Source organism: Caballeronia sp. SBC1, from assembly GCF_011493005.1.
Lineage (GTDB): Bacteria > Pseudomonadota > Gammaproteobacteria > Burkholderiales > Burkholderiaceae > Caballeronia.
The window spans coordinates 400465-456390 of sequence record NZ_CP049157.1 but is presented as its reverse complement, the minus strand read 5'-3'; the positions used below and the strand labels follow the sequence as shown (position 1 = coordinate 456390).

58 protein-coding genes and 3 pseudogenes (1 of these 61 only partly in view) are annotated in these 55926 nt (G+C 58.6%); 34 read left to right on the top strand and 27 right to left on the bottom strand.

Annotation, left to right across the window (positions count from 1 at the left end; translation table 11 throughout):
* From SBC1_RS20040 to SBC1_RS20000, 9 genes are all read left to right on the top strand, one after another.
* Positions 1-1107 carry the 3' portion of a porin gene (locus tag SBC1_RS20040; protein ID WP_165101451.1) on the top strand. The gene continues 111 nt to the left of window position 1, outside the view, so only the last 1107 of its 1218 coding nucleotides appear in the window; the start codon falls outside the window, past its left edge; it ends in the stop codon at positions 1105-1107.
* A 396-nt stretch (positions 1108-1503) separates the two neighbouring features.
* Positions 1504-3837, top strand: coding sequence for a bifunctional salicylyl-CoA 5-hydroxylase/oxidoreductase (locus SBC1_RS20035; RefSeq protein WP_165098037.1), 2334 nt, complete (start codon positions 1504-1506; stop codon positions 3835-3837).
* Positions 3834-4616, top strand: a complete 783-nt coding sequence (locus tag SBC1_RS20030) for an SDR family NAD(P)-dependent oxidoreductase (protein WP_165098042.1) — start codon at positions 3834-3836, stop codon at positions 4614-4616. Before SBC1_RS20035 ends, SBC1_RS20030 begins: the two co-directional genes overlap by 4 nt.
* A complete protein-coding gene (locus SBC1_RS20025) occupies positions 4613-5152 on the top strand; it encodes a MarR family winged helix-turn-helix transcriptional regulator (protein WP_241202148.1) in 540 nt (179 codons plus the stop codon). Before SBC1_RS20030 ends, SBC1_RS20025 begins: the two co-directional genes overlap by 4 nt.
* 34 nt (positions 5153-5186) lie before the next feature.
* The gene (locus SBC1_RS20020; protein ID WP_165098053.1) at positions 5187-6035 is read left to right on the top strand and encodes an enoyl-CoA hydratase family protein; all 849 of its coding nucleotides are present in this window, start codon (positions 5187-5189) and stop codon (positions 6033-6035) included.
* 1 nt (position 6036) lies between these two features.
* Positions 6037-7242: an acyl-CoA dehydrogenase family protein gene (locus SBC1_RS20015; RefSeq protein ID WP_165098056.1), complete on the top strand. Its 1206-nt coding sequence runs from the start codon at positions 6037-6039 to the stop codon at positions 7240-7242.
* A complete protein-coding gene (locus tag SBC1_RS20010; protein WP_165098069.1) occupies positions 7239-7718 on the top strand; it encodes a thioesterase family protein in 480 nt (159 codons plus the stop codon). Before SBC1_RS20015 ends, SBC1_RS20010 begins: the two co-directional genes overlap by 4 nt.
* Positions 7715-8110: a RidA family protein gene (locus SBC1_RS20005; protein ID WP_165098073.1), complete on the top strand. Its 396-nt coding sequence runs from the start codon at positions 7715-7717 to the stop codon at positions 8108-8110. Before SBC1_RS20010 ends, SBC1_RS20005 begins: the two co-directional genes overlap by 4 nt.
* 48 nt (positions 8111-8158) lie before the next feature.
* Positions 8159-9817 carry an AMP-binding protein gene (locus tag SBC1_RS20000; protein ID WP_165098085.1) on the top strand — a complete coding sequence of 553 codons (1659 nt, stop codon included), beginning with the start codon at positions 8159-8161 and terminating at the stop codon, positions 9815-9817.
* Positions 9818-9963: 146 nt separating this feature from the next.
* On the opposite strand, the gene SBC1_RS19995 is transcribed toward SBC1_RS20000, so the two are convergent.
* The gene (locus SBC1_RS19995; protein ID WP_165098089.1) at positions 9964-11106 is read right to left on the bottom strand and encodes an MBL fold metallo-hydrolase; all 1143 of its coding nucleotides are present in this window, start codon (positions 11104-11106) and stop codon (positions 9964-9966) included.
* Positions 11107-11190: 84 nt separating this feature from the next.
* Here SBC1_RS19995 and SBC1_RS19990 point away from each other — a divergent pair, with 84 nt between their 5' ends.
* Together SBC1_RS19990 and SBC1_RS19985 are read left to right on the top strand one after the other, a co-directional pair.
* The gene (locus tag SBC1_RS19990) at positions 11191-11808 is read left to right on the top strand and encodes a TetR/AcrR family transcriptional regulator (protein ID WP_165098095.1); all 618 of its coding nucleotides are present in this window, start codon (positions 11191-11193) and stop codon (positions 11806-11808) included.
* A 142-nt stretch (positions 11809-11950) separates the two neighbouring features.
* Positions 11951-12169 carry a hypothetical protein gene (locus SBC1_RS19985; protein WP_165098097.1) on the top strand — a complete coding sequence of 73 codons (219 nt, stop codon included), beginning with the start codon at positions 11951-11953 and terminating at the stop codon, positions 12167-12169.
* A gap of 123 nt (positions 12170-12292) precedes the next feature.
* Here the strand turns inward: SBC1_RS19985 and pstS are convergent, their stop codons facing one another.
* From pstS to SBC1_RS19970, 3 genes are all read right to left on the bottom strand, one after another.
* Positions 12293-13384, bottom strand: a complete 1092-nt coding sequence (gene pstS, locus SBC1_RS19980; protein ID WP_241202149.1) for a phosphate ABC transporter substrate-binding protein PstS — start codon at positions 13382-13384, stop codon at positions 12293-12295.
* 72 nt (positions 13385-13456) lie between these two features.
* The gene (locus tag SBC1_RS19975) at positions 13457-14944 is read right to left on the bottom strand and encodes an MFS transporter (RefSeq protein WP_241202150.1); all 1488 of its coding nucleotides are present in this window, start codon (positions 14942-14944) and stop codon (positions 13457-13459) included.
* 635 nt (positions 14945-15579) lie between these two features.
* The gene (locus SBC1_RS19970; protein WP_165098101.1) at positions 15580-16560 is read right to left on the bottom strand and encodes a Dyp-type peroxidase; all 981 of its coding nucleotides are present in this window, start codon (positions 16558-16560) and stop codon (positions 15580-15582) included.
* Positions 16561-16849: 289 nt separating this feature from the next.
* Here SBC1_RS19970 and SBC1_RS19965 point away from each other — a divergent pair, with 289 nt between their 5' ends.
* Complete coding sequence (locus SBC1_RS19965; protein ID WP_165098103.1) at positions 16850-17704, top strand: helix-turn-helix transcriptional regulator; 855 nt, start codon at positions 16850-16852, stop codon at positions 17702-17704.
* A gap of 133 nt (positions 17705-17837) precedes the next feature.
* Here SBC1_RS19965 and SBC1_RS39960 read toward each other — a convergent pair.
* The 4 genes and pseudogenes from SBC1_RS39960 to SBC1_RS19945 all read right to left on the bottom strand — a co-directional run bounded on the left by SBC1_RS39960 (position 17838) and on the right by SBC1_RS19945 (position 19661).
* A pseudogene (locus tag SBC1_RS39960) lies at positions 17838-18079 on the bottom strand (transcriptional regulator).
* 138 nt (positions 18080-18217) lie between these two features.
* Positions 18218-18544 (bottom strand): hypothetical protein, encoded by a 327-nt coding sequence (locus SBC1_RS19955; protein WP_165098105.1) that lies wholly within the window; start codon positions 18542-18544, stop codon positions 18218-18220.
* Between the two features lie 195 nt (positions 18545-18739).
* Positions 18740-19174 (bottom strand): hypothetical protein, encoded by a 435-nt coding sequence (locus SBC1_RS19950; protein ID WP_165098107.1) that lies wholly within the window; start codon positions 19172-19174, stop codon positions 18740-18742.
* A gap of 172 nt (positions 19175-19346) precedes the next feature.
* The gene (locus SBC1_RS19945; RefSeq protein WP_165098109.1) at positions 19347-19661 is read right to left on the bottom strand and encodes a DUF4148 domain-containing protein; all 315 of its coding nucleotides are present in this window, start codon (positions 19659-19661) and stop codon (positions 19347-19349) included.
* A gap of 776 nt (positions 19662-20437) precedes the next feature.
* On the opposite strand from SBC1_RS19945, the gene SBC1_RS19940 reads away from it, so the two are divergent.
* Together SBC1_RS19940 and SBC1_RS19935 are read left to right on the top strand one after the other, a co-directional pair.
* A complete protein-coding gene (locus SBC1_RS19940; protein ID WP_165098111.1) occupies positions 20438-21028 on the top strand; it encodes a hypothetical protein in 591 nt (196 codons plus the stop codon).
* Between the two features lie 183 nt (positions 21029-21211).
* Positions 21212-21691 carry a VOC family protein gene (locus tag SBC1_RS19935; protein ID WP_370469641.1) on the top strand — a complete coding sequence of 160 codons (480 nt, stop codon included), beginning with the start codon at positions 21212-21214 and terminating at the stop codon, positions 21689-21691.
* 197 nt (positions 21692-21888) lie between these two features.
* On the opposite strand, the gene SBC1_RS19930 is transcribed toward SBC1_RS19935, so the two are convergent.
* Complete coding sequence (locus SBC1_RS19930) at positions 21889-22989, bottom strand: IS5 family transposase (RefSeq protein WP_165102028.1); 1101 nt, start codon at positions 22987-22989, stop codon at positions 21889-21891.
* 159 nt (positions 22990-23148) lie between these two features.
* Between SBC1_RS19930 and SBC1_RS19925 the strand changes: the two genes are divergently transcribed.
* Positions 23149-23808: an SRPBCC domain-containing protein gene (locus SBC1_RS19925; RefSeq protein ID WP_165098121.1), complete on the top strand. Its 660-nt coding sequence runs from the start codon at positions 23149-23151 to the stop codon at positions 23806-23808.
* Between the two features lie 111 nt (positions 23809-23919).
* Here SBC1_RS19925 and SBC1_RS19920 read toward each other — a convergent pair whose 3' ends face one another.
* The gene (locus SBC1_RS19920) at positions 23920-25020 is read right to left on the bottom strand and encodes an IS5 family transposase (RefSeq protein WP_165098116.1); all 1101 of its coding nucleotides are present in this window, start codon (positions 25018-25020) and stop codon (positions 23920-23922) included.
* Between the two features lie 408 nt (positions 25021-25428).
* Entirely contained in the window at positions 25429-26355 is a 927-nt protein-coding gene (gene argC / locus SBC1_RS19915; protein ID WP_165098144.1) for an N-acetyl-gamma-glutamyl-phosphate reductase, read from the bottom strand.
* A gap of 128 nt (positions 26356-26483) precedes the next feature.
* On the opposite strand from argC, the gene SBC1_RS19910 reads away from it, so the two are divergent.
* Positions 26484-27368, top strand: a complete 885-nt coding sequence (locus tag SBC1_RS19910; protein WP_165098147.1) for a LysR family transcriptional regulator — start codon at positions 26484-26486, stop codon at positions 27366-27368.
* A gap of 168 nt (positions 27369-27536) precedes the next feature.
* Positions 27537-28163, top strand: coding sequence for a tyrosine-type recombinase/integrase (locus SBC1_RS19905; protein ID WP_165098170.1), 627 nt, complete (start codon positions 27537-27539; stop codon positions 28161-28163).
* A 287-nt stretch (positions 28164-28450) separates the two neighbouring features.
* Here the strand turns inward: SBC1_RS19905 and SBC1_RS19900 are convergent, their stop codons facing one another.
* From SBC1_RS19900 to SBC1_RS19880, 5 genes are all read right to left on the bottom strand, one after another.
* Positions 28451-29026, bottom strand: coding sequence for a helix-turn-helix domain-containing protein (locus SBC1_RS19900; RefSeq protein ID WP_165101463.1), 576 nt, complete (start codon positions 29024-29026; stop codon positions 28451-28453).
* On the bottom strand, positions 29011-29202 hold the full coding sequence (locus tag SBC1_RS19895) for an SDR family NAD(P)-dependent oxidoreductase (protein WP_165098257.1): 192 nt from the start codon (positions 29200-29202) through the stop codon (positions 29011-29013). The genes SBC1_RS19900 and SBC1_RS19895 overlap by 16 nt, the downstream gene beginning before the upstream one ends.
* Before the next feature lie 62 nt (positions 29203-29264).
* Positions 29265-29894 carry an NAD(P)-dependent oxidoreductase gene (locus SBC1_RS19890; protein WP_165098260.1) on the bottom strand — a complete coding sequence of 210 codons (630 nt, stop codon included), beginning with the start codon at positions 29892-29894 and terminating at the stop codon, positions 29265-29267.
* 140 nt (positions 29895-30034) lie between these two features.
* The gene (locus tag SBC1_RS19885) at positions 30035-30907 is read right to left on the bottom strand and encodes an NmrA family NAD(P)-binding protein (protein ID WP_165098263.1); all 873 of its coding nucleotides are present in this window, start codon (positions 30905-30907) and stop codon (positions 30035-30037) included.
* A gap of 45 nt (positions 30908-30952) precedes the next feature.
* Positions 30953-31336 (bottom strand): DoxX family protein, encoded by a 384-nt coding sequence (locus tag SBC1_RS19880; RefSeq protein WP_165101466.1) that lies wholly within the window; start codon positions 31334-31336, stop codon positions 30953-30955.
* 129 nt (positions 31337-31465) lie between these two features.
* Between SBC1_RS19880 and SBC1_RS19875 the strand changes: the two genes are divergently transcribed.
* The gene (locus SBC1_RS19875) at positions 31466-32371 is read left to right on the top strand and encodes a LysR family transcriptional regulator (RefSeq protein WP_165098267.1); all 906 of its coding nucleotides are present in this window, start codon (positions 31466-31468) and stop codon (positions 32369-32371) included.
* Between the two features lie 339 nt (positions 32372-32710).
* Here SBC1_RS19875 and SBC1_RS19870 read toward each other — a convergent pair whose 3' ends face one another.
* The gene (locus SBC1_RS19870) at positions 32711-33505 is read right to left on the bottom strand and encodes an SDR family NAD(P)-dependent oxidoreductase (RefSeq protein WP_031356643.1); all 795 of its coding nucleotides are present in this window, start codon (positions 33503-33505) and stop codon (positions 32711-32713) included.
* 103 nt (positions 33506-33608) lie between these two features.
* Here SBC1_RS19870 and SBC1_RS19865 point away from each other — a divergent pair, with 103 nt between their 5' ends.
* A complete protein-coding gene (locus SBC1_RS19865; RefSeq protein WP_165098283.1) occupies positions 33609-34499 on the top strand; it encodes a LysR family transcriptional regulator in 891 nt (296 codons plus the stop codon).
* 279 nt (positions 34500-34778) lie between these two features.
* On the top strand, positions 34779-35108 hold the full coding sequence (locus tag SBC1_RS40630; protein ID WP_165098286.1) for a GNAT family N-acetyltransferase: 330 nt from the start codon (positions 34779-34781) through the stop codon (positions 35106-35108).
* Between the two features lie 784 nt (positions 35109-35892).
* Here SBC1_RS40630 and SBC1_RS19855 read toward each other — a convergent pair.
* Positions 35893-36831 (bottom strand): LysR family transcriptional regulator, encoded by a 939-nt coding sequence (locus SBC1_RS19855; RefSeq protein ID WP_165098289.1) that lies wholly within the window; start codon positions 36829-36831, stop codon positions 35893-35895.
* A 130-nt stretch (positions 36832-36961) separates the two neighbouring features.
* Between SBC1_RS19855 and SBC1_RS19850 the strand changes: the two genes are divergently transcribed.
* From SBC1_RS19850 to istA, 5 genes and pseudogenes are all read left to right on the top strand, one after another.
* Positions 36962-37141, top strand: a complete 180-nt coding sequence (locus tag SBC1_RS19850; protein ID WP_206366076.1) for a hypothetical protein — start codon at positions 36962-36964, stop codon at positions 37139-37141.
* A gap of 11 nt (positions 37142-37152) precedes the next feature.
* Positions 37153-37674 carry a hypothetical protein gene (locus SBC1_RS19845; protein ID WP_165098325.1) on the top strand — a complete coding sequence of 174 codons (522 nt, stop codon included), beginning with the start codon at positions 37153-37155 and terminating at the stop codon, positions 37672-37674.
* 36 nt (positions 37675-37710) lie between these two features.
* Complete coding sequence (locus tag SBC1_RS19840; protein WP_165098334.1) at positions 37711-37890, top strand: hypothetical protein; 180 nt, start codon at positions 37711-37713, stop codon at positions 37888-37890.
* Between the two features lie 335 nt (positions 37891-38225).
* Positions 38226-38582: a hypothetical protein gene (locus SBC1_RS19835; protein ID WP_165988987.1), complete on the top strand. Its 357-nt coding sequence runs from the start codon at positions 38226-38228 to the stop codon at positions 38580-38582.
* Between the two features lie 215 nt (positions 38583-38797).
* A pseudogene (istA, locus tag SBC1_RS19830) lies at positions 38798-39544 on the top strand (IS21 family transposase); the annotation flags it as partial.
* A gap of 9 nt (positions 39545-39553) precedes the next feature.
* Here istA and SBC1_RS19825 read toward each other — a convergent pair.
* From SBC1_RS19825 to SBC1_RS19810, 3 genes are all read right to left on the bottom strand, one after another.
* Entirely contained in the window at positions 39554-41638 is a 2085-nt protein-coding gene (locus SBC1_RS19825) for a recombinase family protein (RefSeq protein ID WP_165098388.1), read from the bottom strand.
* 270 nt (positions 41639-41908) lie between these two features.
* Complete coding sequence (locus SBC1_RS19815) at positions 41909-42361, bottom strand: helix-turn-helix domain-containing protein (RefSeq protein ID WP_165098391.1); 453 nt, start codon at positions 42359-42361, stop codon at positions 41909-41911.
* 188 nt (positions 42362-42549) lie between these two features.
* Positions 42550-42762, bottom strand: coding sequence for a DUF5372 family protein (locus SBC1_RS19810; RefSeq protein WP_075644113.1), 213 nt, complete (start codon positions 42760-42762; stop codon positions 42550-42552).
* Positions 42763-42863: 101 nt separating this feature from the next.
* On the opposite strand from SBC1_RS19810, the pseudogene SBC1_RS19805 reads away from it, so the two are divergent.
* The 5 genes and pseudogenes from SBC1_RS19805 to SBC1_RS19785 all read left to right on the top strand — a co-directional run.
* Positions 42864-43646, top strand: a pseudogene (locus SBC1_RS19805) (IS21 family transposase); the annotation flags it as partial.
* Positions 43647-43654: 8 nt separating this feature from the next.
* Positions 43655-44443, top strand: a complete 789-nt coding sequence (gene istB, locus SBC1_RS19800) for an IS21-like element helper ATPase IstB (RefSeq protein ID WP_165098394.1) — start codon at positions 43655-43657, stop codon at positions 44441-44443.
* Positions 44444-44531: 88 nt separating this feature from the next.
* Entirely contained in the window at positions 44532-44774 is a 243-nt protein-coding gene (locus SBC1_RS19795; RefSeq protein ID WP_165988985.1) for a DJ-1/PfpI family protein, read from the top strand.
* Positions 44775-44797: 23 nt separating this feature from the next.
* Positions 44798-45043 carry a helix-turn-helix domain-containing protein gene (locus SBC1_RS40625; RefSeq protein WP_165098342.1) on the top strand — a complete coding sequence of 82 codons (246 nt, stop codon included), beginning with the start codon at positions 44798-44800 and terminating at the stop codon, positions 45041-45043.
* Positions 45044-45165: 122 nt separating this feature from the next.
* Positions 45166-45438 (top strand): hypothetical protein, encoded by a 273-nt coding sequence (locus SBC1_RS19785; protein WP_165098345.1) that lies wholly within the window; start codon positions 45166-45168, stop codon positions 45436-45438.
* 429 nt (positions 45439-45867) lie between these two features.
* On the opposite strand, the gene SBC1_RS19780 is transcribed toward SBC1_RS19785, so the two are convergent.
* Both SBC1_RS19780 and SBC1_RS19775 read right to left on the bottom strand, forming a co-directional pair.
* The gene (locus SBC1_RS19780; protein ID WP_165098366.1) at positions 45868-46287 is read right to left on the bottom strand and encodes a nuclear transport factor 2 family protein; all 420 of its coding nucleotides are present in this window, start codon (positions 46285-46287) and stop codon (positions 45868-45870) included.
* Between the two features lie 487 nt (positions 46288-46774).
* A protein-coding gene (locus tag SBC1_RS19775; protein ID WP_241202151.1) for an IS3 family transposase occupies positions 46775-48327 on the bottom strand; the annotation gives its coding sequence in 2 pieces (ribosomal slippage) (positions 46775-47865 and positions 47865-48327; 1554 coding nt in all).
* A 73-nt stretch (positions 48328-48400) separates the two neighbouring features.
* On the opposite strand from SBC1_RS19775, the gene SBC1_RS19770 reads away from it, so the two are divergent.
* Both SBC1_RS19770 and SBC1_RS19765 read left to right on the top strand, forming a co-directional pair.
* Complete coding sequence (locus SBC1_RS19770) at positions 48401-48820, top strand: GNAT family N-acetyltransferase (protein ID WP_241202152.1); 420 nt, start codon at positions 48401-48403, stop codon at positions 48818-48820.
* A gap of 330 nt (positions 48821-49150) precedes the next feature.
* Positions 49151-50803, top strand: a complete 1653-nt coding sequence (locus SBC1_RS19765) for a cyclic nucleotide-binding domain-containing thioredoxin-disulfide reductase (protein ID WP_165988981.1) — start codon at positions 49151-49153, stop codon at positions 50801-50803.
* 86 nt (positions 50804-50889) lie between these two features.
* On the opposite strand, the gene SBC1_RS19760 is transcribed toward SBC1_RS19765, so the two are convergent.
* The 4 genes from SBC1_RS19760 to SBC1_RS19745 all read right to left on the bottom strand — a co-directional run bounded on the left by SBC1_RS19760 (position 50890) and on the right by SBC1_RS19745 (position 53853).
* Positions 50890-51270 carry a VOC family protein gene (locus tag SBC1_RS19760; protein WP_165098397.1) on the bottom strand — a complete coding sequence of 127 codons (381 nt, stop codon included), beginning with the start codon at positions 51268-51270 and terminating at the stop codon, positions 50890-50892.
* Positions 51271-51301: 31 nt separating this feature from the next.
* The gene (locus tag SBC1_RS19755; RefSeq protein WP_165098400.1) at positions 51302-51628 is read right to left on the bottom strand and encodes a hypothetical protein; all 327 of its coding nucleotides are present in this window, start codon (positions 51626-51628) and stop codon (positions 51302-51304) included.
* A 173-nt stretch (positions 51629-51801) separates the two neighbouring features.
* Complete coding sequence (locus tag SBC1_RS19750; RefSeq protein ID WP_165098403.1) at positions 51802-52548, bottom strand: SDR family oxidoreductase; 747 nt, start codon at positions 52546-52548, stop codon at positions 51802-51804.
* Between the two features lie 321 nt (positions 52549-52869).
* Positions 52870-53853, bottom strand: a complete 984-nt coding sequence (locus tag SBC1_RS19745) for an aldo/keto reductase (RefSeq protein WP_165098406.1) — start codon at positions 53851-53853, stop codon at positions 52870-52872.
* A gap of 130 nt (positions 53854-53983) precedes the next feature.
* Here SBC1_RS19745 and SBC1_RS19740 point away from each other — a divergent pair, with 130 nt between their 5' ends.
* Both SBC1_RS19740 and SBC1_RS19735 read left to right on the top strand, forming a co-directional pair.
* Positions 53984-54883 carry a LysR family transcriptional regulator gene (locus SBC1_RS19740; protein ID WP_165098409.1) on the top strand — a complete coding sequence of 300 codons (900 nt, stop codon included), beginning with the start codon at positions 53984-53986 and terminating at the stop codon, positions 54881-54883.
* Positions 54884-55017: 134 nt separating this feature from the next.
* Positions 55018-55911 (top strand): LysR family transcriptional regulator, encoded by an 894-nt coding sequence (locus SBC1_RS19735; protein WP_165098476.1) that lies wholly within the window; start codon positions 55018-55020, stop codon positions 55909-55911.
* The last annotated feature ends 15 nt before the right edge of the window (positions 55912-55926 follow it).

Sequence of the window (55926 nt, the reverse complement as noted above, 5' to 3'; positions counted from 1 at the left end):
ATTGGCTATCAAAGCAGTGCGACGACGTTGGGCTCCACCACCGGTGGTCATTCGGCCGTCAAGATGGTCTCGGGCGTGTGGCTCGGCGACCGTTTCGGCCTGAAGGGCAGCGAAGATCTCGGCGGCGGCACTAAAGCGATCTTCCAGCTCGAGGAAGGCTTTAGCGGTGCCACTGGCGCGGAGTCAGTGTCGGGCGTGGCTTTTAGCCGGACGGCTTACGTCGGGATGACCAATCCAACATACGGTTCGCTGACCGCTGGCCGGCAATATGCCTCGTACTATCAATTCCTTGCGCCCTACAGCCCGACGACGTGGCTCACGGGTTTTTATGGCGCGCACCCTGGCGACCTCGACGGCATGGATACGATCTACCGCGCCAACAATACGCTCGAATACACTTCCCCGAATCTGTATGGTTTTTCCGCAAGCGGCTCGTATTCGCTTGGCGGCGTCGCCGGCAGCTTCAATGCAGGGTCGACGTGGAGCGCGGCGGTGCAGTACGCGGCTGGACCGGCCGGTGCGGCCGTTGCATTCTCGCGAATCAACAATTCGACGCCCGGGGGCGGCGCATTCGGCGCCGCGTCGACGACCTCGAACAACGGCGCGCAGATCGGCGTGTCGGCTGTGACGAACGGCTATCAGACGGCCCGGGCACAGCAAAGACTGGCCGTGGGGGCAAGCTATAAATTCAGCGATAGCTGGGACGTATCGGCAACGTATTCAAACGTTCAGTACATCCCCGGTACCGGTTCGGCGTTTGTCGACACCGAAATCTTCAATACCGGCGGGGTCGTACTGCACTGGAAACCAACAATTGCGTGGGATCTCGCGACCGGTTACAGCTACACCCGGGCGACGAAGGCTAACGGCATCTCCAGCAGCGCTCAGTATCAGCAATTCAATCTGACGCAGTACTATTCGCTGTCGAAACGGACCGGCCTGTATGCGCTGGAAGCCTATCAACGAGCCAATGGCGAGACGCTGGGCACGGACGGCGTGGGTCACATTATCGAAGCCACCGCGACCCTCGGTGACGGATTCCAAAGTTCACCGTCTTCGACACGCAACATGTTCGCAGCGGGCATCGGAATCGTGCATAGGTTCTGACGCGTTATCGACACAGAAGGTACGGCGCTCGCTGCGCCGTACCGCGTGTGTGGATCGGAATGTCCGTAGGTTGTCTGCTTTAGGACAATAGGTGCGATGTTTCGCAGCTAGCGCTCTTTTTTGTAGCGTTGATCTCTGGCCGGGCCGATCTCTGTCCAACGCATAGCTCGCTCGCCGTCCACGCTGTTGCATAGCAATACGGCAATTTCACCCACCCATCCGCGCTCAAGATGAGCGAGTCAGGTGTTTGCGCGCCTGCACTCCTTATTGTCCGCTGATATTTTTAATTTTTACGATCAAAGTCGCGTCACGCCCGCTACGGTTTTTTATTAATTTACTTGACACCTAAACTATCGAAGTCTAAATTAAAACCAACTCTTCAGCCTGGAGCGCACTATGCGCATCGTTTGTATTGGCGGCGGCCCCGCAGGTTTGTACTTTGGCTTGCTGATGAAGAAGCAAAATCCCGCTCACGACGTGACGGTAGTGGAGCGAAATCGTCCCTACGACACCTTCGGTTGGGGTGTGGTTTTCTCTGACCAGACGCTCGGAAACCTGCGTCGTGCGGACGAGGCGAGTGCGGCGGCCATTCTCGATGCGTTCAATCACTGGGACGACATCGACATCCATATCAACGGCCGCACGCAGCGCTCGTCGGGACACGGTTTCTGCGGCATTGGCCGCAAGCGCCTGCTGAATATTCTTCAGGAGCGGGCCGAGGCGCTTGGCGTAAAACTGGTGTTTGAAACACAAGTTGCGAGTGACGAGACATATGACGCCGACCTCATCATCGCGTGCGATGGCGCCAACAGCGTGGTGCGCACGAAGTACGCGGCCACCTACAAGCCGGACATTGACCTGCGCGACTGCCGCTTCGTCTGGCTCGGCACAGACAAGCTATTCGATGCCTTCACGTTCGCGTTCGAGAAGACCGAGTTCGGCTGGTTCCAGGCGCATGCGTATCGTTTCGACGACCACATGTCCACGTTTATCGTAGAGGCGCCCGAGCGAGTCTGGCGTGCGGCGGGTCTGGATGAAATGAGCAAGGAAGACGGCATCGCGTTTTGCGAGCGGCTGTTCGCCAAGTATCTCGACGGCCATGCGCTCAAGTCCAACGCGCATCATTTGCGCGGCTCCTCGCAGTGGATCCGGTTTCCGCGCATCGTGAACGAAACGTGGGTGCATAACCGCGCGAATAGCGATGGCAGCGTGACGCCCGTTGTCCTGATGGGCGACGCCGCGCACACGGCGCACTTCTCGATCGGCTCCGGCACCAAGCTCGCGCTTGAAGATGCGATCGAACTGACGAACAGCATCGCCGCGCATCCGGGCGATCTGCCGGCTGCCCTTGATCACTACACGGACGTACGCAGCGTTGATGTCCTGCGCATCCAGAACGCCGCGCGCAACTCCACGGAGTGGTTCGAAAACGTGGATCGATATGCATCGTTCGAGCCCGAGCAATTTGCTTATTCGCTGCTCACGCGCTCGCAGCGCATCTCCCATGAAAACCTGCGTTCACGCGACGCCACGTATCTCGCCGAATTTGAGAACTGGATCGCCCAGCGTTCGGGGCTTGCTATAGATCGCGGCAGCAAGCGCTCAGTCCCGCCGATGTTCACGCCGTTCACCGTGCGCGGTGTAACGCTGAAGAATCGCGTGGTGGTCTCTCCAATGGCCCAGTACTCGGCTGTCGACGGCGTTGTGGGTGACTACCATCTGATGCATCTCGGCGCCCGCGCCATGGGTGGCGCTGCACTGGTCATGACCGAGATGACCTGCGTGTCTCCCGAGGGCCGCATCACGCCGGGATGTCCTGGTCTGTACAACGACACGCAACGCGATGCATGGCGGCGCATTGTCGACTTCGTACATCGTGAGAGCGATGCAAGGATCGGCATCCAGCTTGGTCATGCGGGCGCGAAAGCATCAACGCGGGTGAGTTGGGAGGGCACTGACAAGCCGCTTGAAGAGGGCAACTGGCCGATCGTATCGGCGTCGCGGCAGCAGTATTTGAAAGGCATCAGTCAATGGTCGCGCGCAGCAACCGCCGACGATCTGCACGAGATCAAGGCGCAGTTCGTGCGTTCGACCGAGCTTGCCGTAGACTCCGGTTTCGATTGGCTTGAACTGCACTGCGCGCACGGTTATCTGCTGTCCGGTTTTCTCTCTCCGCTCACGAATCAACGCGACGATGAATACGGTGGTTCGCCCGCGAATCGTGCGCGTTTTCCGGTTGAAGTGTTCAAGGCAATCCGCGCGGTATGGCCCACGGACAAGCCCATTTCCGTGCGTATTTCGGCACACGATTGGGTGCAAGGCGGCATCATGCCCGACGACGCCGTGCTGATCGCACAAGCGTTCAAGGAAGCAGGTGCAGACATGATCGACGTATCGTCGGGACAGGTGAGCAAGGAAGAGAAGCCGGTCTATGGCCGCATGTTCCAGACGCCTTTCTCGGATCGCGTGCGCAACGAAGCCGGCATTGCGACCATCGCGGTTGGGGCGATCTCGGAAGCAGACCACGTGAACAGCATCATTGCGGCGGGCCGCGCCGACTTGTGCGCCGTGGCGCGTCCGCATCTTGCCAATCCTTCGTGGACGCTCGATCAAGCCGCGAAGATTGGTTATGTTGATATCACCTGGCCGAAGCAATATTACGCCGCTAAGTCGCAGCTCGAGCGCAGCTATGAGCGTGAGCGCGCGCAGCGGGCGGAGGGCGAAGCATGAACACGAGTACGCATTCACTCGACGGCCAGCACGCAGTGGTCACCGGCGGCGGCAGTGGTATTGGTGCAGCCATCGCGCACGCGCTGGTGACAGCCGGCGCGCAGATCACGTTGATGGGCCGGGATGCGGCGCGGCTCGCCTATCAAGCCGAGGTCCTGAGCGAAGCCGGAACCGTCCATGTGCAGAGCGTCGATGTCACGTCCGCCGACTCCGTCGCTGTGGCCTTCGCTGCTGCGCGCGAGCGCGGCTTCATCGATATCCTCGTCAACAACGCAGGCCAGGCCGAAGCCGCGCCGTTTGCGAAGACCGATCTGGCGCTGTGGCAACGCATGCTCGACGTGAATCTCACCGGCGTATTCCTTTGCACGCAAGAGGTCTTGCCCGCGATGATCGAGCGTCGCAGCGGGCGCATTGTCAACGTAGCCAGCACCGCCGGCCAGGTGGGTTACGCCTATGTGGCCGCATATTGCGCGGCCAAGCATGGCGTGATCGGTTTGACCCGTTCGCTCGCGCTCGAAGTGGCAACGCGTGGCGTGACCGTCAACGCCGTTTGTCCCGGTTATACCGAGACCGGACTGCTTGAACAGTCGATCGAAAAGATCGTTTCGCAGACCGGACGTAGTGAGGACGAGGCGCGCGAAGCACTGCTGCGATCGAATCCGCAGCGCCGCTTCGTGACGCCGGATGAAGTCGCCAGTTCTGCGTTATGGCTGTGCTTGCCGGAGTCGCGATCGATCACCGGCCAGACCATTTCTATTTCAGGTGGAGAAGTAATGTGAACAAGCCCGCTGCCCGCACGGTTAAAACTGCCGCGCCTGAGAAGGCCAAGGCCGCCGGCAATGTTGTCGACCTTGAGATGAGCACTGGTGTCGACAGTCACATGGGACTGCGCTTGTGGCTGCGCATGCTGACCACGACGAATATGGTGCAGGCCGAACTGCGTAAGCGCCTGCGTGCCGAATTCGATACCACGCTGCCGCGCTTCGACCTGATGGCGCAACTCGAGCGTCATCCTGAAGGCCTGAAGATGAACGAGCTTTCACGACGCCTGATGGTCACCGGCGGCAACGTGACGGGTCTCACGGACCAGTTGGAGAAGGAAGGTTTTGTCGTGCGCGATACCGATCCGAATGATCGCCGTTCGTTTGCCGTTCGCCTTACGACGCATGGCCGCGAGTCGTTCGATCGCATGGCGCGTGCGCATGAACAATGGGTCGTCGAATTGTTCGGCGGTTTGCCGCTGGCTGACAAGGCGCGCATGCATCAGAAGCTGGGCAAGCTCAAGCAACACCTGCGTGAGCGCACGGACTCGTGACGCCTGGCGACGCACATTGATACGGAGACAGTCGATGAACGACAACACCGCCGCGCTTTTTGCCGGCAACCGCACGACCCTTGGCGACTATCGCGCGAAGCATTTTGGCTGGACGGTAGAGCAAGGCGTTGGCACGATCACGCTTGACCGGCCCGAGCGCAAGAATCCATTGACGTTCGAATCGTATGCGGAGTTGCGCGATCTGTTCCGCCAGCTCGCTTACGCCACCGATGTAAAGAGCATCGTGATCCACGGCGCCGGAGGCAACTTCTGCTCCGGTGGCGACGTGCACGACATCATCGCGCCGCTCGTCGACCTGCCCATGCCCGAGTTACTCATGTTCACGCGCATGACGGGAGATCTTGTCAAAGCGATGCGGCATTGCCCGCAACCCATTGTTGCGGCAGTTGATGGCATCTGCGCCGGAGCGGGAGCGATCCTCGCGATGGCTTCGGATATGCGGCTGGGAACCGCGCGAAGCAAGCTCGCGTTTCTGTTCACCCGTGTGGGACTGGCGGGTTGCGACATGGGCGCGTGTGCGATCCTGCCGCGCATCATTGGTCAGGGAAGAGCGGCCGAACTGCTTTTCACTGGACGTTCCGCCAGTGGCGACGAGGGCTTCGCGTGGGGCTTTTATAACCGTCTATGCGAACCCGGCGACGTTGTGCGCGAGGCTCAAGCACTTGCCTTCGACCTTGCGTCAGGGCCGACTTTCGCGCACGGCATCACGAAGAAGATGCTGCATCAGGAGTGGAGCATGAGCATTGACGAGGCCATTGAATCCGAAGCGCAGGCGCAGGCAATTTGCATGGCGACCAACGATTTCGGCCGCGCGTATCACGCATTCGCCGCGAAGACGCGGCCCGTGTTCGAGGGAGATTGAGTTGACCAATCCTCAAACAAGTTCCGACGCTTTCCACGACGCCCTCGCATGGCCGTTCTTCGAAGCAAGGCATCGCGATCTTGGTGCGCGCATTGATGCGTGGGCAGCGGAACATCTGGGCGATACCCATGCCGACCACGCGAACGTCGATGCGGTATGCCGTCGTCTCGTACGTGAGCTTGGTGCGGCCGGCTGGTTGCGTTATGGCGTAGGCGGCGCGGCTTACGGCGGCCACGGCGACACCATTGATACGCGCGCTGTTTGCCTGCTGCGCGAAACGCTTGCTCGTCACAGCGGCCTTGCCGACTTCGCGCTTGCGATGCAGGGACTCGGATCGGGCGCAATTTCGCTGGGCGGCAACGAAGCGCAAAAGCAGCGTTATTTGCCGCGTGTGGCAAGCGGCGAGGCAATCGCGGCGTTTGCGCTGACTGAACCCGATGCGGGCTCGGACGTCGCGGCGCTCGCGCTCAGCGCTCGTGAAGACGGCGATTCGTATGTGCTCGATGGCGAGAAGACCTGGATCTCGAACGGTGGCATCGCGGACTTTTACGTGGTGTTTGCACGTACTGGCGAGGCGGCGGGGGCGCGTGGCATCAGCGCGTTTATCGTCGATGCGGATACGCCGGGACTGCACATTGCCGAACGGCTCGATGTGATCGCGCCGCATCCGCTAGCGCGCCTTGCTTTCGAGAACGCACGCGTGCCGCGCACCGCTTTACTCGGCAATCGCGGCGAAGGTTTCAAGCTTGCGATGCGTACGCTCGACATATTTCGCACATCGGTTGCGGCGGCATCGCTTGGCTTCGCGCGGCGAGCCATGAGCGAAGGGATCGAGCGCGCCGCGTCGCGCAAGATGTTCGGGCAGACGCTGGGCGACTTCCAACTGACGCAGGCGAAGCTCGCGCAAATGGCGCTCACTATCGACAGCTCTGCATTGCTGGTTTATAGGGCCGCGTGGTTGCGCGATCAGGGCAAGTCTGTCACGCGCGAGGCTGCACTTGCAAAGTGGCACGCAAGCGAGGGCGCTCAGCAGGTTATCGATGCAGCCGTGCAATTGTGGGGCGGTAGTGGTGTGCAAAGCGGTGCGGTGGTTGAGCAACTGTATCGGGAGATTCGCGCACTGCGCATTTACGAAGGCGCGACTGAAGTGCAGCAGTTGATTGTCGGGCGCGATCTGCTCAAGGCTCACGCCGCCAGGAACGCATGATGGAACCATCGACCCATTTCGAACGGCCGGTGCGCATTCGTTTTTCGCATTGCGATCCCGCCGGCATCGTATTTTTTCCGCAGTATCTCGTGATGACCAACGCGCTGGTAGAGGACTGGTTCAACGAGGCGCTCGATATAAATTACGCCGCGATGATCAGCAAGCGTCGCGTTGGCTTGCCGATCGTGAAGCTCGATTGCACGTTTTCAAAGCCGAGTCAGATGGGCGACACGCTCGTGCTGTCGCTGGCGCTGGAACGTATAGGCGCTCGTTCTGTTGGCATTGTGATTGACGCACAGTCGCATGGGGAAATGCGCTTTCTTGCGCGTCAGGTACTCGTGACAACGTCGCTTGAATCCGGCGTTTCGATCGAGATCCCCGATGACATTCGCGCCGCGCTGACACGCTTCAACCCCGCAGCGCTTGCCGACGTAAAGGACGAGTTAAAGAACGAAGTGAAGGAGACGAGATCGTGAAAAAAGCATTGCTCCCAGCCGGCTGGGTCAAGCCGCGCGGATACGCGAACGGCGTTGCCGCGCGTGGCACGCAGGTCTTCATAGCAGGGCAGATTGGTTGGGACGCGCAAGGGCGTTTCCAGAGCAGCGACTTCGCCGCGCAGGCGCACCAGGCGCTGGCCAACATAGTCGCCGTGCTAGAGGCGGCAGGCGGACGCCCGGAGCATCTCGTGCGTTTGACCTGGTACGTGACCGACAAGCGTGAATATATCGCCGCGTTGAGGGACGTGGGCAGCGCGTTCCGCGAACTGATCGGCAACTACGACATTGCAATGAGCGCCGTGCAGGTGGTCGCGCTCATTGAAGACGAAGCCAAGGTGGAGATCGAAGCCACCGCCGTCATTCCGGATTAACCACCGTCGTTTATCCCGTCGATTATTTCGTTGTTCTCGGAGCTCACCATGGAACCTTCGGCGCACGTCGATACGTTTTCCCGCGACAACCTGCCGCCGCAAGGCGAATGGCCGCAGTTTCTGCTCGACAACCCCGACGTCTCTTATCCGGCGCGTCTGAATTGCGCAGTCGAATTGCTCGACCGGATAATCGATGACCATCCGGAACGCCGGCAGGGAGCACGGCCCGCGATCTGGTCGGATGTCGATGGTGCTCCGCACGCGACCACGTACAGCGAATTGCGTACGCGCGTGAACCAGGCAGCGCATGTGTTGACCGGGGTGATGGGACTGGTGCCGGGCAACCGCATCTTGCTGCGTGGGCCGAACACGTTGCACATGGCGATCGCGTGGCTTGCGTCCCTGAAAGCAGGTCTCGTAGTAGTGCCAACCATGCCACTTCTGCGAGCCAAGGAGTTGAAGCAGATCATCGACAAGGCTCAGGTGTCGGCGGCTCTATGCGACGCACGACTGGTCGATGAACTCGCGCAATGCAGCGACCCTGCCAATGCGTATTTTTGCGAAAGCCTGCAGCAAACAAGGCTCTTTCACGACGATGGCCCCGAATCCGTCGATACAATCGCCTTGCTTCAACCGGCCGAGTACACAGCGGTGGACACCGCTGCCGACGACGTCTGCCTGATCGCATTTACCAGCGGCACGACGGGAATGCCGAAGGGTTGCATGCATTTTCATCGTGACGTGGTTGCGATGTGCGACCTGTTTCCGCGCCACATTCTCAAGCCCACCGCCGACGATATATTCTGCGGCACGCCTCCACTCGCGTTCACCTTCGGGCTGGGCGGTTTGCTGTGTTTTCCGTTGCGTGCGGGCGCATCGACGGTATTGATCGAGAAGTTGACGCCGGAGACTTTGTTGCAAGTAGTCGAGCGTTTCCGAGCGACGATCATGTTCACCGCGCCGACGTTTTATCGGCAGATGGCGGGCCTCGCTTCTCGTTTCGATTTATCGAGCCTTAGAAAAAGCGTCTCGGCGGGTGAAGCGTTGCCTGATGCCACACGCAAGCTCTGGCGGCAGGCCACGGGTTTGCAAATGATCGATGGAATTGGCAGCACGGAGATGATCCATATCTTTATCTCGAGCGCTGACGCGCAGACGCGCGACCGGGCGATCGGGCGCGCGGTGCCGGGCTACGTGGTGCAGGCAGTGGACAATAATATGCAGCCTGTTCCTGTTGGCGAGATTGGCATGCTTGCCGTGAAAGGACCGACCGGATGCCACTATCTAAGCGACCCGCGGCAGCGCAGTTTTGTCCGCGACGGATGGAACCTTCCGGGCGATTCGGTTTGTATCGACGCAGATGGTTACGTGTTTTATCAGTCCCGTGCCGACGACATGATTATCTCGGCGGGCTATAACATTTCCGGCCCTGAAGTGGAGAGTGCGCTGCTGTTGCATGAAGCGGTGGCGGAGTGCGGGGTGGTTAGCGTGGCCGACGATGAGCGCGGGCAAATTGCCAAGGCGTACGTGGTTCTCAGGGCGGGATTTGAAGCGAACGACGCGTTGGCGGTGCAGCTGCAAACCTTTGTAAAGGAACAGATCGCGCCGTACAAGTACCCGCGCGCGATTGAGTTTATTGAGGCTTTGCCTCGCACGGAGACGGGCAAGCTCAAGCGGTTTGCGTTGCGGGCACTGGCGTCGTCTTGATTCACATCGACCGGTCAGTAGGTGGTCACGAAGGACAACCATAACGAGTCCAGCATCATTGTTTATCGTTGGCCCCCGGGCTTATAGGCGTAACCGTGGGGGCGCAGCGGCGTTGATCATTAGCGCCGCTGCGCGAAGGTCAATAGTTAGCCTTGCGAATCAACTTGTGCGGTACTGCGGCAGGAGAACCGTCGCCGCGCCGTCCTGGGCGTTTGCACGACCTCCGCTACCTCCGCTACCTCGCGCCACCACCGCTGACCACGGTGCGGCGCGGCCAGATCCAGCCGTTCTCCCATGCGTGGCGTCGCGAGTGGAATTCCGCGTGCGGCGGTGAGGCCCATCACGCGCTCGAACGGCTCTTGCCACCGATGCATCGCCAGATCGAACGTCCCGTTGTGAACCGGCATCAGCCAGTGACCGCGCAGGTCGAGGTGGGCCTGTACGGTTTCGTCAGGCTGCATGTGCACGTAGGGCCATTGGGCGTCGTAGGCACCCGTTTCGAGCAGCGTAATGTCGAATGGACCCATTCGTTCGCCAATCGTCCTGAAACCGTCGAAGTAGCCCGTGTCGCCGCTGAAGAACACGCGCAGTTCGCTGTCTACGATGACCCATGAGGCCCACAAGGTGCTGTTGCCATCGAAAAGACTGCGGCCGGAGAAATGCTGGGAAGGTGTGGCCGTGAACGTGAGACCGTCAATCTCCACACTCTGCCACCAGTCGAACTGACGAACCTTCGACGCGTCGATACCCCACTCGATCAGCCGGTCGCCCACGCCCAGCGGCGTCAGGAACACGCTCGTGGTCTTCGCGAGTGCGAGCACCGTCTCGCGGTCCAGGTGGTCGTAGTGATCGTGGGACAGAATCACGCCGCGCAACGGCGGCAAGTCAGCGAGCGCGATGGGCGGAGCATGAAAGCGTTTTGGACCAAACCGCCGGAACGGTGATGCACGTTCGGCGAAGACCGGGTCGGTCAGCCAGAACTGACCGCGCAGCTTGAGCAGCATGGTTGAATGCCCGAGGCGATACAAGCTGCGGTCGGGCGCCGCGTCAAGCTGCTCACGCGTGAGCGCATCGACGGGCAAGGGGCTTGCAGGCACCGTGCCGTCCGGCTTCTTGAACAACATGTTCCATACGATGCTCAGGATCTTGCCGATTCCTTCCACGGGACGAGGCTTGACATTACGGAAGCGCTCGCCGTCGTGCTGAGCCGACGAGTCGAATGATTCACGGCTGCGTCGCGCTGCCGTGAGCCCTAAAGCGCGGCGGATAGAACCGGTGAACGATGTCATGTAATGGCGTCCCGATACGGAAAGTAGACTGTACAGTGTAGTTTATCGTAGAAAAAAGTAAACTGCCTGGTGTAAAATTTATCGATGAATCCCACTGCCAACCTGCTACGCCTGACCGATCGCAAGCGTGCCGCCGTGATCGCTGCGGCTATCGAAGAATTTCTCGCGGCGGGTTTCGACGCGACCAGCATGGACTGCATCGCAGCCCGCGCGGGTGTATCGAAGCGGACGGTCTACAACCATTTTCCAAGCAAGGAAGCACTGTTCGCAGCCATCCTGCGGCAGTTGTGGGACGCGAGTGACACGGGAGAGGCGCCGGCTTATTCCAACGCTCGGCCGTTGCGCGCGCAGTTGCTCCAGTTGCTGTTGAAAAAGCTGAGCCTTCTAAACGATGAGGCATTCCTGTCGCTCGCACGCGTAGCTATCGCGGCAGGCATTCATTCGCCGGAGCGTGCGCGCGACATGGTAGCCCGCATGGGTGAGCGCGAAGAAGACCTGACCGTGTGGATACGCGCAGCGACTGCCGATGGCCGACTCAAGATAGCGGACCCGGTGTTCGCCTCGCTGCAGTTGCAGGGTCTCGTCAAAGCGTTTGCTTTCTGGCCGCAGGTGACAATGGGGCAGCGCCCCTTGAGCAAGGATGAACAAAAGCAAGTAGCGGAATCCGCCGCCGATATGTTTCTTGCGCGCTACGCAGCATAGGTGCGCTACGAAGGTAACGGCTGCGATCTTATGCGTTCGTGATTACGTGATGAGGTTCACGCAAGTGACACTGCACTTCACTACTGTGGTGGTGCTCCCTCCTATTGTGGATTGAGCCCCGTTGCAGATACTGGAGACTTCCATGAGCGATCAACACGAAGTTCATCACCATCATCACGAAGCAGCCAAGCACCTCGATTCCGCTGCGAAGCATCATCGCGAAGCAGCCAAGCACGCAGAGGCTGGCGACCACGAGGCGGCGAGCCACCATGCTCACCTGGCACATGGTCATGGGCTGCACGCGAGCGAGCACGCTGAGCACGCGGCCAAGAAGGCAGCGCACCTGCATAGCGGCCACTGATTGATCCAGTTGTTTCGGACAACGTATTCTGTTCGAATGCGTTGTCCGGTTGCCGGCGCTTTTCGATGGCACGACAACGGACCACGTTGCCGCGCCCGATGGAAGTTTCCGCTTAACCAGCGCTTACTTGATTGACTGGATCTGCGCCTGGCTCAATTCCCACGTATGAGGTGGCAGCGGAATAAAATGCACCGTATCGAGGTACGCCTCGTTGGTCTCTGAGGGTACGATCGACCAGAGCAGGAACCTGCGCAACGCCGCAGCCGTGGTGGCGTCAGGCTGTTTCGTCGAAACGACCGCGTACTCGTAGTTGACGAGCGGGTAGGAGCCCGATGCCGGCGCGAACACCAGGCTCAGACGTTCGTCAGCCGGCGTGCGCGGACCGAGTGAAGCGGCGCCTGCCGTGATCGTGTCCTTGCTCGGCATAACAAATTCGCCTGCGCCATTCTTGAGTGCGGCGGTGCCGAGATGCTCGGCGGCCAGCTTGTCAGTAAAGCTGACGCCGACATAACCGATCGAGTAGGGTGTCGCCTGCAGCGCCTGGACCATGCCTGCGTTTCCCGTTGCGGTCGCACTGCCCGGCACGGTCGGCCACGAGATTGACGTGCCGTAACCCTGGTTGCTCTCCCAGTTTGGTGTCGAGAACGACAGGAACTGGGTGAACACGAAGGTGTCTCCAGACCCTTCGGCCCGACGGATCGGCACGATCGGGTGATGCGGCAACGCTACGCCCGGGTTGAGCGCGGCGATCTGCGGCGCATCCCAGTTGCGAATCTCGCCTGTGTAGATGGCGGCGAGCACAGGCCCATCCATCTTGAGGTGAGTTGCGTTGAGGCCGGGCAAGTTGTAGTTGATCGTCTGCGCGGCAATTGCGAGGGGGACGTTGATGATCTGCGGGTGTTGCCGCATCTCGGCATCGGACATATAGGCGTCGGACGCACCAATCTGGGCCTTGCCCGCCAGCACCTGCTGGATACCGGCTTCCGAGCCTGTCTCACCGACGGTAATGTGGATGCCGGGATGCGACTTCGTGTACTCAGCCACCCAGGTTGTGAAGAGCGGATACATCAAGGTTGAGCCGGTTTCGCTCAAGGTGAGGTCCTGCGCATTGGCCAATGTGCTCGTCATCAGGCTGAACGCGGCCATGCACAGCGGCAGGGCTGCGAACCGGTGCGAGCGCAAGCGCCATGCCGGGTTCTTATCATGCTTAGTCATGCACGTCTCCGTCGCGATACGGGGAAAGCATCTCTTGCGTAGGGAACATCATGGCGGTCTGTAAGCGCGAGCTTATCGTCCAATGTCGTCAAGGCTCACACCGTTTGTCTCGATCCGAAATACCCACGTCACCACGGCGCCGAGAATCGATGTGCCCACGAGAATGTAGAGAAGCGGACCGGTGCCGATACCCGTGAGCAGAATGGGGAAAAGGAAGGCGGTCGCGACCGCGCCGATCTTGCCGACGGCTGCCGCGAACCCGGCGCCGGTGCCGCGAATGGCCGTCGGAAACACTTCGCCTGCCAGCAGGTAGGTCTGTGCGTTCGGCCCCAGGTTGGTCATGAAATTGAAGAGCATGAAGCCGGCGAAAATTACAACAGTCTTGGTCGAGCCTTCAAATCCATCGGAGAACGAAGCAACCAGCAAACCCGCTGCGCAGCCGATGAAGCCAACGACTTGCAGCCAGATCCGTCCGACCCGGTCCGCGAGGATGACCGCGAAAACGATGCCGACAATCAGCAGCATGGTGATAAGGGCAGAGCCCTTGGCGGCGAGTATGTCGTTCAGTATCAGGTCGCTGATGCTGCGAACATGATCAGGCTTGCTGCCGAACGCCGCCGCGAGAATGGTCGGAGTGAAAATGCCGATCCCGTACGTGCCGAGATCCTGCAAGAACCACGGTACGGAAGCCAGAATCGTGGCTCGCAGGTTGCGCCGCGCGAACAGCGCCAAAAAGCTCTGTTTGCCGCCGTGGCCTGCAGCGGCCATTGCCACTTCACGCGACAACGCAATGCTGGTCGGATACTGCGGGCTGCGCACCAGCAATCGCTGCGCAGCGGCTTCCGCGCGGTCGACTGCACCGCGGATATGCAGCCAACTGGGGCTTTCCGTAATGTAGAAACGGCCGATTGTCACGGCCAGCGCCGGTATGATCGCCGTGCCGTACATCCAGCGCCACGAATCGAGGGTCGGGATGGTCGACAGGACCAGGAAGCCTACCGCCGTGCCGCCGAGCGCACCCAGCGCCTGGAAGCCGAACGCTGCCAGCACAAGCTTGCCTCGACTGCTGCTGGGGATGCTCTCCGAGATGATCATGTGCGCGGTCGGATAATCGCAGCCGAGCGCCACGCCCAGTCCAAACAGGCAGATCACGAGCGAGGTGAAGTTGGTGCAAAGAACGAGCAGCACCAAAAACGCCACGAAAATAATCATCTCCACGATGAACATCCGCTTACGCCCGAAGTAATCGGACATGCCGCCGAGACCCACCGCTCCGACCAGAATGCCCATCAGGCTGGCGGCGCTGATGAAGCCGTTCTGTGCGGCACTGATGCCGAACTCGCGCGAGATCAGCGGCAGCGCGACACCCGTCATGAAAACGACGAACCCTTCGAAGAACTTTCCCGCTGCCGCCAGCGCCCAGATGCGCCATTGCATCGCGGTCATGGGGACGGACGCGAGATGGGTTCCATCGGGCCACATCGGGTGTTCGTCGATGTACTGCTGGACCGACTTCACGCCGTTGCTCTGCAACTTGTCGGAATCTGCCACATCATGCATAAGTCGCTCCTGGTGCGATTGCGGCTATTGCGATGGCGAAAAGACGCTGGAGATTGGTATTCGCGAGCGTATTTGCCTGGCTGAGCGTGCCTTTGCGGCGCGCGAATCTGGAATCGATGCTTGCTGAGGCAACGCGTCTCGTTCGATGGACAAACCGAATCCTTCGCATGGAAAGTGCGGTGCCAGATCGCCATCGTGACGGGAGTAGGTGTCGCGCAGATGACAAGCGCGAGCCGAGGACTACTAAGGTTTGTAAGCTTTCAGCCAGTAAGGCCGGAGGATTGATACGTTCGCGCGGCTTGGTCGTTAGCGATACGTGTGTGGGTCCGCCTGCTGCTTTCATGCAGCCTGCTAGCCCGACAGTTCCTGACCGCTTTGAACGCGCTTGTCGAGCGGTCAGGATCGGGTCGGTCGCCACTCGCCAAGCTTGTCACCCGGGAGCAACCTTTCTTGGCGGTCGTATGGCGGGCGCAGTAAAACAGCGGCGACCCACAACGAGCGACTCAAGCGCTGAGCCGCTGCGTTTCCAGCCTGTCAGTTGTCGCTAGCGTTCCGTCTTTACGGAACAGCATTTTCCGGCATGATTCTTCGGGCGGTGGCGCGAGCGCGGTTTACTGTGCTTACACATTCCACGATCACCCGGTCGAAGCCGATTCATTCGTCGAAAGCTGAGGGTCGCGATCCGCGAGCGCCTCAAGCATGGAAGCCGATGGCACAAAAAATAGGCCTCCAGTGACCGCGCGGCTGTAATCGAGAAGCCGGTCGTAGTTGCCGGGTGGGCGTCCGACAAACATGTTCTCCAACATCTGCTCGATCGGCTCGGGCGAACTTGCATAGCCGATAAAGTAGGTGCCGAATTCTCCCGCCCCTGGGCGCCCAAATGCCATGTTGTGGCGCAGGATTTTCACTTCCTGGCCGTCCTTTTCGATCGTCGTCAGCGAGCTGTGCGAAGACGATGGTTTGACTCCTTCGGCGAGCTCAACATCGGATAACTTCTTGCGGCCAATAATGCGTTCTTGCGCCTCGACTGAAAGCGAGTCCCAGCCAGTCATGTCATGCAGGTATTTCTGCACCATCACATAACTGCCGCCCGCAAATGCCGGATCTTGATCGCTAATGAGGGCGAACTCGACCGCCTGGCGGCCCCTCGGGTTTTCCGTGCCGTCGACAAAACCCACCATGTCGCGCAGGTCGAAATAACGAAAGCCATGTACTTCGTCGACTACGGAAACCGCGTCGCCTAGCCGCTCCATCAACTGGGCGGCGAGTTCAAAGCAGAGATCCATATGGTCCGCGCGGATGTGCAGCAGGAGGTCGCCCGGCGTGCCAATAGCGCGGCGTTCGCCTTCGCCAAACTCGCGGAATGCGTGGAGATTCGCGGGGCGCGGCGCGCCGAAAAGCGCATTCCATCCGTCAGAACTGAAACCGCACACGCACGAGAGGTTGGCCGGAGGCGCCCGCGTGCCGACCGCGCGCACCAGACCGGCGACGTCGGCGCATAACGCGCGTACCGTGTTCGTATTGTCGATGCCTGACTTGAGCGTGGCGACCATGAAGATCGCGCTGCGGCTGATGGGATCGCAAACAGCTTGAGGATCTGGAGTGTCGGTGGGCATCGGATGAATATTCTCGATTTGTTAGGGAGTCCGGCAACAGCAGGTGGGTGCTTTAGCGATGCCAAGACTCCGTTGAGGGACGTTTTGACAAGGTTAGTCAATTCTGGAGATTGGCGCGAGTTTGAAGATGGATTTTGTGTTTAGTGTTCGACGCTAACGCCCGGGCGCCGGCAATGGTGAAGATGCGGATGGTGATGTTCTCCCAAGTGATTGCGAGAGCAATGGTCGAGGCAAAATCATCCTGTTAAAGTGGCGAAATTATCCAGGTATACGTCCCGGCAGGTTGCACATGGCGAACGAGAACGAGAGCGCGAACGACAATCGGCTTGGGCACTATCTGAAGAACAGGCGAACGAAGCTCGATCCCGCGACCTTCGGCATTTCCGGTAGCCGACGGCGGACGGCGGGACTGCGCCGGGAAGAGGTAGCGCAGCGCGCCAATATCAGCGCAGCCTGGTACACGTGGCTGGAGCAGGGGCGTGGCGGCAATCCGTCAGCGGACGTGCTGGACCGTATCGCGAGGGCGCTGATGCTGACGGAGGTCGAGCGCGAACACGTGTTCCTGCTCGGCCTCGGCCATCAGCCCGAAGTCCGCTATCGCGGCAGTGACGCGATCACGCCGCGACTCCAGCGCCTGCTTGAGGCGCTACCTCATAGCCCCGCGATCGTCAGGACGGCGACATGGGACGTGGTTGCGTGGAACCGTGCCGCCGCAGCCGTGCTCACCGACTACAGCTCGCTGCCGCCCGGGCAACGCAACATCCTGCGCATGATCTTCTGCGATCCCCGCGTCCGTGCTGCGCAGTTCGATTGGGAAAGCGTGGCCCGTTTCGTGGTGAGCGCCTTCCGTATCGATGCCGCACGCGCGGGCGCCGACGCCGAGGTGGCACCCCTCGTCGACGAACTGTGCAGGTCAAGTCCCGAGTTCGCCGCCATGTGGCGGGACAATGAGGTGCAGACCCACGGCGAAGGGGTCAAGCGTCTGCGCCACCCCGTGCTCGGGCCCATCTCGCTGGAGTACTCGGCCTTCGCGGTTGACGGACGGCCGGATCTTCAGATGATCGTCTACAACCCGGCGACACCGGCCGATCAGGAACGGATCAGGTCTCTGATCGAGGACACGCCGGTGGTCGCTGCGCAGTGAGCCAGTGGTATCCACCGCTAGCCGGACTGACGGCCATTCAATTCTGAAGCGCTGGCACCGGACAAAATGCAAGCTGAGGGCACACACGTCCAGACAGCCATTTGTCGCCTTGGCTCCCATGGCAGGTGGGATGTCATTTCAGCCTATTGAAAGCGCCCGCTTCGAGATCTTTTCTGAAATGCTCTAGCCAATCGCCTTCGTCGCCAATTCGGTATTCCTTCGTCACCCGCGTCGATAGTCTGGTAATGGTGACATAGCCCTGCAGACCGAAATTCTCGTCGCCTTTGGGATCCGTCGTATAGCATTTCTTGCCAGACCGATTCGCTCCAAGGTCGCGAGAAACTCCTTGTGCTCATCCGGTTCGATTAGTCGCATTTCAGCCCCTCGTGTGTCCAATGGGCATATCGCGGCCCTGTGTCGCGATGGGCCGACGATTTGCGCTCGAGCGTAGAAAGCGCACGCACTCTAGGAATGAGGGTGATTTTGTAATCGGTAATCGGCGCGACGCGTTCCCTACCGCTTGGGCCCTTTCATGATTTCCGACTCCATTGCGGCATTCCACTCCTCGCTCGCCTCGATGGAATCCATCTCCTCTTCAACGGAACCCTTTGCGCGCTCGGCGGCAGCTTTTGTCTCGTCTGCGGAAGGGTCGAATTCGTCGAATTCGTCGTCTTCGTCACCTGGGGGTTGCAGCATGTCCTTAAGCATCGCGCTTAGTTCCGGCGTGTCCCAAGGCAGGCCGCGCTGTTTCTGCAATTTAATGTAATGCCTCACTTCCGCGTCCTGCTCCGGGGTGAGGGGCAATCCCCGAAAGGTGGTGTCAGGGTCAAGGTCTGTCATGGCTTTCTCCTGCGTGCGGCCGCCTTCTTAGTGTAGCGCCGTTGCGAATCCGTGATGCTGCGAACGGAATATGTCTGACGTTTAAGATTCAATGTGGGACGTATGCCGCTCGCCCGCGACGGGCCAAGTACTGGATTATGGATTGCATGCGGCCAGCAGACACCGGTCGCCCCAAAGCTGCCAATCCCAATCGGTTTATTTAATCTTTGATTTGAACCACGTGGTGCTTTCCGGCGTCAGCAAAAATAACCCGGCGACAGTTTGTGCGGCAACGCTTATTAAACCTACGACGTTATTCTGCTCGGAGGACGGCCCGTCCGCAAACAGACGATAGAGGGTTGTTATGATGATGAATGCCGTCAAAAAAAGTGCAACGTTTCTTGCCCAAAGCTTTCCGGCCGAAAGCCGCATGATGGTGAATGCATAGAAGATTAAAATTGTGGAGAGCAGCCCAAATACCGTGATCGCCGCTTCCACTTCCCGCGGAGTACTGAAAGGGGGAACGCCCACTCCAATACCGATACGGACGAAAAAAACTGAAAACGTAATCCAATAAACTGCGACCGCGGTTCGAGCTGAGTTTGGAGTATTGTCGCCCGGAAAAAAGATAAATTTGATCTTTGCTTTCAAAGGAAGCTCCGTCAATTTAAAGATCAGGCCCGCTCAGTTTGCCGATCATAGTCCGGTTTCAAAGCTTTTTCTATCTGGACAGACGCAGCTCTACCTGTGCAGAGCGTTGGACACGACTGTCAAAGGCGACCTGAGCACGATTAACTGGGCGCGCGCGTGGGCCAGTATTTACTCAACCGGGCTTTGCTTGCGGGCACTCAGTTTCGTACCAGATATTGACCTGACGCTGCGCGGCCTCAAGATCTGCCGGGTAGTAAGGATCGTCATTAAACGATCCAGGATAGTAGCCCGCTTTTTCCAAGGCCGCCACTTCACTCATATTGCGTTCGTGGGTAACCGGCGCCTTGTTCCTGATGTCGGTCAGGTCGCGGCATTCCACGGCGCCAAGGTGGGTCCCTGTGCCGGCCTGCATGTTCCCTGCGGCACATGCAGCGAGCAAAAGCATTGACGCGGGAAGCATCGGCCAGGCTTTGTTTGAGTTCTTCATTTTGCGGTTCCCTCCAATGAAGCAACGCTCACCACGCATGGCTCATTCCCGGCTGAGGGCGGGGTATCAAATCGACGTGCTTGCCACCCTTCGGCCTTCGCGAGCTTATGACTAAAGGCGGTCGGCAACCGGCCACTTTCGGCCGTTCGATATCGGTGCCTAGATCGACGACAATCCATACCGACCGCACATCGGTACTCGCCAAGGGCTATAGAGGAAAATATCTCGGCAACTACAGATCACGACGATTAGAGCCGTCATTTTCGAGAAAAATTAAAGATCCGGTAGCAACTGCCGTTGAACATGATCGTCTGTAGACAATGAGAGTATCCCGCCAAATATGCTTGTTCGGCCGCCACAACCATTTATCTCCGAATTCGCAAACAGATGACCGAGCCGCCAGAATTTCGCCCCAATTTCCTATTCGTTCAAGTGAGGGCTCGCCTTAAGGATTTCTTCATAACCTCGCTGTGGTTGTCCTTGATGTTAGCGGTCTTGACCGGTTGGTGGGGTGTAGAGGGTGACGCACTCATGCTTCACCTGGCTGCAATTTTTGCGGTGCTGTTTTTATGCCTTTTCATATCATTTATAGTCGTGTGCATTGTGCGCAAAAGGCATCCTATTGCGGAGTTGCGCCAGTTGGTGTCATTTAAGTCCGTATTGTATTTTGGATTGTCGTTAATATTTTTTGTTTTACTGGGAGCTGTCGCGGTTGTTTTATCGACTAAGAAGTGATCTGTTGTTAAATAGCGCGACAATAAATTTGGAAAATTGGCATGAAATTTCTCATTGCGCTAATTTTAATATTTGGATGCGCCAATGCGTTGTTCGCTGGTGTCCCAGAAGATGGGGCAATCAGCATTCACGAGATATCGTTAGGGTACCCCGCGTATCAGAAGGTGGTGCGCTTTAAGATAATTGACGCCTATAAACCTGAGATTCACGAGACATTTTTCAGAATTTTTGTCGATTACCCTTCGATGCGGCCAACGCGTGGACCCCGCAAATTCAAGTTGAACGATGACACTTTAGAGATATTGGTGCAAGCCTATCCGAAATACGGAACTGACGCTGACAGAATACTGTCGGGCGGTTTTGGCGCGATTGAGATAGCTCCGGAGAACGGTTATCGTGTATTTACAGAACGTATTGGAAGAATTGACCAAACAAAAATATATGGTTACAAAAGTGAAACCGGTAGCGTGGTTGTATCTGATCCGGGTTCATGGAGTGTCCGTCATGCAATGACAAGGGGTGTTTCGGATTTATATCAATTTAATTGTCATTTTAGTAAAAAGATGGGCGCTCCATTTAAAAGTATTGATGAATCCGTGGTCAGGCTTTTGTCGACCATGATTGTCGAGTAGCGCTTGTTTTAGCTCGGTCTAAACGCAAACACATAAAGTTGAGATAGTCCATTGCCTGCATTGTCCTTGACCGAATGGCCGGTTCGTCCATTGCAGGAATTCAGCTTATCTCATTCGAGAAAACGACAGACCGCCTTGCAACAAATTGCACTAAAGAACAATTAGGTCTCGCAGGCGGGATCGATGGGTGAGCATCCGTCTCCGTCCGGCCAGGAGCGGTCCGTCGACTGCTCGATCAAAACCGACGACAATCCGGGCAAGTCACCAGTCTCACCATATTCGGAGAGTCCAATGCCGGTTCTCATGTCCAGGTTGATACTTTACGTCCGTGATGTTGAGTTGCTGAAGTCGTTCTATCAGATCCATTTCGGGTTTCGGGTCGCCGAAGAAATCGAGAACGAATGGGTTGTGCTGAAGGCCGGTTCAATTGAGATTGCTTTCCACAGAGTTGGCGAGCCCTATCGCGAGCTACCAAAGCAAGCCAATACTTCGAACGCGAAAATCGTCTTTTCGGTGGAGTCTGGGCTATCAGCGTTGCGCGAGAAACTGTTGAGCGCGGGTGTTCGAATGCGTGACTTGAAACGCTACGAGGGCTTCGCCCAATTGATGTGCGACGGAGAGGACCCTGAGGGAAACGTCTTTCAGCTTTCCCAGTCCGATTAGATGACGAACTTCCGCTTCGCTGGAGGTCAGAGATGTCGAACGCATCGCCCCTAACAGGCTGCGGAAATAGAGGCCGACTTTACTGAGCCGTGAGCTTAATCAGAATTTTCAGCGAGGAATTTCTCATAGTTTGAAATGCGGACCGGTTAATTTCGGTTTTCGGACCTGTTTATGACGCTCTCTTGGGCATTTTTGGCTCACAGCGGCTGCAACGGCCGGATCTCTCCCAAGGTGCGCATGCGCACGAGGTTGTACGCGGCCATGGTCAGCACAAACATCTGATCGACCTTCTTCAAGCCGCGCACCATCACTTGACGCATACCGCCGATGCTCTTAGCCCAGCCGAAACCTTGTTCGATGAGCTTGCGCTTTTGCTGGGAAACCGCATAGCCCGCACTCTGGGCGATTGACTCGGGCACCGCCGACTGGCGGCCTGAGTTGTTTTGCGCCACGTGAGGCGTGACTTTCATGGTCTTGCAGGCCTCGATGAACTCCGCCGCGTCATAGCCTTTGTCCGCCCCCAGCGTGATCTCGCGCGTCGGATCGCCAAGCGCCTGACGGGCATCGTTGATCATCACTTTGGCCGCTTCGCGCTCGGCATAGCCATCGGCCAGCGTCACCACGGCGCTGGCGATCAGCCCATGGCGGTTATCGCTTAACGTGTGGCCCATGTAGCGTAGCTCGCTTGCCGTTTTGCCCTTACGATACAGCCGCGAATCGGGGTCGCTCTTCGATTCATGCGTCTCATTGCTGCGCGTCTCACCCTTGAAGCTCCCACCGTCTTCGGGGTCCTGATCATCATCGCGGCGCACAAAGCTTTTATGGCCGGCCCATGCTTGAATTAACGTGCCATCGACGCTGAAGTGCTCACCGCAAAGCCAGCACTTCTTCTCGGCAATGCCCACAACCTCGTTGAAGAACTCGATGACCGCGTCATGCTTGATCAGGCGCTCGCGGTTCTTGGTGAAGACAGTGGGCACCCAAACGGCATCGTCCATCGACAGCCCGATGAACCAACGAAACAGCAGGTTATATTGAACCTGCTCCATCAACTGGCGCTCCGAGCGAACGCTATAGAGCACTTGTAATAGCATCGCGCGCAGCAACTTCTCCGGGGCAATGCTGGGCCGGCCACCTTTGATATCAGCCTCGTACATGCCGGCAAACAAGCGATCCATCCTGGCCAATGCTGCGTTGGCCATCTTGCGAATCGAGCGCAGCGGATGATCGGCTGGAACAAAGTCCTCCAGCTTACGCAACGTGAACAAATTCTCGGTAAAGGTATCCGCGCCGCGCATCGCTTCTCACAGTTGTGGGGTCTTCACTAACAACGTTTGAACTGACCTTTTGGGTGACTCCGGGGTGAGGTATTTCCGCAGCCTGCTAATCAATGCTCACCTCATCCGTCTGAATGCCCGGTATCGAGCGACTCGACCGTCCCATGCGGGTCTTGGTCCATGCCTTTCGCATATCTGCTGCGATCAGCGATCCTGCGAGGTTTGCGTCGGCCCGGGTTCGGCCAATTTGAGACGCTCGACGGCGCCTCGCAAATTCGCAACAATCTTGAAGCCATATTGATTGGGGTGGTGAACACGCCAGAGCGGTTAATATGCGATTTCTTCGACCGCGAGGAATTCATCTTGAAATTAGCAGAGCGCGTTATGTACGGTTTTGCCGGAGTGGTTTTCCTAGGCTTCCTGGCAATACTAGCGCTGCACCACAATGGGTCGATTGAGACTGAGACGTTGATTGACAGCTCGCCTCAGACAGTGTGGACGATCCTCACGGCGACCGACAATTACCCGTTGTGGAATCCGGAGATCTCACGATTACGCGGACAGCTTCGCGAGGGCAACGTCATCGAGTTTGTTGAGGGGACGGGGCCGGACGCAATGGTGTTTCATCCCACGATACTTGCGGTGCAAGCTGTTCGAGAATTGCGATGGAAAGGGTACGTATGGTTTCCCGGTATTTTTGACGGCGAGCACCGCTTCATTCTCGAAGCTGTGGGAAATAAAACGCGCTTTATCCAGGGTGAAACATTCACCGGCATTCTTGCTGGAACCCTGACTCAGAGCGTCCTAGCAGGCTGCGGAAATAGAGGCCGACTTTACTGAGCCGTGAGCTTAATCAGAATTTTCAGCGGGGAATTTCTCATAGTTTGAAATGCGGACCGGTTAATTTCGGTTTTCGGACCTGTTTATGACGCTCTCTTGGGCATTTTTGGCTCACAGCGGCTGCAACGGCCGGATCTCTCCCAAGGTGCGCATGCGCACGAGGTTGTACGCGGCCATGGTCAGCACAAACATCTGATCGACCTTCTTCAAGCCGCGCACCATCACTTGACGCATACCGCCGATGCTCTTAGCCCAGCCGAAACCTTGTTCGATGAGCTTGCGCTTTTGCTGGGAAACCGCATAGCCCGCACTCTGGGCGATTGACTCGGGCACCGCCGACTGGCGGCCTGAGTTGTTTTGCGCCACGTGAGGCGTGACTTTCATGGTCTTGCAGGCCTCGATGAACTCCGCCGCGTCATAGCCTTTGTCTGCCCCCAGCGTGATCTCGCGCGTCGGATCGCCAAGCGCCTGACGGGCATCGTCGATCATCACTTTGGCCGCTTCGCGTTCGGCATAGCCGTCGGCCAGCGTCACCACGGCGCTGGCGATCAGCCCATGGCGGTTGTCGCTCAACGTGTGGCCCATGTAGCGTAGCTCGCTTGCCGTTTTGCCCTTACGATACAGCCGCGAATCCGGGTCGCTCTTCGATTCATGCGTCTCATTGCTGCGCGTCTCACCCTTGAAGCTCCCACCGTCTTCGGGGTCCTGATCATCATCGCGGCGCACAAAGCTTTTATGGCCGGCCCATGCTTGAATTAACGTGCCATCGACGCTGAAGTGCTCACCGCAAAGCCAGCACTTCTTCTCGGCAATGCCCACAACCTCGTTGAAGAACTCGATGACCGCGTCATGCTTGATCAGGCGCTCGCGGTTCTTGGTGAAGACAGTGGGCACCCAAACGGCATCGTCCATCGACAGCCCGATGAACCAACGAAACAGCAGGTTATATTGAACCTGCTCCATCAACTGGCGCTCCGAGCGAACGCTATAGAGCACTTGTAATAGCATCGCGCGCAGCAACTTCTCCGGGGCAATGCTGGGCCGGCCACCTTTGATATCAGCCTCGTACATGCCGGCAAACAAGCGATCCATCCTGGCCAATGCTGCGTTGGCCATCTTGCGAATCGAGCGCAGCGGATGATCGGCTGGAACAAAGTCCTCCAGCTTACGCAACGTGAACAAATTCTCGGTAAAGGTATCCGCGCCGCGCATCGCTTCTCACAGTTGTGGGGTCTTCACTAACAACGTTTGAACTGACCTTTTGGGTGACTCCGGGGTGAGGTATTTCCGCAGCCTGCTAGGGGAAACGGTTAATAGCATGCATGCGATGAATGACGCGTTGAAAAAGCGAGCCGAGCTAGCGTCTGGTCAACCGCCGAAATAGTCGGTTGGATCACTTGGGCAACTCCCTGCTGACTGATACCGAATAGCCGCTGATGAGAACGGCAGCTGACCGCTCCGGGTCGCGTGCCGATGTCAGACTTGCGCGGTTCACATGCGTATGCGCGGCGCATGAGGCAGCAATCGGCCAGTATGAGACATTCGACGGCCACGATCAGATTGACAGCAATCGTTGGCAGATGGGTGCAGCCGAACATTAGCTCAAGCCATCGGCCACTATTACTGCGTGAGCATCAGGTTCAGGTTCTGAACCGCAGCGCCGGATGCGCCTTTGCCGAGATTGTCGAGAACCGCGGATAGCAGGACGTGCCCGTGTTCCATGTTAGGAAATACGCTTAAGCGCATATCGTCCGTACCGTTCAGTACTTGCGGATCCAGGTGCTTTAAGAAGCACGATTCGTGCAGCGGCAAGACATGTACGTGGGCCGCCTCAGCATAGTGGCGTGCGAGGCATGCGTGTAACGTGGCGCCGTCCGCGTAAGGTGCCAGCAGCCGCACATCCAAGGGCACCGTCAGCACGATGCCCTGGCGGAACGCACCATACGCAGGGACGAAGATTGGACGCTGCGCGAGTCCGGCGTGCTGCTGGATCTCCGGGGTGTGCTTATGTGCGAGTTCCAGACCATATACCTGGTATGACGGTGCGTTGACAGCATCCTGTCCCTCGTGTTCCTCCACGCCGGCACGCCCGCGTCCGGAGTAGCCGGACACCGCATGAATGCTGACCGGGTAGTTGCCTGGTATGAGCCTGGCGTGCAGCAGGGGACGCAGCAAGCCAATTGCACCGGTCGGATAACAACCTGGATTGGTGACCCGACGTGCGTTCGCAATGCGCTCAGCCTGTCCCAGAGTCATTTCCGGAAAGCCGTATGTCCAGTCCGGCTGTGTGCGATGGGCGGAACTTGCGTCGATTACTCTGACGGCAGGATTAACAATGGCGTCCACCGCCTCGCGCGCGGCGGCATCGGGCAGGCAAAGGATGGCAATGTCGCAGGCGTTGATGGCTTCGGCGCGAAGCCTGGAATCCTTGCGTTCCGCCGCGGGAAGCGTGACCAGTTCCAGATCGGTCCGGTCGCGAAGCCGTTCGTGAATTTGCAACCCGGTGATGCCTTGGTCGCCGTCGATGAAAACAAGGGGAGAGCTCATGCGCGGAATACTCCGGTGACTGGGTAATAACAAGTAGAACGAGCCTGTTATCTTCCGCGCACCGCTAGAATAGCGAAAGTTGAATTTCATAACGTGAACATTCAGTTTTTCTGAATCTGGACGCCGACATGCGAGAGATCAGCCTGGACCGCTTGCGCACCCTGGTCGCTATTGCCGACCGTGGCTCATTCGCCGACGCGGCGCGTGCGTTGCATCTGGCGCCACCAACGGTCAGCCTCCACATCGCCGAACTGGAAGAGCGCATCGGGGCTCCGCTCCTGTCACGCAAGCGCGGACATGTTCGGCCGACGGTGATAGGCGAGCTGTTGGTCGAGCGCGCGCGTCGACTGCTGGCCGACGCGGAACAGGCGTTAGACGATGTTCACCGCCAGGTTCAAGGGCTTGTCGGACGCGTTCGGCTCGGAGCATCGACCGGCGCGATTGCGCACCTGTTGCCTCAAGCGCTTGACGTGCTGCGTGAGCACCATCCCGCTATCGATATTCAGATCGCGGTACTCACCTCGCATGAAACGCTAACCCGATTAGCGGATGGGACGCTGGATATCGGGCTGGTTGCACTGCCTCAGCCTCCGGCGGCTGGACTCGTGATCAAGCCCTGGCGCCGCGACCCGGTGATGGCATTCGTGCCGGCGCATTGGCGGTGTCCGGCTCGCGTTACGCCTGAGTGGCTCGCCGCTCAACCTCTCATTCTTAATGATGCGACCACGCGTCTCTCGCGTCTGACTGCGGAGTGGTTTGCGACCGGAGGGCACCATCCCGCGCCGCGCATTCAGCTCAATTACAACGATGCGATCAAGAGTCTGGTAGCGGCGGGCTATGGCGCGGCGCTGTTGCCCCATGAGGCCACTACACCATTACCCGACAGGCGCATTGTCATGCGTCCGCTGCGCCCGGCGTTGTGGCGTCGGCTCGGCATTGCGCGTCGTGCGGGGCACGTCGAGCGTTCCACGCAACACGTACTCGATGTGTTGTGGGATCTGCGATTGGCGTAGGAATTTGCCATTTGTCGCTTCGGTTCGTTTTCGCTGGGAAAGTAGCCTATTGCACGCCACGACGAACGAATGGCCGGTTTGTAGAGATTCGACAGACCGAATTGGGTCGAAGATTGACCACTTCACCAAGCGCAGAATCGATCTCCCTTCGTTGAAGAGGAGATTGTCATGGAACCGCTTAATTCTTCCGACGCTCGTCGGGTGCCGTGGAACAAGGGGAGGCTAACCGGCCAGAAGCCTCCGCTGAAGCTTCGAGAAATCTGGGCGATTCGAACGAGGCTGCAGATGTCTTCCAACGCCCGCGAGTTGGCGATGTTCAATCTCGCGATCGATAGCAAGCTTCGGGCGTGTGATCTGACGCGACTGCAAGTGCAGGACGTCTGCGTGGGAGGGCATGTCGTAGCCCGCGCGACTTTCATGCAGCAGAAAACGCATCGACCAGTGCAGTTCGAAATCACAGAGCAGACTCGTCATAGTGTCTCCACATGGATTTCGGCGCGGGGATTAAAGCCTGCCGACTATTTGTTTCCAAGTCGACTGCATGCCTCAGCGCACGTGTCGACGCGCCAGTATGTGCGCATCGTTCATCGCTGGGTCGCGTCGATCGGACTCGATGACACCGCGTACGGTACGCACACCATGCGTCGAACGAAAGCGTCGTTAATCTATCGACGCACCAAGAACCTGCGCGCGGTCCAATTGCTGTTGGGCCACACAAAAATTGAAAGCACCGTGCGATACCTCGGGATTGAGGTAGACGATGCACTCGAAATGGCTGAGCAAACCGAAGTGTGATCACCGGTGGCCGGCGAGCGTTCGCTTGTCGGCCACTTACGGACGTTCAACGCTGGCCCCTAGATTGTCGACAATCGTCGCTGCGCAACTTTGCTGGAAAACACGCAAGTTGCCTATTGGACGCGGACCGCGAACGCACCCTAGTCACTATGCGCGCTGAGTGCAGCCTAGCGAACGGCGATTATTCTTCGATCGGGTTGCGCAGCGTTGCGATTCAAGGTCACGGAATCGTTGGCTCCCAGGCGATCGCGCTAAATTGGTGGCTTGCGATTAGTCTGTTTCAACATTTAAAGTAGGTTCGGCGTCCCGACCCAGATCGCAAGCGCCTCAGTGGATCGGTTATTCAACCATCCTTGGGGCAGCGTCGATTGGTAATGCGCACTGTCCCCTGTTTTGAGCACAAATGTCTTGCCCTCAAGAGTCAACGAAATTTCACCCGAAGTGACGTAAAGAAACTCTTCTTCTGCGCTGGTTGGCATATCGGCAGGTCCGCTCTGATAGGGCGGGAATCTCACAAGGACGGCCTCAAGCCGCCGGCCTCCAGACTTATGCGTAAGTCTCGCGAACGAGTTTGCGGTATCCGCGAACTCGAAGAAACTCAGTTTCTCACCCCGACACACAAATTTCTGTTCGCTTGGAGCGTCAACAAAGTATTGCACGGCAACACCAAGCGCGTCTGCAATGCCTTTCAACGAGGCAATCGAGGGCATGGCCAAGCCGCGCTCTATCTGTGACAGGAAAGGTTTCGAAATCCCTGCAGCCCTTGCCGTACAGTCAAGAGTGAGCTTTAGCCGCTGTCTCAGCGCGCGGATCTTGCCGCCGAATTGCGCGGATGGAATATTTTTTTTCATTTCGGTAAACATAAAAATGAAGTGGACTTCGAGGCCCATGGTTCCTTCTTGGCCTTCTCCAGTGTTTCCGGGTTGGCGCCCGTGGCGATCACCGTGGCCCCTTCCGTCTGGAATCGTTTCGCGATCGCCGCCCCCATCCCGGTTGTGCCTCCCGAGATGAGCGAAATCTTGCCTTCCAATCTGTTCATTCGTGACCTCTTGTATGCCTGACTACTAGGTGGTTGAAGAACGTGATCCACGAGACCCGTCCTCACCATAGGAGTACGGGTGTCTGTTTCAACCACGTATCCTTCGCCAGTTGCTCCACCACGAACTGAGCGACATCCGCGCGTGCGACCTTGCCGCCGTTGACGTCGGCGAGGTCAACGATGGCCCTGACGCTTCCGCGAGCTGGGTCGTTGGTGAGCATCGCGGGCCGGACTAAGACCCAATCGAGTGAGCTGGTGCGAATCGCGGCTTCCTGGCGCCCCTTGTCTTTGTAGGCATGGCGAAGCAGCAAGGGCTGGAACAGCCGGTCGAACACGAAGCCGCCGTGGCCGCGGCTATCTCCCACCCCCAGGGCGGAGATGCAGACCAGACGGCGGACGCCGCTGCGACTCATCGCCGGGAGCAACGCGCGTGTCGCTTCGGTCAGAACGCTGACTTCGCTGAAAGGGCTAACGCCCGTGCCCAGCGAGCTGACGACGGCATCGCAGCCTTTCAAGGCGCGCATTAGGGCGCCTTCGTCGCAGGCATCCCCCTCAATGAGGTCTGCGCCTGGGAAGTCGGGCGCGCGCGCCTTCGAGCGAACTAACGCGACTACGGAATGACCCTTCTCCAAGGCGTCGTGGACGATCAGCCGTCCGGTTCCGCCCGTTGCACCCAAAACAAGAACCTTCATAGTCGATCTCGATAGTTGTTGGTATGAACGCCGCATTTCATATGGAAATGGGCTCTTTTGGTTGCTCTGCCAGAATCACGATGGAGTACGAATACCCGGAGTAGATTTCCAAAGTCGTATCCCATCGCTGATCCGCTGACCTATTCTGTAGCGGCCTTCAGGGCCGCCGCGAAGACATCGCGGGCAGACGTCGCGCCCGGGACGTGCTCCGTACCCTCGACGCCGAGGTCCATCCAGCCCGAGTTGACGGCGTCATACATCGCTTCGGCCGGTCCCGTCTGGCCCTTCGGAACGCCGAGCTGCTCGAACGCTGCCGGCCACCCGGCCCGCGGTACAGCAAAGGCGTTGACGTCGACCTTCAGGACTTCTCCCAATTGTGTCGCTACTTCATCCGCACTGACCATCGAACCGAGCTCGATGGCGCGATGCCCCAACCATGCCGGCCCGGTCAGAAGCGCTGCGACTTCGGCACCGATGTCGTTGGTCGCGACCATGGTCGATTTCCGATCGGTCGGGTTGTAGTAGACGGGGAGCGTGCCACCTTGGGCAACATGCAAGCCGTAGAGGAAATTTTCGAAAAATCCGCCGGCGCGCACATAAGCGATCGGCAATGTCAGGTCGCGAAATCCTTGCTCCAGAAGCGCCAGCGCCGTGATCATCCCCAGCCCACCGGTTCTATTCGCCCCCATCGACGAAAGCGCAACCACTCGCGGCGGCGATGCCCTGGTGAGCGCCTCGACATAGTTTGCAATGACGCCCCTGGCTTCTTTGAAATCGGGCGAGGGCGCCCAGACAGCCGGCAACATGACCAACGCGCCTTCGACGCCTTTGAGCGCGTGCTCGACGGCTGCCGAATCATTCCAATCGCCGTCTAAAAGTTCCACACCCTGGTTCGCCCAGTGAGCCGCCTTCTCGCGATTGCGGACCAGCGCGCGTACTTTCTTGCCGTGCGCCAACAGATGTTCTGCCGTTGCGCCGCCTACTTTTCCCGTGATTCCCGTTACTAAAAACATATGCTTTCTCCGGATATTGAGGGACAGAGGACTGCCCCGGTTGGCTTAACGAATGAGCGGCAGAATGGCTCGGATACGGGAGTTGCGCGCGTAGAGGCCACCCCATGTCAACGCGCCCAGAACCAGCGAAATGATTTCTGGCGGCGATCCCAACTCACCAATGCGGACATGGGCGCAGATGGCACCTCCCAAATAGCCCGTCACCAGGATCGCGCCGAGGACGGCGGTAGCCGGGATGGCGTAAAGGATGGCGCAGGCAAGGACGATCGGACCCACGACGCGGGTAACGTCCATCGCGAACCCGGTTTCCTGCAACATGCTCGCGATCTGTGCTGGCACGAAAAGCTGAATAATCCCGTCTGCCACCAGAGCGATAACGACAAACGCGCTCATTACCCGGCCGGCCCACAGGGAGCGATGCAAGGTCATAGTTTCAGTCACTTGTTGTTCTCCGATGTGGGTCTCAATTTCGAAGCTTATTGTGTTTTTCAGATATGATAAACGCCGACAAAGTGAATTAACTGTTCTCTCTGCGGGTAACAATACCGAGGCGCGAAAATGCAGAATCTCGAACCCCTCCTCATATTCGTAACGGTCGCGGAAATGGGGAGCTTCACCCGCGCGGCCGACCGCTTGGGCATCCAAAAGGGCAGGGTCTCAACGGCTGTCCGGAAGCTGGAAGAAGATGTCGGTGTCAGACTCCTGCACCGGACGACGCGGAGCGTGCAGTTGACAGAGGACGGACGTGCGTTTCATGCGCGCGCCCGCGATCTGCTTGCTGAAGTCGATGACCTGCACTCGATGTTCGCAGGCGAGCACGTGGCACTTCGTGGGCGTCTACGGGTGGATCTTCCGTCCGAGGTGGCGCGCACCACGGTCATGCCAGCCTTGCCGGAGTTCATGGCGACTCATCCCGAGTTGGAGCTGGAGGTGTCGAGTACGGATCGGCAAGTCGATCTGGTTCAAGAGGGGTTCGACTGCGTGTTGCGGCTTGGACCCATACGGGACGAGACGCTGATTGCCCGCCCACTGGGCCTGTTGCGCATGGTCAACGCTGCCAGTCCCGTCTATCTGGCGCGCTATGGCGTGCCTCGATCGATAGGAGATCTCCAGCGTCAGGAACATCGGGCAATTCATTTTTCGACGATGCTCGGCTCAAGACCTTATGGATGGGAATATCCGGACGGCGACAGCTACGCGACGCTTCAGTTGCCGGGTACGCTACACGTCAACAACGCGCAGACCTACGAAGCCGCTGCCCTCGCCGGCCTCGGCCTGATTCAGGCGCCACTCTTGGGGATTGGCCGATACCTGGAGAATGGAGCGCTTGTGGAGGTTATGCCCGATTCTCGTCGCCGGGCGCTCGCGGTGTCCCTCGTCGTAGCTCATCGGAGCAATCTGTCGCGCCGAGTCCGCGCATTCATGAAATGGATCGAAGTTGTGCTGACGCCGTATCTGGAATGAGGGGTGGTGGATAAACATTGATCGAGAGTGCCCTAAAATTGACTGCTCCGAAGCTGCCACTCGTCAGGGGGCTGCAACGGGTCGAACTGAGCCGATCACCATCCGGCTGAGTTCGGCCAAGGGACGCGGACCATCGAACCTAAGGCGAGGATCGTCGACATTCGTGTCACCATGGACCAACCGGTCGGCGCGATTAAGGCAACTTTGGGCGGCTATTTTCGAGTGGAAATACTCGTACAAATGCAGGCACATTCAACTTGGGCTGTCGTCTACTCCGGGAAGGAACCGATAGTTTGGCCCTTCCCGAGGCCGCGTTGAGCGAGTGAAAAAGCGGGCGCCCTATGCAATTGTCCGAACGACACCGCCGTCGACACGCAAGGAAGTGCCTGTTGTCGCCGACGCCTGCTCCGAGCAGACATAGACGACTAGGTTTGCGACTTCTTCGGTTGTCGCGAAGCGATTGAGGAGCGTGGTCGGGCGATTCGTTTTCAAGAACTGCTGCTCGGCTTCCTCACGCGTAATTCCTTGCGCATCTGCGTTTGCCTGCGCCCAACCACCCATGATCTCCGAATTCGTCGGACCAGGGAGAACCGAATTAACGGTGACGCCCGTTCCGCCGACCACCTCGGCCAAGCCCCTCGCAATGGCGAGCTGAGCGGTCTTGGTCGTGGCGTAGTCGATCATGTCCTTGGGGATGGCAAGCGCGGACTCGCTACTGATGAAGACGACGCGCCCCCAGCCGCGCTTCGTCATGTTTGGCACATAGTGACGGGAGGCGCGAATACCGCTCATGACATTAAGTTCAAAGAGATCGATCCACTCGCTGTCCTCAATTTCGAAGAACGACTTGGGACGCCCAGTACCCACATTGTTGACGAGAATGTCCGCATCCGGCGCCTGCGCGAACAAGTCCGCCGCGCCTTTCGGGGTCGCAAGATCTGCGATGACGCCGGTAAACTCCGCCTTTGGTAAGAGTTCGCGAAGCTCCCGAAGCGCCGTGGAGACGCGCTTCTCTGTGCGGCCGTTGATCACGACCGCGGCGCCTGCGCGCCCCAGCCCTTCTGCAATGGCTCGGCCGATACCTGCTGTGGACCCAGTAACGACGGCCTTGCGGCCAGTGAGATCAATATTCATGACACCATTCCTTCAGCTGTGGAGAGAGCTGGATTGTGAGTGATGTCGGAATCAATGATAATAGCTTAATTTGCCATAATATTAATTCCCAGGAGGAATCGAAGTGGATCGATTCCACGAATTAAACGCCTTCATAGCCGTGGTTGAAGCAGGCGGTTTTACAGCTGCCGCGCATCGAACCGGCGATTCACAGTCGGCAATAAGTAAGGCTATCGGCGCGCTCGAGAGGCGCCTCGGCGTGGTGTTATTTAACCGAAGTACGCGCCGCGTGACCCTGACGGATCAGGGGCAAAGATACTACGATCGGGCAAAACCGCTGCTTGACGAGATGGATGACGCCGACAGCGAGCTGACCAGCAGCACGCATAATGTCTCGGGTCTGATCAGGATCGCTGCATCTGGTACTTTTGGCCGTCTTCATATTTTGCCGCTTATTCCCGACCTGCTATCACTCAATCCTGGCCTTCAGGTGGATCTCATTCTCTCGGATTTCGTGCGAGATATGGTGGAAGACGGGATTGATCTGGCGATCCGAGTGGGGCCCGTGAACGATCCTGACGCGATCGTCAGGCGCGTGGCCAGCACTCCTCTCGTCTGCGTCGGATCCCGTCGCTACTTCGAGCAACGCGGAATGCCAAAGACTCCTGTCGAGCTCGTTGATCACAATTGCCTTTTATATCGCGGCTTGACGGAGTCAACGCATTGGCCTTTTGTCGGGCCAGAAGGTCGATTTAGCGTGTCCGTGCACGGAAATCTCACGTCCAACAGTATCGAAACGATCCGGGCTGGTGTTCTAGCCGGTGTGGGAATCGGCCTGTTTGCCAAGATCTCTCTTGCCGATGATCTCCGGCATCCGGACGTCATCACCGTTCTCGACGAATTTATAGGCGACGCCAGAGACATAAGCCTCATCTGGCCAAGACGCCGGTTTGTACCGGCGCGTGTGCGACAAGTCACCGATTTTTTCGCAGAGGCTATACCGCGGCGTATTTAGTCGCCCGAACTTAGGAAAAATGGTCAGCGATGGCGGAGGGGAGCCTTCGGATCAGTCAAGCGGACTTCCTATTGATCGCGCGAGCCATGAAAGCTCAAGAAGAAGAGTACGAACACGGTCCAGTCCCCTGAAACATGGTTGGTATTGCTCGCTCGAACACCTCACATTCCATCCTTGCCGAAGGTTTCGTCGCACAGCCAGACGCCATATGTTCTTCGTTCTGAATAGGATGGAGGATGAGTTACTTATGATTGAGCAAGCCTGCCGTTTGCCGGCAAGATGTGCCTTATTGGTACCTGCGGACTCGCCATCAATGGGGCCTTCCGGTCGGCGAGCATCGGTTTCGAGTTGGAGAGACGCTTTTGGGGACAAGGTCTCGTGCACGAAGCTCTTAGCTCAATTGTCGACCATGCCTACGATCGCTGGGACATCAATCGAATTCAGGCAACGACCGACCTCGACAACCAAGCGTCTATAGGGCTTCTGCGCAGCTTGGGATTTATAGAGGAAGGCATCATGCGACAGTGGGGGTACTGGAAAGACGCATTTCACGACGTTCGTCTTTTTTCCTTGATCAAGGCTGAACGACCCATCTATCCCACAGCGTAGGTTCTGGCGCTTGATCAACGATCCGGGCGGTTGTCCGCGACCGTCCGCTATCGAGAAAATCGACGGTCCCTTCAGGGTCGATCCACGACATTCGAAACGCCTGCCGGCACGACCAGCCGGATAGCTGTGTGAAGTCGGAGTCGTGCCGCCGGAAGGTTGTGAGGTTTCTCATGGCCTGCCAGCTCCTCTAGTCATTCAAGATAGAAGAGAGAGACCAGGCATACCGCTGCGTCACTCGAATCGCAATTGACTGGCCGTATGACTTTTTCGAAAGCTGTTGCGCCAGCAATGTCACAGACGGCAACTAACAACAACACAAGCCACACAAGCCGCACGATTGCCTCTACTTTGTAATGTTTTGTGACGCCAATTATGGCTCATCGAGCGTCTCCGCAGCGGTCGATTTTTGCCCGACACGAGCCAATCAGTGGCGACGCACGCGGCCAGTTCAACGCCGGAGCGCGCCCGGCCAGGAATGGCCGTTCAGGGGCAACTGCTGCCGGATGCTCAAATATTCCTTCTGTCTCCGGGTACTGCCCTTTAACCGATAAAGAACGAGGCGGCAGGGCGAGCCGAGCGCGGTCCTATGCGCGCAATTCAAACAGGCCTATTGAACTGAGATCCAAGAAGGGGTACAGACTTGCGTGCTGGTCGCGACGATGACTTTTCGTCAAACGCATGTAACTCACGAAAATTCTTCCCGTACAGGAGGGGCCTTCACCTGAATGACGTCCATATAAAGGAAAAAACAACCCCTTCTTTTCCCCGGCCGGCACGTCAGTATTCATCTTGTACCCGGAACTTTGTCATGGCCTGGCGGGTGGCTCTTTACATGATCGATGAAGGCGCGAAGCTTCGGCATGATCTGCCGACGGCTTGGATAGTAGAGAAACACTCCCGGTATCACCGGCGCGAACGGCTCCAGCACGTGCACCAGTCTTCCCGCTCTCACTCCTTCAGCGACCATCGGCTCAGGTAGCTGCGCAAGGCCCATACCTTCGACTGCCGCGCCCAGCATGGTGGGAAAATCATGAGCGATGAGAGGGCCCGACACGGCGATCTCGATTGCGTGGCCGTCGTCGTTGAATGACCAAAGCGCCAGCGCGCCGCTGGATCGCCGCCATCTCAAGCATGCGTGTTGGCGCAGATCATCCGTGTGCCTGGGTGGGTTGCGCCCGGCGAAGTAGTCTGGACTGCCGACGACGATGAGACGAAACGGCGGCGTCAACGGTACGGCGACCATGTCAGCGTCGACGAACTGGCCCAGCCGGATTCCGGCGTCGAATCCTTCCGCTGCAAGATCGATCAGCTCCTTGCTCGCGGCGATCTCCACTTCGACCTCGGGATAAGCCCGGCAGAAAGATGCAATCAGCGGTTCCAGCAGGATTGGCACCACCGCGCGCGGCACTGAAAGACGCAACAATCCGGCGGGCCGCTGGCCAAGTCCGCGCGCAACATCACTAGCGGCGACAAGCTCCTCGAAGGCAGGCTTTGCCCGCGACAGAAACCGCTCGCCAGCTTCGGTCAGGCCGACACTACGCGTGGTGCGTGTGAAGAGCGCTGCGCCAATGCGCGCTTCAAGTACACGCACCGTCTGGCTGACGGCCGACGGCGTCACACCGAGTTCCGCGGCTGCCCGGCGAAAACTGCGATGCTGGGCAACGCTCAGAAACACCTCCACGCCATCGAGTGCGCCCTGCCTGACTGTGAAGTTCTGCTTCATAGCCCGTCAACATTGTGATGAATAGTCGCTCGCGAGAGGCCATGGTACACCTACGCCTGCAGATGAGGCGTCACGCCGACGTCGACTCGCAAGCCCTGAACAATCCGCTAAGACCGCGGGGGAATCGCTGATGATCGCCGCCCCAAATCCTGCTGGTATTGTCTCGCCGCGTCCCGCTTGGCGCAGCCTGCTTTGGATCGTCGTGCTGACGGTCCTGTGGATCGTGTTGATCTACTCGCAACCGGTTATCCCGACTAGCGGCGTTCCGACAACGGTCCATCTATCCTTCAACGCGCCACACAACACCTGACAGGAGGCAACATGCCACCGGAACTTCTTTTCCAATTGCATCTCGTTCTGGGGTATTTCGCTTGGCTGCTTTGCTTTCGCGCATACGTCTGGCCCAAGCTCAAGTCGATGGACCCGTTCGAAGCGCAACGCGCCATCGCCACCTTGCACAGCTTCCGTTTCTTCGGGCTGGTCTTCATTCTGCCGGGCGTCGTCAGTCCCGATCTGCCTGCCAGCTTCGCCGTGTTCGCCGCGTACGGTGACTTCGCAACAGGCGTTCTGGCGATGCTGGCGCTACTCACAGCACGCATACGCCCGCTCTTTTGGTCGTTCGTCGTAGCGTTCAATCTTGTGGGAACGACCGACCTCATGCTCGACTACTACCACGCTATCCAGTCTGATCTTCCTGCGCGTGCGGGAGAGCTGGGCGCTACGTACGCGATTCCGATCATCTACGTGCCTCTCCTGATGATTACGCATGTTGCCGCCTTCTATTTGCTGCTGCGCCCCCAGCCCAAAGCGGCTCGGAGCTCTCTATCCTTCCGTAAATCATGACATGACCAAAGCGTGGGCTGCTGCCAGCAGGCAGCGTTGACCGAAGGGCGTTTCTGCACGCTCTTGAGCGTGTTGCGCACGGCAGCGTTCAATTCGGAGATGCTGCCTGGGCGGAATGCCGGGCGTCGCGATATCGGCCAGCCCCGCACGGGTCGTCAGCGCGACTCGCAGGCGCACGATTGCGGTGACTATCCGGCGGCAGTGATGGCCGATTAGCGGAAGGCGTAGGGCGTAGGGTGTGAACGAATCGCGGATGGACTTTCGAATGGGCGTTGGGGGCACGAAGGCCCGAAGGATTGCAGTGGCCGCGTGCCGCAGATCGCGGATCAACAAGGGGCGGGCAGTTACGGTCATTCGACGTGACGAGGTGGATCGTTGACATCCTTCCGGTTAAAGCGGTCTTGGCAAACTCACTCTAACCCCGTCGCCCGGTAGGGCGGCCGCAGGAGGTCCGCCAGATGATTTTCAATTATTCGGTCGCCAACAGTCCAACCCTCTAGGCTGATTGCACAGCCGCTACAATATGCACATCAGTTCACGAGAGGTTGAAAATGGCGAATCGGGGAAATCTGATCCGTCGGTCGCAGCACACCAGATCCATCCTGCTGGTAGGCGTCCCTCCCGTCCTGGAGCTCGATCTTTTTGGTCCCGCGAGCGCATTCGACCTCGTCAATAAGCTCGTCGCAGGCTCCTCGCTTGCACCTGCAAATGAACCTCCATACCGGCTTACGATCATTTCATCGACGGAGAACTGTCAGCTTGAGGGCGAGGCAGGCGGTAGGCTCGCTGCGCATTCCTCCTACAAAGACTACGAGGAGGAAGTCGATACCCTGCTCGTGACAGCTGGCCCGCGTTCGATTGACGATGTGGGAGCGCCCGAGTTCCGCGAGTGGCTTCGCCGCATGTGAATTTCCGGCATATAGGAGCCATTTCGTTTTCGGCGTAATGGCGCCACCGGATTTCCGGCGTAATGGAGCCACGACGTTTTCGGCGTAAAGGCGCCAGTCGTTTTTCGGCGTAATGGCGCCACCCGGATGACGAGCAACGAGGGTTCGAACTTTCATTGATCGGCTAGACTGCCGGCCTTTTGCCGGGAGAGGCCGTGGCCAATCGGAGGTTCGAGATGTACCAATACCGACAGATCCTGGTGCGCATGCGCCGAGGCGACTCTGACCGGGATATCGCACGATCGAAGACCATGGGGCGCAAGAAGATTGCGCAGGTGCGGGAGATTGCCGCCAAGAACGGATGGTTGGCGCGTGAAGCGGCTTTACCCGACGAACACGTAATGGCCGCTTTCCTGGATCGCAAAGAGGCGCCGCTACCATCGAGTTGCGTCTCAACCTTGGAACCGTGGCGCGAGCAGATCAGCAAGTGGCGGGCAACCGGCGTTCAATGCACCACGATCCACGCCACGCTCGTTCGCAACCACGGATACAGCGGCAGCTATTCCTCGGTCTATCGTTTCCTTCTGCATATAGACGCCTCGCACACGCCCGACGTGCCGCTGCGCCTGGAGTTCAAGCCGGCCGAAGCCGCGCAAGTTGATTTCGGCGCCGGCCCGATGATGACCGACGCGCTCACCGGCGAGATCCATAAGACTTGGTTCTTCGTCATGACCCTGGCGTGGTCGCGCCACCAATATGTCGAGTTTGTTCGAGACCAAACCGTAGCGACCTGGCTGGGATGTCATCGGCGCGCCTTTGAGGCATTTGGGGGCGTGCCGGCCCGGGTCATCATCGACAACTGCAAATGTGCGATCACCCGGGCGTGTTATTACGAGCCCGAAGTGCAACGCGCGTATGGCGAGTGCGCAGAAGGATATGGTTTCAAGATCGATGCATGCCCGCCAAGGGATCCGCAAAAAAAGGCGTACGCTTCATACTGCACCTTGTGTGGTTGATGGAACAGGGATAAAAGTCGGTTCTGTCGAACTGTAGCGGCCTCCTTGCCCTTTGACCAAGACAACGTCACCGAGGGGCTCGTAGAGGCAGCGATGCAGGTTTCCGTATCGATGCTGGTGCACCACCCCGCGCTGGCCCCACAGGTAAATGGTAGTCGGGCAGACTCCGAGTTGTTTGGCGAGCTCGTTAGCTGTCACCATGCCGCGTGCGCGCAGGCGTTCGAACCGGCTCTTGAGTCGGTAGGCGGTGCGAACAATAGATACCTTCTTATGCGTGAACGATTCGCCTTTCCAGTTTGTATAACCCAGCGCATTGAGTTGTTCGGCGACTTGCCTATCCGAGCAGGTTTCGAGGAGTTCGTCGACCTTTGCAACGACTTCGGGCAACGTCTTGCGAATTAGCGCGATAGGCTTGGGCTTGTCGATCTCCAACGATGTCGTTCGACCGCCGCGAAAACGTACATGGATAGCGATGCGTTCTGCCTTTACCAAGGTTACGTCTTCAATGAGTAAGGCGATCATTCGTTTGCGTTCCACCGGCACCACGCGTTGGTCATTCCAGACACGAGGGAAGTCTTCGGCAAGCGCGCGAATCTGGGTCCGCGCGTCGCTGCTCAGAAGCTTGTGATCGGCATGCTGAAGTCGCTCGTTCTCTTGCTGCAATGCATCCAGTACGCGCAGACGCTCATTCCAGTCTGCTTCGAGTGAGTCGGCGACGAGCCGGTTCGTTGGATCGACACTCATATATCGACGGCGCGCAAGCTCGGCGTCGTAGCGCGCTCGAACTAGTTGCTTCTGACGCTGCGCCGCGGCCTGTTTGACGCGCCCCGATATCTCATCTTCGACCGCTAACGCGACCTCGAGCACAGCTGGCGCAACGCTCTCCAAAAGCAGCGAGCCGATAGCGTCATCGATGGCGCTTCCGCGAACCGATTGGCAGGGTTTGCCTGCACGACGTACCGGATTCTCCGTGCACATATAGTAGGGCTGAAGTTTATTATCGACCTCTTGATATCGTACGCGCATGCGTGCTCCACAGGCACCGCACACGACACGCCCCTGCAGGAGGCCGACACCCTCACGTGGCATGCTGCCACGTCGATCGAGGCCGAATCCGGTTAGATTCTGCTTAAGGGTAGCCTGGTTACGTTCGAACTCGTCCCAATCGATAAAACCTGGATGAGAATTCTGAATCAGCACTTGCCAGTTCTCGCGAGCAACCTTCAGCGATGTGGATTTGCGACCGGGACGGTATGCTCCGCGGGTGCGCCCGTACACGAACGCACCGGCGTAACGAGGGTTATGCAGAATCTGAATGACCCGGCAGTGCTCCAGGGGCCCCCAAAGCAGGTCTCCCTTCCCGATTCCGCGGCGGATGCGACGCGGAAACAGCCAGCCTTCCTGGCGAAATCGCCTGACCGTCGCGGTAGCGGATGCAGCTTGCCGAAACGTGTCGAAGAGCAACTGCAGCGCTCCCCGTACTTGTTGATCAGGATCGAGCGCCACTGAGCCATTCGGGTGATAAACAAGGCCGATCGGCAAAGGCACTTCCAGTTCGCCCCGGCGTGCCTTGTTCTTGATCCCGCCTTGCAGACGACCCTTGAGAATATGAAGTTCAGCCTCACTCATGGCGCCCTTCAATCCCAGTAGAAGACGGTCGTTAAATTGACCCGGATCGTAAATTCCATCTTCGTCCAAAATCAAAGTTTGCGTGAGCGATGCAAGCTCGATCAGGCGATGCCAGTCCGCATTATTGCGCGCAAGACGGGACACTTCCAATCCCAGCACGATGCCGGCGTGACCGTTGGCCACCTCGGCAACCAAGTGCTGAAAACCGTCTCGTTCCTTAGCGCTGGATCCGGACATACCGAGATCGTTATCGACGACGTGAATACGCTCAATTGGCCAGCCGAGCGAAACGGCACGATCGCGCAGTGCATATTGCCGCTTCGTACTCTCGGTATTCTCGAACACCTGTCGAAGCGACGATTGGCGAACATAAAGAAAGGCATCTCGCCGGAGATGTTCCGAGGTGACCTTCTGAGCGGAGTTAGTAGACATGGGCAAGCTCCTCGTGGGCGCGCAGCACGAGGTTGGCCAGCACGCGTACGAGCGCACCGTTATCCCGCACTGAGTTGGAATCAAACACGGCTGGGACGGCAACTTCGGTGCACAGAGCGTGCGAGAGTTTGATCGCGAGGCCGTTCAATACACCATGAAAGCGTATTGCGGCGTGGCCTTCGGAGTGAGGACCTGTGCCGAAGAGCTCGGCCCGCAGCGCTTCGTAGCGTCCAAGCGCCGACGATGGCGAAATAAATTGAGCCGAATCGTCTACGGTTTTTTTTTGCGCGCCAGCGCGCGTTCGATACTGCGTGGGTGGACCGATAGATCCAGCGCGGTTTCTATCTCCTGCGCGAGCGCGCGAGCGTGGATGGTGTTGTCGTGCTGTAAGCGCTCTTCGATGAACGCCATAACCGTCGAGTTGAGTTTGTGTGCGCCTTTGGGCCCACGCTGTTTCGGGAGCAGCCCTGGAAGCCCCTCGCTGGCAAAGGCACTCTCTGCTTGATAGAACGTTGGCCTGGACATTCCGAACAATGCGGCCGCCTCGGCCTTGGAGGCGCCGTCGACCTGAACATGACGCAACATCTCGTACTTGACCTGAACCATGTCGTCGGGATCGAAGAAATCGCCCGATCGGAACCAGGGCGCTTGTATTCGATCGGGATGAGGATTGAGGCCGCCGAGTTCGCGTAGTCGATCTCGCTTTGACGGCGGCTTGGTCATTAGAGGATCCGTTGTTGTTAAAATGACAACTAAAATATGACAGTAAAATCAATCTGTCAAGGATTTCGATGATCGATTTACTCTGAAATAACGGCAAATTGGAGCTGGATAGACTTAAGACGTCCTGGTCAATCAGATGCTTCAGCATCATGATGACGGCGTATTTATCCTTACACGAGCGGCGAAATTTATTTGACATCGCGAGCACCTAGCAAATCGTCGATTAGCGCACGCAATCGAAGCAAGTCGTCCGTTCTAAACGAGGATCGAACTCCCGAAGCTTGCGCGAACAAATCCGGTTCCGGCACGTCTGTCCAGGATGCCAAAACCGAACGCAGGCGCTTGTTCGCGTCGAAATACATCACCCGATCCTCGCCCCAGTTCAGCCGCCGGCTGACCAAAACGAAGCTATTTCCGTGAAGCGGGTGAAATGGATGGGTGATCTCGAAGAACGCGCCTTTGACTACGCGTTGTTCCTCATGACAGACAGTTGCTGACTTACGAGAAGGGAATCGTGGAATCGGGCGTCAAATTTGTAAAGCGAGGCTTCTTGCCACTGCGGGAGTTCCGCGGTCTGGCTGACGCCAACCGCCAGATACACGCTTGGGTCATGAACGAGGCCGGCAACCGCATTCACGGGACCACCCGCGAGATGCCGCTCAAACGCTTCGCGGAAGTCGAACGAAGCCTGCTAAGCAGCTTGCCAGACGTCCCACCAGAGCTTGCGGTGTGGGCTAAGGGGAAGGTGCATCGCGACGCTCACGTTCAGTTCGAGCAGAGTTTTTACTCGGTCCCGTATCGACTGGTCGGCCAGGAGTTGTGGCTCAAGGCGACCGACACTATGGTGACACTCTATCGCGGGCAGGAATCGGTTGCCGCCCACGTGCGTCTTACCCGTCCGGGGGGCCGCCGCACCGTAGACGATCATCTGCCATCCGCTGCTCAAGCGTGGCAACTGCAGGACACTCAATGGTGTCTGGCAACTGCTGAGCAGATCGGGCCTGCCTGCTACGCCCTGGTTCATGCGCTCTTCGGCGACAAAGTCTTAATCAAGATGCGCTCGGTGCAAGGCGTGTTGCGGCTCAAACAGAAATACGGCGCGATTCGACTCGAAGCTGCTTGCTCGCGCGCCAACCATTACGGCACGCCGCATTACACGGCAGTTAAGACCATTCTGCAAAAGGGATTGGATCAGCTGACGCTGTTAAACGCCTTTGATGCGCTGGCGAGCACCTACACCGAAGGGGGCCGTTTCTGCCGCAATACACAAACCATTCTCCAATAAGGCCGGCCATGCATCCCATTCCTGAACTGACTCCACTGCTTAAACAACTGCGCTTGTCTGGCATCCTCGATTCGCTGGAAGCGCGCAACCGCGAGGCCATTGATCGCAAGCTCGCCTTCACCGAATTCCTCTCGCTGCTCATCCATGATGAAGTAGCCCGGCGCGATAACAAGAAACTCAGCTTGCGCATGCGACGCGCCAACTTCCGTAGCCAGAAGACACTCGAAGGCTTCGACTTCGATCGGCTGCCAGGTTTGAATCGAGCCGCCATCCACGATCTGGCCACGTGCCGATTCATCGACGAGAAAGTAGCCGTTCTGATCGCCGGCCCGTGTGGGACTGGCAAGAGTCATCTCGCACAAGCGCTGGGACATGCAGCTGCGCGGCAAGGACACGATGTCTTGTTCTCTACGCAAAGCCAATTGCTATCAAGTCTACGCAGCGCGGCGGCCGTGGGCACCTACGACCGCCGTTTCCAGTATCTCGCCAAGCTTCCACTTCTGATCATTGACGACTTCGGACTCAAGCCACTGCGTTCGCCGGACGATGAAGACTTCCACGACCTGATCGCCGAGCGTTATGAGCGCACGGCCACGATCTTAACTTCCAATTTGGACTTCCCGGAATGGGGTGAAGCATTCCCAGGTAACAAGATGATCGGCGCGGCAACCCTTGACCGCTTGCGTCATGGTGCCCACAAAATCGTCCTCGACGGCGAGAGCTATCGCGGACTAAAACCGGGCGTCGAGTCACCTAGAACCGAGCTTGCAAAAGGAGGCAAAATCAAGCAACCTTGATCCCCGTTCGAACCCTCCAATTGCTCGTTTCCGGTGGCGTCATTACGGCGAAAATGCCCGGCGCCATTACGCCGAAAGGTGACACCGCATGAGCAAGAGAGCACGACGCACCGCTTCCGTTTGCCTCGGAGCATTCATACTGGCCGATGCAGGCCTGCTTGAAGGAAAACGCGCGGCCACCCATTGGCATTGGGTGAACGAGCTACAGACGCGCCATCCCAATGTTCGGGTCGATCCGGAAAGCATATGGGTCGAAGATCAGGGCATCTATAATCGCCAACGTTTGAAGACCTGTGTGTCTGGATTGTCGAGAACCTCCGCAAGCCTTTGAGTGTTGAGTCCCTGGCTCAACGCATGGCAATGAGTCCCCGAAATTTCGCGCGTGTATTTCGAGCGGAGTTCGGCTGTACGCCGGCCAGTCACGTCCGTCAAAGCCGGGTAGAGGCAGCGCGCGGGCTGCTTCAGGAGTCAGGACACGGGCTTGAGAAAATTGCCGCGCACTGCCGATTTGGGAGCGATGAAGCGATGCGGAAGGCTTTCATTGACGTGCTCGGCGTTTCTCCGGGACACTACCGGACTACTTTTCAAACGCATCATTAGAATCAAGATCTCGCTGAACGGGGTTCCAGCATCCCTCATACGCTGTTCATCCTCAGATCTCCATACACCCCTCAGCGATTCACCCGACTCAACGTCACTTCAGTGCGCCTCGCGGCGTAGCGTTGCTCAACGCCGTGAAATCTCTCCATGCGATTGGCAGAATTGTTGCCCTTTTTGACATCGCCGGCGAGGTCAAGATGATCTCCGACCAGAACGTTGAACTATCCAAGGTCGTTGCGCAGGGTGGCGCCAGCGAAGTGATCGCACTGGTTCACGGTTATGGCGATCTTGCCCATGACGCCGCCGCAGGTGCTTGCTGCTGCAAAGGTTGCTGCCCGTCCACGTCCCATTCCCATAGAGGGAAGACTCCGGCGACGCTCACGCAATGCAAGTAGACCACTGCCGGGACAATGTCCGGTGAACGTCACACGCTAGACGCCCAAGCCAGCCGGCCGCCGCGTCAAGCGTAGACTCCATAGTCCATTCGCGCCAATAGCCCGAGCGGTGCGACGCGCACCCTAGCGTATGCGAGTGGTACAGCCCGACCCTCTGCGGTCGGTCGGATGAAGGCGTGTGGGGAATGGGGGCTGGTCGGATTGGTCTTCGTGGATGCCGCGGAGCACTGGCTTGCCACAACTGCCATCGGGCTCAGCCAGCGTCGGCCGATTGACCTTCTGCAAAGCTCGGAATGTACGGAACTCGTCAGACGCTGCCAGGGCGGAGAGCGGCCAGGTGCGGACGATCAAATTCTGCCTATCGGAATTTTTGAACGTCCGCTCCAGCGCGAACACATGGCGTTGACGCGCTGATCAGCAGTGGCAAACTTATGCGATCGCCGGTTGGCTGGTCCAATGCTTTTGCGGTTCATCGGTCCAGATCGAGCCGAGCGGCTGCATCGAAAGCCATGTCTCTACGAGCTTGCCTGACTCGGTGCGATAGGCCTGCATGCCTGCGCGATTACGCGGCTCTCCGGTCTGTGGGTCGTTCCATTTGAACGCAAAGCGAAACCATGCGCGGTTGCCTTCAAAAGAATGATCGTAGACGACGACACGGATGCCGGGACGGTCCGCTTGCACCTTGGCAATCTCCTCCGCGTAGGCTTCCCGTGTCACTGTCCGGTCACCCATTTCATCGTGCCTGATGTAGTGCGGGCCAACGCATTCGGGCACCAGATCAAATCGGGCTTCGTGCCATACGCTTTCCCATCGGTCGAACAATTCCCGCAACGATGTGTTTTCCGACATCAAATTACTCCCTTTGGTTTGTGACCTAGATGCGACTGGTCGTTGAATGGAAGCCCAAGCGGACGTACACGTGGCCCCGACAACCGACGTGACAAACAGTACACAGGTTCTACGGTCCACTTCGTTCCTTGCTGGACGAATTCCAAGTAATTCAAATAATACCGGAGAGCGACGGACTCAATGAGCGAACGACCGAGCTAGGTCGCAGGCGGCCATGGGACATGGGTATATTCGAAGGGCGGCACTGGGTCGGTTTCGGCTGTTCGGTGACGGATCGAAGTCGGCCCCTTCGACACGTTCGACAGCAGCGGATAGACCGTTGATAATCGGCAGATGAGCACCAGACAGCGGCCTTCATCGGTTGTTCTTTTGTCGTCCGCTACTTTAATTTCCTTTCCGACCCGCATCTTCTGCCATGACTATCGCCTTCGAATCACCCGATCAACCTGACGTGATCGGCGGTTGTCAACGTAGTTGTCGCGTCACTTCAAGCAAACTGCTTTAGTTCTTCCGGCTGCATACGCTCCGGATTGAGCCAGACTTCATCCTTCAATTCCCAATTGCGCGTCGATCGGGACCAACGCTGTGGATTGCGCTGCCTGGCCTCTGCATAAACGGCTTCACGTTGCGCGAGCACTGCGGCGGCTACGCCGTTGTGGCGCTGCGCCGGCGTGACGAATTTCAGGCCGCTGTGTTTGTGCTCCTGGTTGTACCAACGCACGAACTTCTGCGTCCAGGCACGGGCCTCATCCACGCTGCCGAACGGCCTGCGTGGATAGTCGGGCCGGTACTTGCAGGTGCGGAACAGCGACTCTGCGTACGGGTTGTCATTACTCACACGCGGGCGGCTAAACGAGGCCGCAACCCCCAAGTTCTCCAGAGTGGCAAGCATCGTCGCACCCTTCATCGGGCTGCCGTTATCCGAGTGCAGCACCAGAGGACGTCCTGCCAGGCCCTCGGCCAGACTGGCACGCCGCATCAGCAACGCGGCCAGTTCCGCCGATTCGGCTTCATGCACTTCGTGAGCAACAATCTTGCGGCTGAACACGTCCAGCATCATGTACCAGTAGTAGTACTGTCCTTTGACCGCCGCCTGCAGCCACGTGATGTCCCACGACCAGACCTGATTCGGCGCTGTCGCACAATGACTGGTCACCACCCGGGTCGAAGGCTTGCGCGCACGACCCCGGTGATGCTGCTGCGAGGCGCTGCGCAGCACGCGGTAAAAGCTCGATTCCGACGCGACATACACGCCGCGATCCGCCAGGCTTGGCACGATCTGGCTGGGCGGCAAGCTGGCAAACTCCGCACTATTGGCTACCTCAAGAATCTGTTGCCGTTCGGCCTCACTCAGCTGGTTACCCGGCGGCGGCCGTTCGGTCGTGGTACGGCCATCGGCGTGCACCGCGTCACCGTCACCCACCCAGCGCTGGAACGTGCGCAGGCTCAGGCCCAGCTCGTCGCAAGCCTTCTCCAGCCGGCAGCCTGACTGCGCCGCCTCGCGTATCAACGATACACATAACAGGCGATCCGGGACGTTGATTAATCGTCCTCTTTGTCTCCCCAGATCGCCTGGGCTTTTTTTCTCAGAATCAGCAGCGCAGCCGCTTCCGCCAGCGCCTTCTCCTTGCGCTGCAATTCCTTCTCGAGCTGCTGGATCCGCTTCTTGTCGTCCTTCGACTGATGGCGCTGCTCGCGTGCCTGCTCCGTGGCATTCGCATTGGCCGAACGGCAAGCGGCTCGCCAGGCGGATATCTGTTCTGGATAAAGACCCTTTCGACGACAATACTCGGCCAGCTCCGCTGCATTGAGCGGCGCGGTTTCCAGCACTACTGCAAACTTGTCCTCCGAAGACCATGCTTCGGGATTCTTCCCATCGCCCGGCACGGCCAACCCTTGTCCTTTCGCCTGTCGGCGCCACGTGTACAACGTCTGTTCGGTAATCCCCGTTTCTCTGGCCAGCGCCGAAACCAGCGCGTTTTCCGGTGGCATCATGCGCCGCACCAGCGCTTCTTTTCTTTCTGCTGAGTAGGTTTTCATTCACCCTGATTTTACCGCCCCCGGACCATGTCTATAAGAATCAGATAACACGACAACTATTCTGACGCCGGGGGTGATCGCGCTCATTGCTGAGTTGGACGCCTACCAGGACACCCTTTACCCGCCAGAGAGCAGACACATCCTTGACTTGGCGTCGTTGAAGCAACCGAATGTCTTGTTTGCCGTTGCGAGGGATAGTACGGGCGAGGCACTCGGCTGTGGGGCAATAGTCCTCTGCCCTGAATTTGGCGAACTCAAACGCATGTATGTCAGACCTCGAGGCCGGGGGCAAGGCGTCGCCAAGAAGCTCCTGGCTCTGCTCGAGTCCCGGGCAATAGGCTCTGGCTGTAAGCTGCTCAAGCTCGAAACCGGACCGCATCAACATGAAGCACTGGCTTTGTATGCCTCGGTCGGCTACGAGCACCGGGGACCGTTTGGCGATTACACGAACGATCCACTGAGTGTGTTCATGCAAAAACACATCGCAGCCTGAGTATTGAAACGCTCCGACCTTGGCCGCTTCGGAGGATCGGCTACCGCCGCGCTTACATGGAGGAACTGGCTCCGCCGGATAAACATTCGCATCTGAAGGTCATATACTGGCTACGTCTGCCTGCTGTCTATAGCGCGGTTGTGTTATGCGTTCGCATAACTGTTCGAGCAGTACCAGCGCGCTCGCGACGGAAGACTAACGGCCTTGTGCCCGCCTCACATCGAACGTCAGGTGGCTGAGCGGTCTGCTTGGCGCATGTCCTTTTTGTCATGCGACGACCCGAAAGCCCTTGGACCGAGTGTCATCTCACTTGCCTGTTTGGACGAAGCCATGCTGACAATCGACGACATCCGGGCGATTCCGCTGTTCTCAACACTCCCCGACAATGAACTGGAGCATCTCGCACACACGTCCGCAGACCTGCATCTGTGCGCGGGTGAGTTCGCGGTCCATGAAGGTGGAGAGGGCGCACTGTACGCCGTTCTGGCCGGCAAGATGGAAGTCATCAAGACGTTCGACGGTATCGAGCGCACGCTGGGCTGGCGTCTGCCCGGAACCATCTTTGGCGAAGTGCCGCTCGCGCTGAGTTCGCCGTTTCCAGGCGCCTATCGGGCTGCTGAACCGTCGCGTGTCATGCGCGTGGACGCTCAGCGCTACTACGTGCTTGCTGCCGCGTCGCCGGAAATTGCGTTCAAGATGGGCGCCCTTGCGCGCGAGCGCATTGGCGGATTGCAGGGCCTCTCCGCCGAGCCGCCCAAGGCCCGCGTGATCATGATTGGAAGTCGCTGGGACACCGCTTGCACGGTGTTGCGCCAGTTCCTCTCCCGCAACCAGATCAGCTACGACTGGATGACACCGGATGCGCCCGAACTGACAGCGCGCTGGCCTGGAACATGTCCGCCAGAGCAGGATTGCCCGGTATTGCGACTGGTCGACGGGACGGTGCTGAGCCGACCTACGACACGCGAGCTTGCGGAGTTGCTGGGTCTGCAGACACAGCCTCGCCTTGCCGAATACGACACGATGATCATTGGTGGCGGCCCAGCCGGTCTTGCTGCGGCGGTGTACGGTGCATCGGAAGGCTTGCGCACTGTGGTGCTGGAGCGCGAAGCGCCAGGCGGGCAAGCCGGGACCTCCTCGCGTATTGAGAACTACCTCGGCTTCCCCAACGGTGTGTCGGGCGACGAACTGGCGAGCCGTGCATTGCAGCAGGCAAGGCGGCTCGGTGCAGAGATTGTGGTGACACGGTCCGTCGCTCGAATCGATGTCGCCGGGCGTAGCGTTCACCTTGATGCAGGCGACGTCATCCGGGCGCGAACGATCATTCTCGCGACTGGCGTCACGTGGCGCCGACTTGCGATCGACGGCTTCGAGCGGTTTATCGGTAAAGGCATTTACTACGGCGCGTCGCGCAGCGAAGCGAACGCTACTCACGGACTCGACGTCTATCTGATCGGTGGAGGAAACTCGGCCGGCCAGGCCGCGTTGTACTTTGCCAATCATGCGCGCAGGGTGACGCTTGTCCTGCGGGGCGATTCGCTGGAGAAGAGCATGTCTCGATACCTTGTCGAGCAGCTTCGTGGGAAGTCAAACGTAGGGGTGCAACTGCGATCGGAAGTAGTCGGTGCGTACGGCGATACCCATCTGACAGCAATCGACGTACGCGATGGTTTGAGCGCAGAGGTGCGTCGACACGACTGTGGTGGATTGTTCGTGTTCATTGGCGCCGATGCAGAAACCGAATGGTTGCCCGCAGAAATCGCGCGCGATGTGCGCGGATATGTGCTCACCGGTGACGACGTCGTCAAGGCGGGACGCTGGTCCCATAGCCGCGATCCCTACCTCCTCGAATCGAGTGTTCCTGGCGTGTTTGCCTGCGGGGATGTGAGATTGAGCCCGGTCAAGCGCGTCGCTTCAGCGGTCGGCGAGGGCAGCATGGCGATCGCGTTCGCCCACAAATATCTGCAGCACGACGCCAGATAGCATCGGGTGCGAAGTGAGGCGTATGTGTCGTTCGAGTTGGGCGAGCCCATGAAGGGCTGCCCAAAAAGTCTCGCCGCATCGCGCGCTCAGCTCAATGGCCGGGCGAAGCTGAGTTCGTGCCCGTCGGGGTCTGTGATATGGAAATAGCGTTCGTTCCAAGGCGCATCGCTGGGTGTGGACTCCGGCGTGAATCCGGCAGCGAGCGCCTTGCGGTACATTGCATCGACGTCTGACACATAGATGATCACCCGGCCCCACCAGTTGATTGGGCCGTGCGTCTCCACGGTCAGGTTGAGAAATGACACGCCCGCCGCGAATGAAGTAAACGGTTCATTTTCTCCGCCGTGCAATAGGGAGAAGCCGAGCGCCTGGTAAAAGCGCACCGCGCTCCGCATGTCGCGGGTGGCCAATGTGATGGCGCTTAAACCATCGATCACAGGCTCGGTTCCAGCGGCGGGCAAGTTCATCGGCTGGTGTGCTCCATAACCCACACTGTTGTCAGCCTGGATGATGATGGGAGACGAGCGGCAGGACAGATATATCCGGATGCGTGCCGTCTATTATGCTTCGCCCGATGTGCCGTGCTTCCTGCACGGCGTCGTCCGCGCTCTTGAATTCGTCGTCACCGCTGGCGTGGAACTGGACGGCTTCGCCCGGCGCGTCGCCCTGCGCGCCGTGACGGCAGATAAAACCGATGTAGACATAACGGTCGCTTCCTTGCGGCGCGGCGTCTGCAGGCATCGGCTTGAACTTCAACTGGGGCAAGACGTGGATGTCAAAGCCTTCGTATTCGAAGACACGCCATAAAGTCGCTTCGTCGGGCATAGCATCCTCCCTCATATTTATTCGCTTCCGTGGATGAACGTTACTCCTTGTCTCGCTTCGAATCCATCGGGGGTTTGGACGTATTGGACCGATGTCCACTTGGCGCGTCGTAAGCCAAACTCCCTTTCGGATGATGGCTCACGTCGCAGGCCGGTTTCCTTGATGCGCGATGATTAAAGCTCCTGACGCGTGGGCCGAAACAGAATCTCGTTTACATCGACTTCTGGCGGCTGGCTGATCGCGAAGGCCACCGCCCGCGCAAATGATTCGGCAGGGATCGCATTTTCTTCGTAGAACTTATTGACGTTATCGGCTACATCCGGCTCGGTGATGCTGTTCGGCAGTTCCGTGTCCACCGCACCGGGCGAGATCACGGTCGTGCGGATGTCGTAAGCCTTCACCTCCTGACGCAGCCCCTCGGAAAGCATCAGCACCGCAGCTTTGGTGGCTGCGTAAACCGCGCTGCCAGGCCGGACCTTGTGACCGGCCACGGACGAGACGTTGATGATCTGGCCGCTTTTCTGTTGCTTCATATACGGCAAGGCCGCGCCAATGCCGTACAGCACGCCCTTGAGATTCACATCGATCGTGCGGTTCCAGTCGTCGACCTTGAGGCGCTCGAGCGGCGAGTGCGGCATCAGCCCTGCGTTATTGATCATGACGTCGACGCGCCCGAAGGTTTGTACGGCGGTGTCGACCAGTTTCTTGACGTCTTCGAATTGAGTGACGTCGGTTGCCACGGCGACGGCTTTTGCTCCACCACGGGTCAGTTCATCGGCGAGCGACTGAATGCGATCCATGCGCCGCGCGCCCAGCACGACGTGTGCGCCCTGCGCGCTCAGATGCCGCGCGGTCGCTTCGCCGAGTCCGCTGCTCGCGCCGGTGATCACGACGACTTTTCCTTCAATGTTATTGCTCATGATGTCATTCCCTCATTTGATGCGACCTTGGTCAAAGCCGCATGGTTTTCCTGGCCTGTCGCCTTTGCTGCGTCAGGTGTAGCTGTGGCAACCGGTACGAGAAGCAATGCGCACAGCACACTGCCAATCTCATCATCGTCTTGCCGGACGGCAGGGCTGGCGGCGAGCGACGTCACGCCTTCCATCGCAACGCTGGCGGACGACGCCGGCCGGGCAAAGTGTTGATCATTCGAGGGCATTGCTCCAGGTCTTGTTCCGAAAGCACGACAATCCGCGGGCGTCACGCAGCGGGGCGCCGAGCGGATTGCAGTGAAGGTTGAATTAGCGATCGACGCGCTTTTGCAGATGCGCCGGGTAGCGATCGCCCACCACGGTGATTTGCTGCAGCGCGGCTTCGATGGCAGACAAATCATCAGCCGACAGTGCAACAGCGGCGGCCCCGACGTTCTCTTCCAGCCGATGCAGTTTGGTCGTACCCGGGATAGGCGCTATCCACGGCTTTTGCGCCAGAAGCCAGGCAATCGCGATCTGCGCCCGCGTCGCGCCACGGCCGTCAGCAATGCGGCCAAGCACGTCTACCAGGCCAGCGTTGGCCTTGCGGTTTTCCTCGGAGAAACGCGGCACGATATTGCGGAAGTCGGTCTTGTCGAAGGCGGTGTTCTCGTCGATAGCGCCGGTCAGGAAGCCCTTGCCGAGCGGGCTGAACGGCACGAAGCCAATGCCCAGTTCATCGAGTGTCGGCAGGACGGTGGTTTCCGGCTCACGCCACCACAGCGAATACTCGCTCTGTAACGCCGCCACCGGCTGCACGGCATGGGCGCGACGGATCGACTGCGCGCCCGCTTCGGACATGCCGAAATGCTTGACCTTGCCTTCCTGGATCAGGTCCCTGACGGCGCCGGCCACATCTTCAACCGGCACGTTTGGATCGACACGATGTTGATAGAACAGGTCGATGCGATCGGTTTTGAGCCGCTTCAGCGAGGCGTCGGCGACGGCGCGGATACTTTCGGGGCGGCTGTCGAGCGGGTTCTTCGAATCGCCGTCCTGGAAACCGAACTTGGTGGCGATCACTACCTGGTCGCGAAATGGCGCCAGCGCCTCGCCGACCAGTTCCTCGTTGGTGAACGGGCCGTAGCACTCGGCGGTGTCGAAGAACGTCACACCGTGCTCGAAGGCTGTCCGAATCAGTTTGATGCCATCGGACTTTTCAGCGGCCGGGCCATAGCCGAAGCTTAAGCCCATGCATCCCAGACCGATTGCCGATACTTCAAGACCGCTGTTTCCCAGTTTGCGCTTTTGCATGGTGTTCTCCTTTCAAAATGCCCCGAGCTGCCGTTGAATAGGCATGAAGCGATAGGCATGAAGCTTAGGCTGTTGTATCCGGCTCAACAATCCGGCTAGACTTGCACGGGGTGTTGAGGGAAATTCATCTATGTCACGTGCTGGTCTATCTGAACTGACCGCTTTCGTCGCGATCGCCGAGCAGCGAAGCTTCCGGGCGGCGGCGCGCACGCTGGGCGTGTCGCCGTCGGCGCTCAGCCATTCAATGCGCGGTCTGGAGGAACGGCTGGGCGTTCGCTTGTTTAATCGAACAACGCGGTCGGTCGCATTAACCGAGGCTGGCGAGCAACTCCTGCGGCGAGTTGCACCGGCCATGGCCGAACTCGCGGATGCGGTGAACGAGGTGGCGTCAGCACGCGACCAGCCTTCGGGCTCCATCCGGATCAGCGCCTCGGAGTCTGCGGCGAAACATATAGTCCGCCATGTGCTTCCAGCGTTTCTCGCCTCATATCCCGGCATCCACGTGGAGTTCGTTGTGGACACGCGGCTCGTCGATATAGTGGCTGATGGTTTCGATGCTGGCATACGCGTCCTCCAGGACGTACCGCGCGATATGATCGCCATCCGGTTCGGCCCCGACATGCGCTTTGCCGCGGTGGCGTCGCCGGACTATCTGTCGCGTCACGAACCGCCTAAAACGCCGGACGATCTGGCGCAGCACCGTTGCATCCGCTTCCGGTTCGAAAGCGGTGCGCTTTACCGCTGGGACCTTGAACATCGCGGCAAAACCGCCAGCATTGATGTCGATGGTCCAATGACGCTTGGCAATATCAATCTGATGGTTGAGGCGGCGCTTGCCGGGATCGGCATTGCCTGGGTTCCTGACTATCAGGTGGCCGAGCATCTGGCATCGGGCCGGCTGGTCCAGTTTCTTCCTGAGTGGAGTCCTGCGTTTCCTGGCCTGTGCCTTTACTACCCGGCCAACCGGCATCCGCCGGCCGCGCTGAGACTGTTCGCCCAAGCCGTGCGCGACTGGGTGAAGAGCCAATAGAGCCAAGAGACACTAGAGCCTCACGCGCATGCCGGTTCGATTCGTCTACCGCGTCTACAGCGCTAAATTTACTGGCTGCGTCAGCACGTGACTAGACGGTAGAATCGGCAAACTCATATGAGCGAGACTCATGAATGGCCCGCGAAAACCTCAACGACTTGCTGGCGTTCGTCGCCGTGGCGCGCGAGCAGAGCTTTACCAAGGCGGCCGCCAAGCTTGGCGTGTCGCAATCGGCGTTGAGCCACACTATCCGCGGACTCGAGTCGAGGCTAGGGCTGCGGCTCTTGACGCGGACGACGCGCAGCGTCTCGCCCACGCCTGCGGGCGAGCGGCTGCTTGCGACCGTGGGGCCGCGGTTTGACGAGATCGATGAAGAACTGGCGGCGCTGAGCGAGCTGCGCGATAAACCTGCCGGCACCATTCGCATCACGACGGACGAACATGCTGCGGCAACCATACTTCAGCCAAAGCTGGCCGGGCTGCTGCTCGACTATCCAGATATCAAGGTCGAAATCATCGTCGACTATGGATTGACCGATATCGTCGCGCAACGGTATGACGTTGGCGTTCGTCTCGGCGATCAGGTGGCAAAAGACATGATTGCTGTGCCTATTTCGCCCGACATGCGCATGGTTGTTGTCGGCGCGCCTTCCTACTTCGCAAAACGCACGCGGCCGAAAACGCCTCATGAGCTGACGGGGCACAACTGCATCAATCTGCGGCTGCCAACCCATGGCGGTTTGTACGCGTGGGAGTTTAAAAAGGCAGGGCACGAAGTGAAGGTGCGCGTGGACGGTCAGTGGATTTTCAACGGAACGAACCAGATGCTCGCTGCCGCGCTTGCCGGCGGCGGGCTCGCTTATATTCCTGAAGATCTGTCGCAGCCGTATGTTGCCGATGGACGACTCAAGCCGGTTCTCAAGGCCTGGTGTCCGGTGTTTCCCGGCTATCACCTGTATTACCCGAGCCGCCGCCAGTCTTCACGAGCCTTGGCGGTGTTGATCGAAGCGTTGCGCTTCAGGTCTTAGCGCGCCAATGTGAAC

Excerpts from the sequence above, each read along its gene's own strand:
- SBC1_RS19875 (WP_165098267.1), top strand. The coding sequence starts at position 31,466 with ATGCAGAATCTCGAACCCCTCCTCATATTCGTAACGGTCGCGGAAATG.
- istB (WP_165098394.1), top strand. The coding sequence starts at position 43,655 with ATGCATCCCATTCCTGAACTGACTCCACTGCTTAAACAACTGCGCTTG.
- SBC1_RS20000 (WP_165098085.1), top strand. The coding sequence starts at position 8,159 with ATGGAACCTTCGGCGCACGTCGATACGTTTTCCCGCGACAACCTGCCG.
- SBC1_RS19945 (WP_165098109.1), bottom strand. The coding sequence starts at position 19,661 with ATGAAGAACTCAAACAAAGCCTGGCCGATGCTTCCCGCGTCAATGCTT.
- SBC1_RS19890 (WP_165098260.1), bottom strand. The coding sequence starts at position 29,894 with ATGAAGGTTCTTGTTTTGGGTGCAACGGGCGGAACCGGACGGCTGATC.
- SBC1_RS19825 (WP_165098388.1), bottom strand. The coding sequence starts at position 41,638 with ATGTCTACTAACTCCGCTCAGAAGGTCACCTCGGAACATCTCCGGCGA.
- SBC1_RS19735 (WP_165098476.1), top strand. The coding sequence starts at position 55,018 with ATGGCCCGCGAAAACCTCAACGACTTGCTGGCGTTCGTCGCCGTGGCG.
- SBC1_RS19970 (WP_165098101.1), bottom strand. The coding sequence starts at position 16,560 with ATGCCCACCGACACTCCAGATCCTCAAGCTGTTTGCGATCCCATCAGC.
- SBC1_RS19845 (WP_165098325.1), top strand. The coding sequence starts at position 37,153 with ATGCCACCGGAACTTCTTTTCCAATTGCATCTCGTTCTGGGGTATTTC.
- SBC1_RS19925 (WP_165098121.1), top strand. The coding sequence starts at position 23,149 with ATGCCTTTCGCATATCTGCTGCGATCAGCGATCCTGCGAGGTTTGCGT.
- SBC1_RS19740 (WP_165098409.1), top strand. The coding sequence starts at position 53,984 with ATGTCACGTGCTGGTCTATCTGAACTGACCGCTTTCGTCGCGATCGCC.
- SBC1_RS40625 (WP_165098342.1), top strand. The coding sequence starts at position 44,798 with ATGGCAATGAGTCCCCGAAATTTCGCGCGTGTATTTCGAGCGGAGTTC.
- SBC1_RS20010 (WP_165098069.1), top strand. The coding sequence starts at position 7,239 with ATGATGGAACCATCGACCCATTTCGAACGGCCGGTGCGCATTCGTTTT.
- SBC1_RS19930 (WP_165102028.1), bottom strand. The coding sequence starts at position 22,989 with ATGCGCGGCGCGGATACCTTTACCGAGAATTTGTTCACGTTGCGTAAG.
- SBC1_RS40630 (WP_165098286.1), top strand. The coding sequence starts at position 34,779 with ATGTGCCTTATTGGTACCTGCGGACTCGCCATCAATGGGGCCTTCCGG.
- SBC1_RS19870 (WP_031356643.1), bottom strand. The coding sequence starts at position 33,505 with ATGAATATTGATCTCACTGGCCGCAAGGCCGTCGTTACTGGGTCCACA.
- SBC1_RS19795 (WP_165988985.1), top strand. The coding sequence starts at position 44,532 with ATGAGCAAGAGAGCACGACGCACCGCTTCCGTTTGCCTCGGAGCATTC.
- SBC1_RS20030 (WP_165098042.1), top strand. The coding sequence starts at position 3,834 with ATGAACACGAGTACGCATTCACTCGACGGCCAGCACGCAGTGGTCACC.
- SBC1_RS19965 (WP_165098103.1), top strand. The coding sequence starts at position 16,850 with ATGGCGAACGAGAACGAGAGCGCGAACGACAATCGGCTTGGGCACTAT.
- SBC1_RS19990 (WP_165098095.1), top strand. The coding sequence starts at position 11,191 with ATGAATCCCACTGCCAACCTGCTACGCCTGACCGATCGCAAGCGTGCC.
- SBC1_RS19880 (WP_165101466.1), bottom strand. The coding sequence starts at position 31,336 with ATGACCTTGCATCGCTCCCTGTGGGCCGGCCGGGTAATGAGCGCGTTT.
- SBC1_RS19765 (WP_165988981.1), top strand. The coding sequence starts at position 49,151 with ATGCTGACAATCGACGACATCCGGGCGATTCCGCTGTTCTCAACACTC.
- SBC1_RS19910 (WP_165098147.1), top strand. The coding sequence starts at position 26,484 with ATGCGAGAGATCAGCCTGGACCGCTTGCGCACCCTGGTCGCTATTGCC.
- SBC1_RS19745 (WP_165098406.1), bottom strand. The coding sequence starts at position 53,853 with ATGCAAAAGCGCAAACTGGGAAACAGCGGTCTTGAAGTATCGGCAATC.
- SBC1_RS19985 (WP_165098097.1), top strand. The coding sequence starts at position 11,951 with ATGAGCGATCAACACGAAGTTCATCACCATCATCACGAAGCAGCCAAG.
- SBC1_RS19835 (WP_165988987.1), top strand. The coding sequence starts at position 38,226 with ATGGCGAATCGGGGAAATCTGATCCGTCGGTCGCAGCACACCAGATCC.
- SBC1_RS20035 (WP_165098037.1), top strand. The coding sequence starts at position 1,504 with ATGCGCATCGTTTGTATTGGCGGCGGCCCCGCAGGTTTGTACTTTGGC.
- SBC1_RS19815 (WP_165098391.1), bottom strand. The coding sequence starts at position 42,361 with ATGACCAAGCCGCCGTCAAAGCGAGATCGACTACGCGAACTCGGCGGC.
- pstS (WP_241202149.1), bottom strand. The coding sequence starts at position 13,384 with ATGACTAAGCATGATAAGAACCCGGCATGGCGCTTGCGCTCGCACCGG.
- SBC1_RS19905 (WP_165098170.1), top strand. The coding sequence starts at position 27,537 with ATGGAACCGCTTAATTCTTCCGACGCTCGTCGGGTGCCGTGGAACAAG.
- SBC1_RS19885 (WP_165098263.1), bottom strand. The coding sequence starts at position 30,907 with ATGTTTTTAGTAACGGGAATCACGGGAAAAGTAGGCGGCGCAACGGCA.
- SBC1_RS19855 (WP_165098289.1), bottom strand. The coding sequence starts at position 36,831 with ATGAAGCAGAACTTCACAGTCAGGCAGGGCGCACTCGATGGCGTGGAG.
- SBC1_RS19955 (WP_165098105.1), bottom strand. The coding sequence starts at position 18,544 with ATGACAGACCTTGACCCTGACACCACCTTTCGGGGATTGCCCCTCACC.
- SBC1_RS19750 (WP_165098403.1), bottom strand. The coding sequence starts at position 52,548 with ATGAGCAATAACATTGAAGGAAAAGTCGTCGTGATCACCGGCGCGAGC.
- SBC1_RS19920 (WP_165098116.1), bottom strand. The coding sequence starts at position 25,020 with ATGCGCGGCGCGGATACCTTTACCGAGAATTTGTTCACGTTGCGTAAG.
- SBC1_RS19895 (WP_165098257.1), bottom strand. The coding sequence starts at position 29,202 with ATGAACAGATTGGAAGGCAAGATTTCGCTCATCTCGGGAGGCACAACC.
- SBC1_RS19935 (WP_370469641.1), top strand. The coding sequence starts at position 21,212 with ATGGGTGAGCATCCGTCTCCGTCCGGCCAGGAGCGGTCCGTCGACTGC.
- SBC1_RS20020 (WP_165098053.1), top strand. The coding sequence starts at position 5,187 with ATGAACGACAACACCGCCGCGCTTTTTGCCGGCAACCGCACGACCCTT.
- SBC1_RS19780 (WP_165098366.1), bottom strand. The coding sequence starts at position 46,287 with ATGTCGGAAAACACATCGTTGCGGGAATTGTTCGACCGATGGGAAAGC.
- SBC1_RS19760 (WP_165098397.1), bottom strand. The coding sequence starts at position 51,270 with ATGAACTTGCCCGCCGCTGGAACCGAGCCTGTGATCGATGGTTTAAGC.
- SBC1_RS19940 (WP_165098111.1), top strand. The coding sequence starts at position 20,438 with ATGAAATTTCTCATTGCGCTAATTTTAATATTTGGATGCGCCAATGCG.
- SBC1_RS19975 (WP_241202150.1), bottom strand. The coding sequence starts at position 14,944 with ATGCATGATGTGGCAGATTCCGACAAGTTGCAGAGCAACGGCGTGAAG.
- SBC1_RS19900 (WP_165101463.1), bottom strand. The coding sequence starts at position 29,026 with ATGTTTACCGAAATGAAAAAAAATATTCCATCCGCGCAATTCGGCGGC.
- SBC1_RS19755 (WP_165098400.1), bottom strand. The coding sequence starts at position 51,628 with ATGCCCGACGAAGCGACTTTATGGCGTGTCTTCGAATACGAAGGCTTT.
- SBC1_RS19995 (WP_165098089.1), bottom strand. The coding sequence starts at position 11,106 with ATGACATCGTTCACCGGTTCTATCCGCCGCGCTTTAGGGCTCACGGCA.
- argC (WP_165098144.1), bottom strand. The coding sequence starts at position 26,355 with ATGAGCTCTCCCCTTGTTTTCATCGACGGCGACCAAGGCATCACCGGG.
- SBC1_RS19850 (WP_206366076.1), top strand. The coding sequence starts at position 36,962 with ATGATCGCCGCCCCAAATCCTGCTGGTATTGTCTCGCCGCGTCCCGCT.